Genomic DNA, 57,671 nt, shown 5'->3' on the forward strand with positions numbered 1-57,671 from the left:
TGCTTCCTTTTTCTTTTATAAAAAATTAAAAAGCCCTTTAACAAGGGCTTTGTGTATTTAGGAGACTAGACTTCAAACTCATAGAGTGCTGTAGATAGGTAACGTTCTCCGTTATCTGGTGCAAGCGCAAGGATTTTTTTACCTGCCCCAAGTTTTTTAGCAACTTCGATTGCTGCATAGATAGATGCGGCAGAAGAAATACCTACCAAGAAACCTTCTTTTCCACCGATTTCACGACCAAGTGCAAGAGCATTGTCTGATGTTACGCGAACGATACCATCGTAAGCTTTCGTGTCAAGTGTTTCTGGGATGAATCCAGCAGAGATACCTTGAATCTTATGAGGTCCAGGTTTTTCGCCTGATAAGATAGCTGATTCGTCTGCCTCAACTGCAAAAACTTGAATGTTTGAATTCGCAGCTTTAAGAGCATGAGAAACACCTGAAATAGTTCCTCCAGTACCAACACCGGCAACAAAGGCATCTAAACCGTCAGCTCCGAAATCAGCTAGAATTTCAGCTCCTGTTGTTCTTTCGTGAACTTCTGGGTTAGCTTGGTTGATAAATTGCAAAGGTAGGAAACCATCACGTTCAGCAGCGATTTCTTCAGCTTTAGCAATAGCGCCTTTCATACCTTCACTTCCTGGAGTTAGAACGAGTTCAGCACCATATGCTTGGATGATTTTACGACGTTCCACACTCATTGTCTCAGGCATAACGATGACAACTTTGTAGCCTTTAGCAGCACCAACCCATGAAAGACCGATACCAGTGTTTCCGCTTGTTGCTTCTACAATAGTAGAACCAGGTTTAAGTTTACCTTCTTGTTCAGCTTTTTCAATCATGCTTAGAGCAATGCGGTCTTTAACGGATGACCCTGGGTTAAATGCTTCTAGTTTTACGTAAACATCTGCTGCACCCTCAGGTACGATGTTGTTCAATTTAACAATCGGTGTTCTACCGACAAGTTCAGTGATATTGTTATAAATCGCCATATTAGCACCTCTATATATAAGATGCTACTAGTATAACGCTAACTTTGACTTTTGTAAAATATAGAAATCCTATCGAGGCGATAGGATTTTTTTATAACAATCAGAAAAAATAGTCAGTGTAAATCTAAAAATTAAGGGGGGATATAAAAAATAATTTACACAAGGTTTACAGGAACTTCAACTTCTCGTAAACCTTGATCTGTTAGGATAACTTTCCCATTAAAAAATTCTATGAGGGCAGCTTTGGTATCCTCTTTATCTTCTTTATTGACAAAGATAATTGTGTCAACTTGATCTGTAAAGTTGGTTTCGAGTTCCATAAGATTATGTTCTTTAAGAAAATTCCCATACTCTTGATATTGTGCATAGCTCATTTGAATTTGAATCCCTGCTTGTTCTTTAATTTCAACAATTCCAATTTCTTTGACAGCTAAGGCAACACTACCTGCATAAGCGCGAATGAGCCCCCCAGCCCCTAGCTTAATACCACCAAAATAACGGGTAACAACTACACAGACGTTGGTTAAATTGTGATTTTCCAAAACTCCTAGCATAGGTGCACCAGCAGTTCCACTTGGCTCCCCATCATCACTGGTTCGTTTGATTTCACTACGTTCACCTATGATAAAAGCAGAGCAGTTATGGGTCGCTTTATAGTGCTCTTTTTTTATAGCAGTAATGAAAGCACGGGCTTCTTCCTCGCTATAGACACGCTTTGAATGGCAAATAAAGCGAGATTTTTTGATTTCTTCTTGGACTTGTCCGTCCTCTTTTATCGTTCTAAATTCCATAATTTTATTGTACTAAAAAATAACCTAAAGTTCTAGATTTTACGAATAAAGAAGTATGAAAATAAATCCAAATTATCTTGGTCGACTTTTTACAGAACAAGAATTAAGCTCAGAAGAACAACAGTTGGCGGAGAAGCTACCAAGCATGAGAAAAGAGAAGGGGAAACTCTTCTGTCAACGATGTGATAGTATGATTCAAGATGAATGGTCTCTACCTATTAATGCTCATTACTGCCGAGAATGCTTGTTGATGAAGCGAGTTAGGAGTGATCAAGGATTATATTATTTCCCTCAGGAAAAATTTCCAAAACAAGATGTTCTTAAATGGAAGGGACAATTGACTCCATTTCAAGAGAAAGTATCAGAGGGATTACTTCAAGCGGTAGAAAGTCAGCAGCCAACTTTAGTTCATGCAGTGACTGGCGCTGGGAAGACAGAGATGATTTATCAAGTTGTTGCGAAAGTTATTAATGATGGTGGCGCAGTTTGTCTAGCCAGTCCCCGTATAGATGTTTGTTTGGAATTGTATAAGCGATTGCAGAATGATTTTACTTGTGAGATAGCCTTGCTGCATGGAGAGTCCAAACCATATTTTCGGACACCTCTGGTTGTTGCGACGACTCATCAATTATTAAAGTTTTATCATGCTTTTGATTTGCTAATAGTAGATGAAGTAGATGCTTTTCCATATGTTGATAACAGGATGCTTTACAAAGCTGTAAAGAATTGTGTAAAGGATGATGGACTAAGAATTTTCCTCACCGCTACTTCTACAGACGAGTTGGATAAGAAGGTTCGACTAGGGGAACTAAAACGACTAAGCCTACCAAGGCGGTTCCATGGGAATCCTTTAATTATTCCAAAACCCGTCTGGCTATCTGATCTGGATAAATGTTTGGATAAGTTTCGCCTACCATTAAAGTTAAAAAGATATGTTGAAAACCAGAGAAGAACTGGCTACCCCTTACTAATATTTGCATCAGAAATTACAAAGGGAGAGAAGTTGAAGGAAATCTTGCAGCTAGAGTTTCCGAATGAGAAAATTGGTTTCGTATCCTCAGTTACTGAAGATAGATTAGAGCAAGTTCAAGCTTTTAGGGATAGGGAAATGACCATATTGATAAGCACAACAATATTGGAGCGCGGAGTTACCTTCCCTTCTGTTGATGTCTGTGTCGTAGAAGCAAACCATCGTCTTTTTACAAAATCAAGTCTCATTCAAATTGGAGGACGTGTAGGTCGTAGCATGGATAGGCCAACAGGAGATTTAATTTTCTTTCATAATGGATTAAACCGTTCGATTAAGAATGCTATAAAGGAAATCAAGCTGATGAACAAGGAGGCAGGCTTATGATTTGTTTACTTTGTGGACAACATTTGAAGAAAAATCTAACCTTTGGAGAGCTTCTTTTTTTGAAAAAGGAGGAGAGCTCACTTTGTTTAGCTTGTTACTCAAGTTTTGAAATGATTGGGGAAGAACATTGCCCAAATTGTTATAAAAAAGGGGTGTCAACATCGTGTCAAGATTGTCAACTTTGGTGTAAAGAAGGGTTTGCAGTAAGTCATGAAGCGATTTTTACTTATAATCAAGCAATGAAAGACTTTTTTAATCGTTACAAATTTGATGGCGATTATATTCTCCGAAAAGCTTTTGCAATGATTTTAAATGAGAATTTAAAAAAATACAAGGATTACCATTTTATTTTAATACCGTTAAGCCCTGAGAGGTATGCAAAAAGAGGTTTTAATCAGGTTGCAGGCCTAATAGAGGCTGCAGGACTTTCCCATCAGGACGCATTAGGGAAAAGAGAAGAAAAAGCAAGTTCTTCTAAAAATCGTTCAGAGCGTTTGGCCACGGAACTTCCATTTTTTATTAAAGAAGACAGTAGGGTTCCAAAGAAAATTCTATTGATTGATGATATTTATACGACGGGAGCGACTGTTAACCGTGTCAAGAGTATGCTAGAAAATGCAGGAGCAGAAGAGGTTAGAACATTTTCCCTCGTAAGATGAGGAAAAAGATTGCAATAATTTTTTGAAAGCGTTATAATAAATATAGAAAAACAAATATGTTTAGAAAGAAGGTACTTATATGATTAAATATAGTATCCGTGGTGAAAACCTAGAAGTAACAGAAGCAATTCGTGATTATGTAGTTTCTAAACTCGAAAAGATCGAAAAATACTTCCAAGCAGATCAAGAACTAGATGCACGTGTAAATTTGAAAGTGTATCGTGAAAAGACTGCTAAGGTAGAAGTAACAATTCCACTTGGATCTATTACTCTTCGTGCAGAAGATGTTTCTCAAGATATGTATGGATCTATTGATTTGGTGACAGATAAGATTGAACGTCAAATCCGTAAAAACAAAACTAAAATTGAACGTAAGAACAGAAATAAAGTTTCTACTAGCCAATTATTTACAGATGCTTTGGTTGAAGAGACAGATGGGGCTCAAGCTAAAGTTGTTCGTTCAAAACAAATTGATTTAAAACCAATGGACCTTGAAGAAGCACTTCTTCAGATGGACTTATTGGGGCATGATTTCTTCATCTATATCGATGTTGAAGATGAAACAACAAATGTCATTTATCGACGCGAAGATGGAGATATTGGTCTTCTTGAAGTGAAAGAATCATAATACTTAATATGCTTAGATTAAAAAGGTGGTTTACACTAGTGTAAACCACCTTTTGTATTCATGATTACTACATTTGAGCACAAGTGCTATTCCTTCTTTAAAGGTCGCTTTTTCAGTGCAAATATGGTATAATATTGCGCAAGAGGTTTGTAATGAAAAAAAATGAAATGAATCCCTTTTTTATATACTTATTTGTTGGGATTGACTTTATAATCATGACTGTATTGGTTATTTTTCTTCAAAATAACCTAGTCACAATAGCATGCTTATTTTTGTTAATGGTGGCATTTCTTCTGCTATTTTATTTTCAGAAGAAATCTTATCAAAAAACAGAAATTGAACAAATCCAGTACGTAAACCATCAGGCGGAAGATAGTTTAAGTTCACTCTTAGAACAGATGCCGGTTGGAGTTGTCAAACTAAACATGGAAAGTAGTGAGATTGAGTGGTTCAATCCCTACGCAGAGTTAATGCTGACAACGGAAGATGGAGAAATTGACCTTCCTCAAGTTCAAGAAATTATAAAAACATCCATATCTTCTCCTGGAATTTATGCCAATGTGGGAGAAAAACGTTATGCGGTACATCTAGATAGAAATTCTGGTGTGCTCTACTTTTTTGATGTTTCTGGAGAGTACGAAGCCACTGTAGAGTTGGTTACGAGTCGCCCTGTTATCGGTGTTATTTCGGTAGATAACTATGATGATTTAGAGAATGAAACATCTGAATCAGACATCAGCCATATTAATAGTTTTGTTGCGAATTATGTCGCAGAGTTTACTGGAAAACATAAGATGTTCTCTCGCAGAGTGACTATGGATCGTTTCTACTTGTTTACGGACTATACGGTATTGGAGCAATTGATGCAGGATAAATTTTCTGTAATTGATACCTTCCGTGAAGAAGCTAAGCAGAGAGATTTAGCCTTAACCATGAGTATGGGCTTGTCATACGGTGATGGCGATCATGAGGGTATTGGTAAAGTTGCTTTATCAAATCTCAACCTTGCAGAAGTTCGAGGTGGGGACCAAGTTGTCGTAAAAGAGAATGACGAAACGAAAAATCCAATTTATTTTGGTGGTGGTTCTGCAGCTTCTATTAAGCGAACAAGAACACGTACAAGAGCAATGATGACGGCAATCTCTGAAAAGTTGAGAAGTGTCGACCATGTATTCGTAGTTGGTCATAAAAACTTAGACATGGATGCTTTAGGCTCTGCTGTTGGTATGCAGTTGTTCTCTAGTAACGTCTTGGATGAAAGTTATGTGGTCTATGATGCAGAACAAATGTCTCCGGACATCCATCGTGCCATTCAATTTTTAGAGAATGAGGGAGTGACAAAACTCATCCCTCTAACTCAAGCTATGGAAATGGTCACTAATCGTTCCTTGTTAGTGATGGTGGACCACTCTAAGACCGCTTTAACCTTGTCAAAAGAGTTTTATGACTTATTCACGCAAACGATTGTTATCGACCACCATAGACGAGATCAGGATTTCCCGGAAAATGCTGTTATCACCTATATCGAGAGTGGAGCAAGTAGCGCGAGCGAGCTTGTAACAGAGTTGATTCAATTCCAAAACTCTAAGAAAGCACGCTTAAGTCGTATTCAAGCTAGTGTTCTCATGGGCGGTATGATGCTGGATACTAAGAATTTCACCTCTCGTGTAACTAGCCGTACCTTTGACGTTGCAAGTTATCTAAGAACACGTGGAAGTGATAGTATTGTTATCCAGGAACTTGCAGCTACTGATTTCGAAGAGTATCGATTGGTTAATGAGCTAATCTTACAAGGACAGGCTGTACAACCTTCAATTCTTGTCGCTCAAGCCAAGGATACTAAGGAGTATGATACGGTAGTGATTAGTAAAGCAGCTGATACTATGTTAGCCATGTCAGGTATTGAGGCTAGCTTTGTCATTGCAAAAAACAGCCAAGGGGATATTTCCATCTCTGCACGAAGTCGAAGTAAGATCAATGTGCAACGGATTATGGAAGAATTGGGAGGTGGAGGCCACTTCAACCTGGCAGCTGCCCGACTGACAGATATGACTCTGCAAGAAGCAGGTGATAAACTAAAAACCGTTATTTCTAATGAAATTAGAGAAAAGGAGACAGAAGAATGAAAGTAATCTTTTTAGCAGATGTAAAAGGCAAAGGAAAAAAAGGCGAAATCAAGGAAGTGCCAACAGGTTATGCGCAAAACTTTTTGATTAAGAAAAACCTTGCTAAAGAAGCGACTTCTCAAGCAATTGGTGAGTTGCGTGGCAAGCAAAAATCTGAAGAAAAAGCACATGCTCAACTTCTTGCAGAAGCACAAGAAATCAAGGCGAAACTTGAAGCAGAAGAAACAATCGTTGAGTTTGTTGAAAAAGTTGGTCCAGATGGAAGAACTTTTGGTTCAATTACTAGCAAGAAAATTGCGGAAGAACTCCAAAAACAATTTGGAATTAAAATTGATAAACGTCATATTCAAGTTCAATCTCCAATTCGAGCAGTTGGCTTGATTGATGTTCCGGTAAAAATTTATCAGGATGTGACTAGCGTCATCAATCTTCATGTAAAAGAAGGCTAATCTAGATTTGAGTAATTATGTTGTAAAAGGAAGGGAAATCTGATGGCAGAAGTAGAGGAACTACGAGTTCAGCCCCAGGATATCTTGGCAGAACAATCTGTATTGGGAGCTATATTTATCGATGAGAGTAAACTCGTGTTTGTTCGAGAATATATAGACTCTCGAGACTTCTTTAAGTATGCTCACCGTTTGATTTTTCAGGCCATGGTTGACTTGTCAGATCGTGGCGAAGCCATTGATGCAACGACTGTTCGCACGATCTTAGATGATCAAGGTGATTTGCAAAATATTGGTGGTTTGTCCTACCTTGTTGAGATTATCAACTCTGTACCAACCTCTGCAAACGCTGAATACTATGCAAAGATTGTAGCAGAGAAGGCTATGCTTCGTCGCCTGATTGCTAAGTTGACAGAATCTGTTAATCAAGCTTATGAAGCGTCTAGTCCTGTGGATGAAATTATTGCTCAGGCAGAAAAGGGCTTGATTGATGTTAGCGAAAATACCAATCGTAGTGGGTTTAGAAATATTCGTGATATCCTAAACCTAAACTTTGGAAATTTGGAAACTCGCTCACAACAAACATCTGATATTACAGGAATTGCTACTGGTTATCAAGATTTGGATCATATGACTACAGGTTTACACGAGGAAGAGTTGATTATTATAGCAGCTCGTCCTGCTGTTGGTAAGACGGCCTTTGCATTGAATATTGCTCAAAACATTGGAACTAAGCTAGACAAGACTGTTGCAATTTTCTCTCTCGAGATGGGTGCAGAGAGTCTGGTCGACCGTATGTTGGCTGCCGAAGGGCTAGTAGAGTCTCACTCTATTCGTACTGGACAACTTACTGAGGAAGAATGGCGCAAATATACGATTGCTCAAGGGAATCTTGCTAAAGCAAGCATCTATATCGATGACACACCCGGAATCCGGATTACTGAAATTCGGTCACGCGCCAGAAAATTGTCTCAGGAAACAGGCAATCTTGGATTAATCTTGATTGACTACCTGCAGCTAATCACAGGAACAGGCAGAGAAAACCGTCAACAAGAGGTGTCAGAGATTTCACGTCAGTTGAAGATTTTGGCCAAGGAATTGAAGGTTCCCGTTATCGCGCTGAGTCAGTTGTCGCGTAGTGTTGAACAACGTCAAGATAAAAGACCGGTATTATCAGATATTCGTGAGTCTGGATCTATCGAGCAGGATGCGGATATTGTAGCCTTTCTTTATCGTGACGACTATTATGAGCGTGGTGGCGAAGAAGAGGAAGGTCTTCCTAATAACAAAGTAGAAGTTATTATCGAGAAAAACCGTAGCGGTGCACGTGGAACGGTAGAATTGATTTTCCAAAAAGAGTATAACAAGTTTTCAAGCATTTCGAAGAGAGAGGAACAAAGATGACAGATGCATTTACAGATGTAGCCAAGATGAAAAAAATCAAAGAGGAAATCAAGGCACATGAAGGACAAGTCGTGGAAATGACCTTAGAAAATGGTCGTAAACGCCAAAAGAATCGCTTAGGAAGACTCATTGAAGTTTATCCATCGCTCTTTATCGTTGAATTTGGAAATGTTGAAGGGGACAAACAGGCCAATGTCTATGTTGAATCCTTCACCTATTCAGATATTTTAACGGAAAAGAATTTGATTCACTATTTGGATTAAGGTTGAAAGTGGGAGTTTTCTCACTTTTTTCTTTTTCTTTCGAATGATATAAATGAGGTCAACCTCAAAAATTTATCTATTCGAAGGAGAATGAATGGCATTTAGTAAAAAGAGAACTTTGCTTAAAAGAACGACTGTGGGTACAGCTTCACTATTGTTAGCAGGAGCTTTTCTGTTTGGTGGTGGAACTGTTCATGCCAACCAGGCAAACAATGGATCGTTGGCACGTGGAGATGATTATCCTTATTATTATAAAAATGGAAGTCAAAATATTGATAAATGGCGTCTATACTCCAGACAGTGTACATCTTTTGCTGCTTTTCGATTAAGTAGTGTAAATGGATTCGAACTACCAGCTGCTTATGGGCATGCGAAAGAATGGGGCTATCGAGCTCAAAAAGAAGGATATCGTGTGGATCAGAGACCAGCGATTGGGGCAATTGCTTGGAGCACGAGGGGAACTCATGGTCACGTAGCTTGGGTTTCTAACGTGATTGGAGATATGGTTGAAATCGAGGAGTACAATTACGATTATACAGAAACGTATCATCGTAGGACGGTTAAAGCAAGTACTATGACTGGGTTCATTCATTTTAAAGATGTGGGGAATGCTAGTGTAGGAAATAATCAATCTGTACTAGCTTCTAGTGGAACTCACTACTTTACAGAAAAAGCAGCTATTATGAATCAGCCATCATTGACATCTACTATTATCGATTACTATGAACCTGGAATGAGTGTTCATTATGATCAGACTCTTGAAAAGGATGGCTATAGATGGATTAGTTATATTTCACGAAGTGGGAACAGACGTTATATCCCCTTAATTAAAACGGAAACCTCGAAGAATGGATGGGAAAAACAGGGAACAATCTGGTACTACTATGAACATGGCAAAGTCGCACTTGGATGGAAAAAGATAAACGGAAGTTGGTATTATTTCCAAACAAATGGTGCCATGAGAACAGGATGGTTAAAAGACGGTTCTAAGTGGTACTACTTGAAATCATCTGGGGAAATGCAGACAGGATGGTTGAAGGATAAGGGCATTTGGTATTATCTCGAAAGCTCAGGTGCAATGAAGGCTAGTCAGTGGTTCCAGGTTTCAGGGAAATATTATTACGTGAACGCATCTGGAGAATTGGCAGTAGATACGATTATAGATGGATTCCAAGTTGATAGCAATGGTGCGCGAGTTGAAAAAACATCCCAATAAGCCTTCTCCTTTAATATAACTCTTAGCAATGGTATTTTTCCCTGCTTTCCTATATAATGGGTGTATGGACAAGAAAAAATTATTATTGATTGATGGTTCTTCGGTTGCTTTCCGAGCATTCTTTGCACTTTATCAGCAACTGGATCGTTTTAAAAATGACAATGGACTACATACCAATGCAATCTATGGATTTCATCTGATGCTAAATCACCTATTGGAACGTGTCCAACCGAGTCATATCCTGGTTGCTTTTGATGCAGGAAAGACAACTTTCCGTACAGAGATGTATGCTGATTATAAGGGTGGCCGTGCTAAGACTCCGGATGAGTTTCGTGAGCAATTTCCCTTTATTCGTGAGTTGCTAGACCATCTTGGGATTCGTCATTATGAGTTGGCCCAGTATGAAGCAGATGATATCATTGGTACCTTGGGACGCTTGGCTGAAAAGGAATCTTTTGATGTAACGATCGTCAGTGGAGACAAGGACTTGATTCAGTTGACAGATGAACATACAGTGGTTGAGATTTCTAAGAAAGGTGTAGCTGAATTTGAGGCGTTTACACCAGAATATCTCATGGAAAAGATGGGCATCACACCAGCTCAGTTCATTGATCTTAAAGCCCTCATGGGAGATAAGTCAGATAATATCCCTGGTGTAACTAAGATTGGTGAAAAGACTGGGATCAAGCTCTTGTTAGAACATGGCTCGCTTGAAGGTATTTATGAAAATATTGACAGCATGAAGGCTTCAAAGATGAAGGAAAATCTTGTCAATGACAAGGAACAAGCCTTTCTGTCTAAAACACTAGCTACCATCGACACGAAAGCGCCAATCGAGATAGGTCTGGATGATTTGGTCTATAGTGGGCCAAATGTGGAAAACCTTGGGAAATTCTACGATGAGATGGGCTTTAAGCAGCTCAAGCAAGCCTTGAATGCTTCTCAGACTAACCAAGCTGAGACTTTGAATTTCACTATGGTGGATAAAGTAAGTCAAGATATGCTGAGTGAAGACTCTATCTTCCACTTTGAACTTTTTGGAGAAAACTATCATATAGATGATTTAGTTGGCTTTGCCTGGTCTTGTGGAGACAAACTTTACGCTACAGATAAGCTAGAACTTCTGCAGGATCCGATTCTTAAGGATTTTCTAGAAAAAACACCTCTGAAAGTGTATGACTTTAAGAAGGCTAAAGTTCTCTTAAATCGCTTTGGTTTGAATTTACAGGCTCCTGCTTTTGACAGCCGTTTGGCTAAGTATCTTCTCTCAACAGTAGAGAATAATGAAATTTCAACCATTGCTAGTCTATACGGTAAGACATATTTACCTGATGATGAAACCTTCTACGGCAAGGGTGTCAAGAAAGCTATCCCTGAGCGAGAGAAATTCTTGGAACACTTAGCTCGTAAGGTTGCTGTTTTAGTTGAAACTGAACCTGTTTTACTTGACAAGTTAAGTGAAAACGGTCAATTAGACCTCCTCTATGAGATGGAGCAACCTCTGGCCCTTGTTCTAGCTAAGATGGAAATCGCTGGGATCAAGGTCAAAAAAGAAACCTTGCTTGAGATGCAAGCTGAAAATGAGCTCGTCATCGAAAAGTTGACGCAAGAGATTTATGAATTGGCTGGTGAGGAATTTAATATCAACTCGCCTAAACAGCTTGGCGAATTGCTTTTTGAAAAGCTAGGTCTCCCTCTCGAATACACGAAGAAAACTAAGACCGGTTACTCGACAGCAGTAGATGTCTTGGAACGTCTAGCTCCTATTGCCCCAATCGTTAAGAAAATTCTCGATTACCGTCAGATTGCTAAGATTCAATCCACTTATGTAATCGGTCTACAGGACTGGATTTTAGCGGATGGCAAGATTCACACGCGCTATGTACAGGATTTGACTCAGACCGGTCGTCTGTCTAGTGTGGATCCAAACTTGCAAAATATCCCTGTTCGATTGGAACAAGGTCGTCTTATTCGTAAGGCTTTTGTGCCAGAGTGGGAGGATAGTGTCCTTCTCAGCTCGGACTACTCACAGATTGAATTGCGCGTTTTGGCGCATATCTCTAAGGATGAACACTTAATTAAGGCCTTCCAAGAAGGAGCGGATATTCATACCTCGACAGCCATGCGTGTCTTTGGGATTGAACGTCCTGAGGATGTGACTCCGAATGACCGTCGCAATGCCAAGGCTGTCAACTTTGGAGTGGTTTACGGAATTTCAGACTTTGGTTTATCCAATAACCTAGGTATCAGCCGTAAAGAGGCGAAGGCCTATATCGATACCTACTTTGAACGCTTCCCAGGTATTAAAAACTACATGGATGAAGTGGTGCGTGAAGCGCGTGATAAGGGTTATGTAGAGACTCTTTTCAAACGTCGTCGTGAGTTGCCAGATATCAATTCGCGTAACTTTAACATTCGTGGTTTTGCGGAACGTACAGCTATCAACTCACCTATCCAAGGTTCGGCTGCAGATATTCTCAAAATCGCTATGATTCAGTTAGATAAAGCCTTGGTAGCAGGTGGTTATCAGACTAAGATGCTGTTACAAGTACACGATGAAATTGTACTTGAGGTGCCTAAGTCAGAATTGATAGTTATTAAAAATCTTGTCAAACAAACTATGGAAGAAGCCATTCAACTCAGTGTGCCACTGATTGCTGACGAAAATGAAGGTGTAACTTGGTACGAAGCTAAGTAGAAAATAGATTATCAAACAAAAAAATCCCCTTGAACAATATGGTTCAAAGGGGATTTTTCTTTCAGGAAAAGACAAAAGCGAAACTATCTAGCTAATAGTAGAATTTATTTGCTTTGTTTCTTTTGTTCTTTTTTGGCAAGTACTGGTAGAATAACACCCAAACCAATCAGAATAATTGGTGTTAAGATATTTGTAAGTAGAGAGAATTGCCAAGCAGTTGGATTCTCAGCATAGTTAATTTTTGGAACCATACCTAGGATACAAGCAAAGGCTGTAAAGAGGAAGCACCAAGTACCGATAATAAAGCCAAGTTTAGGATTTTTCACAAACTTGTATTCGGCATTTTTGTATGTCTTCCAGGCGCGATTGAGCATCATGTAGGCAAGGAATACCCAGAGGTAACGCATCGGCATCACGATAGAATTGAGGTTGGTCATCCATTTTACAAGTCCGTCAATTTCCTGGATACCAAAAATTGGGAGGATGATGATGAGACTAACGAGGACGCCTGTAAGGAGATAACCATTAATGAGGACGCCTTTTTCAGTACGTTTACGAAGCCAACTTGGGATGTAGTTTTCATCAGCGTTATTGAGAAGGATTTGCAGTGGTGCATCAATAGAGAAGGCAAGTGCCGCAATTTGTCCGACCATGTTTGTAAGAGCATAGATTACGACAAAGAGGTTTCCAACGCCCCAAGAATTTCCTAGCATTTGGAAGGCTTGATAAGCACCATTACGCATGAGGTCTTCAGGGATATTATTGCCATCAAATAGCATTCCCATGGCAACTGAACCAAGGATAGCAGAGAGACCTACCATGATGGCCATGACAATCATACCTTTTGGAAATTCTTTTGCAGGGTTGCGGGTTTGATTCACGTAAGGGGAAATTTTTTCACAACCACCAACTGCAAATACTAGCAGTGAAATCGTTGTAAAATAAGAAAAATCAAAGTTTGGAATGTAGGTGCTCAGCTGATCCATGTGTGGTGTCGCAAACTGAATATCAGGCTTGATGAAAGGCAGACCGACAGCCAAAAGCACAAAGAATAGAGACATAATCAACATAGCACTTCCCGCCAAGCTACCGATAACTTTTAGAGTTGCCAATCCCTTTGTAGAAAGGTAGAGGAAAAGTCCAAAGATTAGTAAGCTGAGAATAACAATCCAGTGGAAGTCAATTTGTTTTAGAAATTGACCGTTGCCTTGCAAGGCCCATCCAAGCGGAATCAGGATTCCTTGAGGTTTTTGTGCGAGGTAAGGGATATGCACAACCCAGTAGGTCCAAGCGGCAAAGTAGGCGAGACGTTTGGTTGATGTTTTTTCAACCCAGTCACTAACACCGCTTCCGCTTTCCTTAAAGGTAGAACCTAGTTGTCCGACAATGAGGGAATAAGGGATGAAGTAGAGTGCGAGGATTAAAACCCAAGATACGACGACTGAAATTCCCTGTTGAGAATAGTTGTTGACGACGTTTCCTAGCCCCCAAACCATGTTGAAAGCGATCAGAGAAACCATCAGCCAATTAAGTTGGTGTTGATCTTTTTTCATAATGTCTCCTTTTCTGATAATTTCAGTTTATCATGTTTTTTTGAAAGCGCCTAATAAAATTTGAAATTTACTATAAAAAATGTAAAGGCTCGCTAAAATATAGGAGGAAGCCCTTGTTGATTGAGAAAGAGTTATCCACAAGTTGTGGATAACTCGATACTAGCCTATCAAAAATATTTTTATAGCTATCATTTGTAAAGGAGACAAGAAATTTAGGAATTATAAGAGAGGATAATCTGGGATAAAGCCTCATTGGACAAGGGTTCTAACAGCATTTCTATTGCAAATCATATATAATTTGGTTGGAGATTTGTTTTGGAAAATCTTGAAAATATTTTCCGAAGAAAGTTTGAAGGTTATTCACAGTTTGTGGATAACTTTATATTGATAAGAAAACTCCTTTATGTACGACAAAGGGGTTTGGTTATTAATGCTTCGGTAACCAACTGAGATTAAAGTCAAGGGTTTGAGCATTAAGCAGTTCCTGATGACTGATGGTTTGTTTTTCTTTCCCGTCCAATCGACAGTCTTGTACAAAGTGGAAATGTTCATGATTTTGCTGAGTACGAATATCCAACCACTGCTCTTTTTCTGCCAGATAGACACGCAGATGATCAAAGAGTGGAATCCCAAGGTCGTAAGATGCTTTTCCTGGACAGGTTGGGTAAAGCCCAAGAGCAGACCAGACATACCAAGCTGATAGACTACCGTTATCCTCGTCTCCTGGATAAGCATCCCAGTCAGATCGAAAGGCTTTTTGACGAAGGGTCTTGATTAAGAGACTGGTATATTGAGAATAATTACTGTAGCGGAAAAGGTAAGGGATGTGGAAACTTGGTTGGTTTGAAATGGCTAGTTGACCAAATGGCGCTGTTGCCATTTCGCTCATTTCATGGATTTCATAACCATAGCCGGTCGTTTCAAAGAGAGGGAGACTTTGACAAGTTTTCAAAAGATAGTTACTAAAGGATTCTTTTCCCCCCATTAGTTGGCTAAGTCCAGAAATATCATGTAAGACACCGAGACTGGCTTGAACGGCTGAACACTCAGCGTAGTCACGACCCCAACTATAAGGAGAAAAGTCAGGACGGAAGTTGCCATCTACATCACGCGCCCTCATGTAGCCTGTTTCAGGGTCAAATAGATTTTGATAATTCTTAGAATATTGGGAATAAGTTTGTGCTAGTTCTTCTTGACCCAATTTTGCTGCGCAGGTAGAGATGCAAAAATCACTATAAGCATAGTCCAGTGTATGACTGACACTTTCATGATAATCTGTGGATAGGTAGCCAAGTTCTTGGTATTGAGCAAGACCGTGTCGCCCGTTGACAGCTTTTGGATCTGCCTTGGTCGCAGTTTCAATCATGGCTTTGAGAAATTCTTCTTCAAGTTCAGGTGCCATGCCTTTACAAGCGCTATCTGCAATAAGACCATCAATCAAAGTACCAGGCATCATTCCTCGTTCGTCAGGAGCAAGCCACTTAGGGAGATAGCCAGTGTCGCGGTAGCTATTAAGGAAGCCCTCAAGAAATTGGTGATAGTATTCCGGAATAATCAAGGCAAAGAGTGGGAATGAAGTGCGGAAGGTATCCCAAAAACCATTGTTGGTATAGAGTAGACCAGGCTTGATCGTTCCTGAAGCAAGGCCCATATGAATATTCTCGCCCTGCTCATTCACCTCATAAAATGTTTGCGGGAAGAGGAAAAGCCTGTAGAGGCAGTGGTCAAAAAATGTTCGGTCTACTGAGCCGGTTTCTACGACATCAAAACGGCCCAGAAGGTCTTCCCAACTATCTTTAGCATCTGCTTTTGTTTCTTCAAAATCTTGTTTAGGGAGATTAAAGAGGGCTTGCTCTTTGGAAATAAAGGAAGTTGCCAGTTGAACTTGAGCTTCTGCTCCAGCCAAGTCAATACGCCAGTCTTCCCCCTCTTGATTGATAGATTTAATATCCGTAGAGAATGCGAGGACAGTGAACATGACTAGGGGACTTTTGTTTGTTTCTGTTAATCCACTTTGTCGAAAGTCGATAGTACGATTATCCACTTGCTCTAATGTTAAATCATCAGCTGCACGAATATAGAGCGAGAGGTGCTGGCCTTGTGTTTGTCTTAGTTGGATAGAAGCTCCATAGCAAGTCGGTGTGAGTTGAGTTTCAATCTGGTAACGTTCAGAAAAAATTCTGAGATAATGGGGATTGAAAATGGCACGCTCCAAGTTATAGGAAGACTGACGATAGAAGAGCGTGTCACCGCTGATTTTTCCTGTAACAGGAGTCAGTAGTAACCAAGAATAATCACCAATCCAAGGGCTAGGCTGATGGGTTAATCGAATACCCTGAAATATGGGAAGATGGGGATCAAAAAACCAAGATCCTTCCTGATCACTAGTTTGTGGAACAAAGTAATTCATCCCAAAAGGCACTCCAGTGTAGGGTAGTGTATTGCCTCGTGAAAAGGCATGCTTGCTCGCGGTGCCAAAACGCGTATCAATGGTTTCAAGTATAGGTTTCATAGTGGTTCCTTAGTTAGTTTTTTACATTATATCAGAAAAAGGAGACTTTTAGAAAATGACTTTCAAATATAACAATTTTGTAGAATAATGACTAACATTTGTGTATATATTTTCTGGACTAAAAGCTATATACTGAAAATGAAAATTTGTTTGAAAGAGGCAAAATAGTTTATGGTTTATTCAAAAGAAATTGTTAGAGAGTGGCTAGATGAGGTAGCGGAGCGTGCTAAAGATCATCCGGAATGGGTGGATGTCTTTGAACGTTGCTACACAGACACTTTAGACAATACAGTTGAAATCTTAGAAGACGGCTCGACCTTTGTGCTAACCGGGGATATTCCAGCTATGTGGCTCCGTGATTCAACTGCTCAGCTTAGACCATACCTTCATGTGGCAAAAAGAGACCCTCGTTTGCGCCAGACCATTGCTGGCTTGGTTAAACGCCAGATGGCTTTGATTCTCAAGGATCCCTATGCCAACTCTTTCAATATTGAGGAGAACTGGAAGGGTCATCACGAGACAGACCATACAGACCTCAATGGCTGGATTTGGGAACGTAAGTATGAAGTGGATTCGCTTTGCTATCCCTTGCAATTGGCTTATCTCCTTTGGAAGGAAACTGGTGAGACGAGTCAATTTGATGAAATCTTTGTCACCGCGGCCAAGGAAATCCTTCATCTTTGGACGGTGGAGCAAGATCACAATAATTCACCATACCGTTTCGTTCGTGACACTGATCGCAAGGAGGATACCTTGGTAAATGATGGATTTGGTCCTGACTTTGCCGTGACAGGAATGACCTGGTCAGCCTTCCGTCCAAGTGATGACTGCTGTCAGTATAGCTACTTGATTCCGTCGAATATGTTTGCAGTGGTTGTCTTGGGTTATGTCCAAGAAATCTTTGCAGAATTGACTCTAGCCGATAGCGAAAGTATTATTGCTGATGCCAAACGCCTCCAAACTGAGATTCAAGAAGGGATCGAAAATTACGCCTACACTACAAATAGTAAGGGTGAAAAGATTTATGCCTTTGAGGTAGACGGTCTAGGAAATGCTAGCATCATGGACGATCCTAACGTGCCAAGTTTGTTGGCTGCTCCATATCTTGGTTACTGTGATGTCAATGACGAAGTGTATCAAGCCACTCGTCGCACTATTCTGAGCCCTGAAAATCCATACTTCTACCAAGGAGAATACGCTAGTGGACTCGGAAGTTCACATACCTTCTACCGCTATATCTGGCCGATTGCTCTATCTATCCAAGGATTGACAACGACGGATAAGGCGGAGAAAAAACATTTGCTAGATCAACTCGTTGCCTGCGATGGTGGAACAGGTGTCATGCACGAAAGCTTCCACGTAGACGATCCGACTCTCTACTCTCGTGAATGGTTCTCATGGGCCAACATGATGTTCTGCGAATTGGTCTTGGATTACCTAGATATTCGCTAATAAGCCTTAGCTCAATAGATTCTTGTACAGAATCACAAATATATTTTTAAATTTAAGTTAGAATGAGGTTTTACTCCATGGAAAATGTTGTTGTACATATTATTTCTCACAGTCACTGGGATCGTGAGTGGTATCTACCTTTTGAAAGTCACCGGATGCAATTGGTGGAACTTTTTGACAATCTTTTTGATCTTTTTGAAAATGATCCTGAGTTCAAGAGCTTCCACCTAGATGGACAAACCATTGTCCTCGATGACTATTTAGAAATTCGCCCTGAAAACCGTGACAAGGTGCAGCGTTATATCGACGAAGGGAAACTCAAGATTGGACCATTCTACATCTTGCAGGATGATTATTTGATTTCCAGTGAAGCCAATGTCCGCAATACCTTGATTGGCCAAGCTGAATGTGCTAAATGGGGTAAATCAACTCAGATTGGTTACTTTCCAGATACTTTTGGAAATATGGGGCAAGCTCCTCAAATCCTTCAAAAATCAGGTATTCACGTAGCAGCCTTTGGTCGTGGTGTCAAACCGATCGGCTTTGACAACCAAGTCCTCGAAGATGAGCAGTTTACCTCTCAATTTTCTGAGATGTACTGGCAAGGTGCGGATGGTAGCCGTGTGCTCGGCATTCTATTTGCTAACTGGTACAGTAACGGGAACGAAATTCCAGTAGATAAAGATGAAGCCTTGACCTTCTGGAAACAAAAATTGGCAGACGTCCGTGACTATGCTTCTACTAACCAATGGTTGATGATGAACGGATGTGATCACCAACCAGTTCAACGAAATTTGAGTGAAGCCATTCGTGTGGCAAACGAACTTTTCCCTGACGTGACCTTTGTTCACAGCTCCTTTGATGAATACGTTCAAGCAGTGGAAAGTGCACTTCCTGAACATCTATCAACAGTTACAGGTGAGTTGACTAGCCAGGAAACTGATGGTTGGTACACCCTTGCTAACACCTCTTCTTCACGCGTTTATCTCAAACAAGCCTTCCAAGAAAACAGCAATTTGTTGGAGCAAGTAGTAGAACCTTTGACCATCATTACTGGTGGACATAACCACAAGGATCAATTGACCTATGCTTGGAAAGTACTCTTGCAAAATGCACCACACGATAGCATCTGTGGATGCAGTATTGATGAAGTACACCGTGAAATGGAAACTCGTTTTGCCAAGGTCAATCAGGTTGGAAACTTTGTCAAGACCAACCTTCTCAATGAGTGGAAACATAAAATAGCAACTCAAGAAGCGCAAAGTGACCACCTCTTTACGGTTGTCAATACAACTTTACATGACAAGGTTGATACAGTCAGTGTTGTAGTGGATGTTGTGACTTGTGATTTCAAAGAATTGCACCCAACAGAAGGTTACAAGAAGATGGCAGCTGTGACCTTGCCAGATTACCATGTTGAAGATTTGGATGGCCATGTCCTTGAAGCCAAGATTGAAGACTTGGGAGCAAGTTTTGGTTATACCTTGCCTAAGGATAAATTCCGCCAACCATATATTGCACGCCAAGTTCGCGTGACAATCCCAGTCCACCTTGCTCCGCTTTCTTGGGCAAGCTTCCAATTGGTCGAAGGTCAAGTAGATCACCGTGATGGTATTTACCAAAATGGAGTCATTGATACACCATTCGTGACAGTGAGTGTAGATGAAGGAATTACAGTCTACGACAAGACTACTAACGAAGCCTACGAAGATTTCATCCAATTCGAGGACCGTGGAGATATCGGGAATGAGTACATTTATTTCCAACCAAAAGGAACTGAGCCAATCTACGCTCAACTGAAAGGCTATGAAGTCTTAGAAAACAATGCTCGCTATGCTAAGGTTTTGCTCAAACATGACTTGACTATTCCAGTTAGCGCAGATGAAAAATTGGATGCTGAACAAAGAGGTATCATCGAGTTCATGAAACGAGATGCAGGTCGTTCAGAAGAGTTGACAACCATTCCTCTTGAAACAGAAATGACTGTCTTTGTGGACAATCCACAGATTCGCTTCAAGACTCGCTTTACCAATACAGCCAAAGACCACCGCATTCGTCTCTTGGTCAAAACTCATAACACACGCCCAAGTAATGATTCTGAAAGCATCTATGAAGTTGTGACAAGACCAAATAAACCGGCAGCTTCTTGGGAAAATCCTGAAAATCCACAACACCAACAAGCCTTTGTCAGTTTGTATGATGATGTAAAAGGAGTGACCGTATCCAATAAAGGATTGCACGAATACGAAATCCTTGGAGACGACACCATGGCTGTAACTCTTCTCCGTGCTTCAGGTGAGCTAGGTGACTGGGGCTACTTCCCAACGCCAGAAGCCCAGTGCTTGCGCGATATCGAAGTTGAGTTTGCAGTAGAATGCCATCAAGCAGGCGAACGTTTCTCAGCCTTCCGTCGTGCAAAAGCCTTCCAGGTGCCATTTACAGCCCTTCAAGTTGCAAAACAAGAAGGTAGCGTTGCTGCAACAGGTAGTCTCTTCAACCATGCAGCCCTCAACTTGCCACAAGTCTGCCCAACAGCCTTTAAAGTTGCTGAAAATGAAGAAGGATACGTCCTTCGTTACTACAATATGAGTCAAGAAAATGTTCGCGTGTCTGAAAAACAACAAACCATTCTTGATTTGTTGGAACGCCCATATCCAGTTCATTCAGGACTATTGGCACCACAGGAAATTCGTACAGAATTGATCAAAAAAGAAGAAATTTAATTTCAACAAGAAAACATAAACAGAAAGGAGGAGCGAAAAAGTAAGGACCAACTGCTGATTCGCTCCTTTTTACAGGTGAAAGCCATGACCCTTGCAACCATTGATATTGGAGGAACTGGCATTAAGTTTGCTAGTCTAACTCCTGATGGAAAGATTTTAGATAAGATCAGCACACCGACGCCAGAGACTCTAGAAGAGTTGCTTGCTTGGTTGGACCAACGTTTGTCAGAACAAGACTATCGTGGGATTGCTATGAGTGTGCCAGGTGCAGTTAACCAAGAAACAGGAGTGATTGAGGGAATTAGCGCCATTCCTTACATCCATGGTTTTTCTTGGTATGAGGCCCTTGCTCATCACAAACTACCTGTTCATTTAGAAAATGATGCCAACTGCGTTGGGCTGAGTGAATTGCTGGCGCATCCTGAGATTGAAAATGCAGCCTGTGTTGTCATTGGTACAGGAATCGGTGGAGCCATGATTATCAATGGGAAGCTACACCGTGGTCGTCATGGTTTGGGCGGTGAGTTTGGCTACATGACAACCATCGAGCCTGCAGAAAAGCTCAATAACTGGTCGTTACTAGCTTCTACGGGGAACATGGTTCGTTATGTGATTGAGAAATCAGGTCAGTCTGACTGGGATGGCCGTAAGATTTACCAAGAAGCTGCAGCCGGCAATGCTCTTTGCCAGGAAGCCATTGAGCGTATGAATCGTAATCTTGCTCAAGGCCTGCTCAATATCCAGTATCTCATTGATCCAGATGTGATTAGCCTAGGTGGCTCTATCAGTCAAAACCCAGATTTTATCAAAGGTGTGCAAAAAGCAGTAGATACCTTTGTGGAAAGATATGAAGAATATACAATCGCTCCAGTCATCCAAGCTTGCACCTATCACGCAGATGCCAATCTCTACGGTGCCCTTGTCAACTGGTTACAGGAGGAAAACCAATGGTAAGTTTTACAGGACTTAGTCCCAAACAAGCCCAATCTATCGAAGTATTAAAAAATCACATTTCTCTACCAGATGTAGAGGTGGCAGTCGCTCAGTCTGATCAGGCCTCCATCTCTATCAAGGGTGAGGGTGGCCACTATCAATTGACCTATCGAAAACCTCATCAACTCTATCGTGCCTTGTCTGTGCTAGCAACAGCTTTAGAAGAAGGTGATAAGGTAGAGATTGAAGAACAAGCAGCTTATGAAGATTTAGCCTACATGGCTGACTGTTCGCGCAATGCCGTGCTCAATGTCGCATCTGCCAAGCAGATGATTGAAGTCTTAGCTCTGATGGGTTATTCAACCTTTGAGCTCTACATGGAAGACACTTATCAAATTGAAGGACAACCTTACTTTGGTTATTTCCGTGGGGCTTATTCAGCTGAGGAATTACAGGAAATCGAAGCATACGCTCAGCAGTTTGACATGACCTTTGTCCCATGTATCCAAACCCTGGCCCACTTATCAGCCTTTGTCAAATGGGGTGTCAAAGAAGTCCAGCAACTCCGCGATGTAGAAGACATTCTTCTCATCGGTGAAGAAAAAGTCTACGACCTGATTGACGGTATGTTTGCGACGTTATCTAAACTACAAACTCGCAAGGTCAATATCGGAATGGACGAAGCTCACCTAGTTGGTTTGGGACGTTACCTTATCCTGAACGGTGTGGTTGATCGGAGTCTCCTCATGTGCCAACACTTGGAGCGCGTGCTGGATATTGCAGACAAGTATGGTTTCCACTGCCAGATGTGGAGCGATATGTTCTTCAAGCTTATGTCAGCAGATGGGCAGTATGATCGTGATGTGGAAATTCCAGAGGAAACGCGCGTTTATCTTGATCGTCTCAAAGACCGTGTGACCTTGGTTTACTGGGATTATTATCAGGATAGCGAAGAAAAATACAACCGTAACTTCCGTAATCACCACAAGATTAGCCAGGATATCGCTTTTGCAGGTGGTGCCTGGAAGTGGATTGGCTTTACACCACACAACCATTTCAGTCGTCTTATCGCTCTTGAAGCTAATAAAGCCTGTCGTGCTAATCAGATCAAGGAAGTCATCGTGACGGGTTGGGGGGACAATGGTGGGGAAACAGCCCAGTTCTCTATCTTTCCAAGCTTGCAAATCTGGGCAGAACTCAGCTACCGCAATGATTTAGACCGTTTGTCAGCTCATTTCAAGACCAATACAGGTTTATCGGTTGAAGACTTCATGCAACTTGACCTTGCTAACCTCTTGCCAGATCTACCAGATAATCTCAGTGGGATTAACCCTAACCGTTATGTCTTTTATCAGGATGTTCTCTGCCCAATTCTTGACAAGCACATGACACCTGAACAGGACAAGCCACACTTTGCCCAAGCAGCTGAGACTCTTACTACTATCAAAGAAAAAGCAGGCATTTACGCTTATCTTTTCGAAACTCAGGCACAGTTGAATGCCATTTTAAGTAGTAAAGTGGATGTGGGGCGACGTATCCGTCAAGTTTATCAAGCTGATGATAAAGACAGTTTGCAAGGAATAGCTAGAGGAGAATTGCCAAAACTCAGAAGCCAGATTGAAATCTTCCATGCTCTCTTTAGTCAACAATGGTTGAAAGAAAACAAGGTCTTTGGCTTGGATACAGTAGACATTCGTATGGGTGGGCTCTTGCAACGGATCAAGCGCGCAGAAAGTCGCATTGAAAACTATCTAGCAGGCGAAATCTCTCGTATCGACGAACTAGAAGTAGAGATCTTGCCATTCAACGATTTCTACGGGGATCAGGACTTCGCAGCCACAACGGCTAACCAGTGGCATACTATTGCGACAGCTTCGACCATTTATACAACCTAGGAAAACTCTATTCAGGAAGAAAGTTTCTCGTGAAACATCCTTCTTATATAAAAAAGCTCTCCACATAAAATAATTTGTGGAGTTTTTTCTATAATTTGTAGTTTAAACTGTCCTAAAAATAAGAGTATACTATTTTTGTAAACGTTATCAAATTTAAAAATGTGAGATTATGAAGTTTTAGAAAATAAAAAGGGAGGAAATTATGAACAAGTTTTCAAAAACTTTAAGAGATAATTGGATTTTTCTCTTAATGGTTCTACCAGGAACAATTTGGTTGATTTTATTCTTCTACATTCCAGTTTTTGGGAATGTGGTTGCCTTCAAAGACTACCATATGACTGGTGAAGGATTCGTCCACAGTATTATAAATAGTAAATGGGTCGGACTAGATAACTTTAAATTCTTGTTTAGTTCCAAGGATGCCTTTGTCATCACTCGAAACACTGTACTTTACAACCTTGGATTTATCTTTATCGGTTTAATTGTGTCAGTTGGTATCGCCATTATCCTTAGTGAACTTCGCTCTAAGCAAATGGTTAAAATCTACCAAACATCTATGTTGTTCCCTTACTTCCTATCTTGGGTTATCATCAGTTTCTTTACAGATGCTTTCCTAAACATCGATAAAGGGCTTATCAACCACACCTTAGAAGCTCTTGGAATGAAGGGTATTAACTTCTACGCTGATGTAAGTATTTGGCCTTACCTTCTCCTTTTCCTAGGTATCTGGAAAGGCTTTGGATATAGTAGTGTGATGTACTACGCAACTATCATGGGTATTGACCCAACTTACTACGAAGCAGCGACAGTGGACGGTGCTAGCAAATGGCAACGTATCCGTAACGTAACCATCCCTCAGTTGACACCGCTTGTGACAGTATTGACCATCCTTGCAGTCGGAAATATCTTCCGTGCAGACTTCGGTCTCTTCTACCAAATCCCTCACAACGCAGGTCAGCTCTATAGTGTAACAAATGTATTGGACGTCTATGTCTTTAACGGATTGACTCAGACAGCAGATATCGGTATGGCTTCAGCAGCCGGTCTCTACCAGTCAGTCGTCGGTTTGATTCTCGTTATCCTATCAAACTTACTTGCAAGACGTGTTGATCCTAACTCAGCACTATTCTAGAAAGGAGGAGCATATGGCAAAAAAAATTCAAAAAGAAAAAATTGATAATGTTGGCATACACTCCTTCAGCAAAAAGGCAGATATTTTCTTTAGTATCATATCTGGTTTGCTGGCCTTCTCTTGTATCTTGCCTTTCATCTTCGTAATCATTATTTCAGTTACAGACGAAAAAAGTATTGTTCAATATGGATATAGTTTCTTCCCTTCTAAGTTTGGTGTAGATGGATTCCAATTCTTGGCTCAATTTAAAGACAAAATTTTGCAAGCACTCTTTATCTCAACCTTTGTGACAGTTGTCGGTACCTTGACAAACGTATTCATCACAACAACATACGCTTATGCCATCTCACGTTCAACATTTAAGTATCGCAAATTCTTTACAATCTTTGCTCTTCTTAGTATGTTGTTCAATGCTGGTTTGGTACCAGGCTATATCGTGGTAACTCAGCTACTTCACTTGGGTGATACTATTTGGGCCTTGATTGTTCCGATGCTTCTATCACCATTCAACATCATGTTGATGCGGTCTTTCTTCAAGAAAACCATTCCAGAAGCAATCCTCGAATCGGCTCGTATTGATGGTGCTAGTGAGGCGCGGATCTTCTTCCAAATCTGTTTACCACTCTCTCTTCCAGGGATTGCGACTATCACACTTTTGACAGCACTTGGATTCTGGAACGACTGGTTCAATGCCCTTCTTTACATCAAGAGTGACAACTTGTATCCATTGCAATATTTGCTCATGCAAATTCAAAACAACATGGATTACATTGCTAAGTCAGTTGGGATGTCAGGACAACTTGCAGTTGCCCTACCAAAAGAAACAGGCCGTATGGCTATGGTTGTAGTTGCAACTATTCCGATCGCGATTCTATATCCGTTCTTCCAACGCTACTTTGTAAAAGGTTTGACTATCGGTGGTGTTAAAGAATAAGAGACGCTGAGAAACAAGCTTTCTCTTCTCTATCTAACTTTTCATCATAAGGAAAGTTACTCATTAAAATTGTTTATAAATTAAAAATAAAAAAAGGAGTTTTTATCATGAAAAACTGGAAAAAATATGCTTTTGCTTCTGCTAGCCTTGTCGCTTTAGCTGCTAGCCTTGCAGCTTGTGGAAACCTTAAAGGAAACAACCAAAAGGCTGCTGACTCAGCTTCAGGTGATAAAACTGTTATCAAAATGTACCAAATCGGTGACAAACCAGATAACTTGGATGAATTGCTAGAAAATGCAAACAAAATCATCGGAGAAAAAGTTGGTGCTAAATTGGATATCCAATACCTTGGTTGGGGTGACTACGGTAAGAAAATGTCAGTTATCACTTCATCAGGTGAAAACTATGATATCGCATTTGCAGATAACTACGTAGTAAACGCTCAAAAGGGTGCTTATGCTGACTTGACAGAATTGTACAAGAAAGAAGGAGCTGATCTTTACAAAGCGCTTGACCCAGCTTACATCAAAGGTAACACTATAAACGGTAAAATTTACGCTGTTCCAGTTGCAGCTAACGTTGCATCTTCACAAAACTTTGCCTTCAACGGCCCACTTCTTGAAAAATATGGTATCGATATTTCAGGTGTAACTTCATACGAAACACTTGAACCAGTCTTGAAACAAATTAAAGAAAAAGCTCCAGATGTAGTGCCATTCGCTGTTGGTAAAAACTTTATTCCATCAGAAAACTTTGACTACCCAGTTGCAAATGGTCTTCCATTCGTCATCGACCTTGAAGGCGACACTACTAAGATCGTAAACCGTTACGAAGTTCCTCGTTTCGTAGAACACTTGAAGACTATGCACAAATACTATGAAGCAGGATACATTCCAAAAGACGTAGCAACTAGTGATACTTCATATGACCTTACTCAGGATACTTGGCTTGTTCGTGAAGAAACAGTGGGACCAGCTGACTACGGTAGCAGCTTGCTTTCTCGTGTTGCTAACAGAGACATCCAAATCAAACCATTTACTAACTTCATCAAGAAAAACCAAACAACTCAAGTTGCAAACTTTGTAATCTCAAACAACTCTAAGAACAAAGAAAAAGCAATGGAAGTGTTGAACCTCTTGAACACTAACCCAGAACTCTTGAACGGTCTTGTTTACGGTCCAGAAGGCAAGAACTGGGAAAAAGTTGAAGGTAAAGAAAACCGTGTTAAAGTCCTTGACGGATACAAAGGAAACACTCACATGTCAGGATGGAACACTGGTAACAACTGGATCCTTTACATCAACGAAAACGTTACAGATGAACAAATTGCACAATCTAAGAAAGATTTGGAAACTGCAAAAGAATCTCCAGCGCTTGGATTCATCTTCAACACTGACAACGTGAAATCTGAAATCTCAGCTATCACTAACACTATGCAACAATTCGATACAGCTATCAACACTGGTACTGTAGACCCAGAAAAAGCTATTCCAGAATTGATGGAAAAACTTAAATCTGAAGGTGCTTACCAAAAAGTATTGGATGAAATGCAAAAACAATACGACGAATTCTTGAAAAGCAAAAAATCATAAGAATAATTGATTTCGTGTATTCATTCCTAAAAATTGCAATCACTATCTTGTCTGGGTATTTCCAGATGGGGTGGTGATTCTTTTTAGAGTAAATACATATAATTATCTGCATTTTGAACCCAGGCATTTGCCTTACAAGTAGCGTTGGTAATAGGTACATGAAAAAATACCATCTTATTTTCAAAACTAGTGCAATCTTATCCTACTTATTTTTCGTATATGGACTTTCTCAGCTAACACTTATAATCCAAAACTACTGGCAATTTTCTTCTCAAATTGGCAATTTTTTCTGGATTCGAAATCTTGTCAGTCTAGTCTTCATCGGACTGATGGTATGGATATTAGTCAAGACAGGTCATGGATATCTTTTTGTTATTCCAAAGAAAAAATGGCTTTGGTATACAGTTTTGACGATTCTCGTAGCTGTGCTTCATATAACGTTTAATTTCCAAACGGCTAGACATGTTCAGTCTACCTATGAAGGTTGGGCCGTGTTAATCGGTTATAGTGAGACAAATTTTGCCGAGTTGGGACTCTACCTATCCTTATTTTTTCTAGGACCTCTGATGGAAGAGTTGATTTATAGAGGATTGCTCCAACATGCTTTCTTTAAAGATTCGAAATTTGGGCTTGACCTGATTCTCCCTTCGGTTTTATTTGCTCTTCCTCACTTTACAAGTTTTCCCAGTGTACTAGATATTCTTGTTTTTGCGACATTTGGAATCTTTTATGCGGGTCTAACTCGTTATACCAAGAGTATCTATCCTGGTTATATCGTTCATGTTATCAATAATATCGTTGCAACATTGCCATTTTTGTTAACATTTCTTCATCGAATATTCAGTTAAAACAAGACCTGTTTTCAAGTCTTGTTTTTAATTTTCGGTCAAATAAATTGCATTCGCTTTCTTGAGGGAGTATACTGGTATAGTTGAATGAAAAATTCTGATAATTTAATCTTAGAAAAGAGAATCTTATGGCAAAACCTATTCGTGTTTTACTTTACTATAAATATGTTCCCATCGAAAACGCAGAACAATTTGCGGCTGACCACTTGGCTTTCTGTAAGTCTATTGGCCTCAAGGGCCGTATCCTAGTGGCTGACGAAGGGATCAACGGAACTGTTTCTGGTGACTACGAAACAACGCAAAAATACATGGACTATGTTCACAGCCTTCCAGGGATGGAAGACCTCTGGTTCAAGATTGATGAAGAAGAAGAGCAAGCTTTCAAGAAGATGTTTGTTCGCTACAAAAAGGAAATCGTTCACCTTGGGTTAGAAGATGAAAACTTTGACGAGGACATCGATCCTCTTGAAACAACAGGTGCTTACTTGTCTCCAAAAGAATTCAAAGAAGCTCTTCTAGATGAAGATACCGTTGTTCTTGATACTCGCAATGACTACGAGTACGATCTTGGACATTTCCGTGGAGCTATCCGTCCGGATATCCGCAATTTCCGTGAGTTGCCACAATGGGTCCGTGATAACAAAGAAAAATTCATGGATAAACGTGTCGTTGTTTACTGTACAGGTGGAGTCCGCTGTGAGAAATTCTCAGGTTGGATGGTCCGTGAAGGCTACAAAGATGTCGGTCAATTGCACGGAGGAATTGCGACTTATGGGAAAGATCCAGAAGTTCAAGGGGAACTTTGGGATGGGAAAATGTACGTATTTGATGAACGTATCGCAGTCGATGTCAACCATGTCAATCCAACCATTGTAGGGAAAGATTGGTTTGATGGAACACCATGTGAACGCTATGTCAACTGTGGAAATCCATTCTGTAACCGCCGTATCTTGGCATCAGAAGACAACGAAGACAAATATCTCCGTGGTTGCTCACACGAGTGTCGTGTTCATCCACGCAATCGTTACGTTTTAGAGCATGAATTAACGCAAGATCAAGTTATCGAGCGTCTAGCAGCGATTGGTGAGAACCTAGATCATTCTGAAGTTATATAATAGATATTAACAGCCTTTCAGGGCTGTTTTTCTATGCTTTTGACCAAAAAATCTTAAATTTGTTTCTGCATCTTTCAGGAAAATGGTGTATACTATATGTAAACGATTTCAAAGGAGACCATTTATGGTGAAAACATTTTTTATTCCAAATAAACAAAGTATTCTAGGACAACAGGAGATTCTTACGGCCAAATCAATTTTAGGTTTAGTAGAAGGCCTAGAGTCGCATAGTTATGATGCTGTCTATCTCCGTCAACCCCTTAATCGCCTCGAGTATATCGAGTGTGGAATCGTGGGCAAATCTCAGTTCCTCTTTAAAGTTCGCTACCTAGACTCTCAAAAAGGCTATCAAGTAATCATTCCTGACTTGATTACAAGAGCTGATTGGGAGATTGTAGAAGCTCTCTTGCAAGCCTTATCTAGTAAGGTCGGTGAAGAAGTTGAAGGCTTGGCAGACTTTGATTTGGAAAATTATTTCCACGATACTGTTAAAAACTATTTGGCGGATAAGGGTGCTCGTTTGGGCTTCTGCCAAGGAATTCTATCACCTGTTTACTTTGACAAGAAGGATTTAGAAAGCTTCTTAAAAGAAGATGGTTTGGCACGTTTTGAAGCATTAGTCAAAAAGGTTCAAGGGTCGGATGCATATCCTGCCAGCGCAAAATTTTATCCAGATGGAGAAGGTAAGGTTCATGGTATCTACCACCTAGCTCAGGGAGTAAAAACTATCTTACCAAAAGAACCTGTGATTCCAGCGCCTTACGTTGAACAGTTAGTAGGCAAGGAGCTTGTATGGGAGATTGACCTGGTGAAAATCTCTGGAGATGGTTCAAAACCAGAAGACTATGAAGCAGTAGCTAGACTGGATTATCAAGCGTTTTTAGAAGCTTTGCCAAAAGAACTTTATCAGGACTTAGATGCTAACCAAGTAGAAGTAGGCCCTGTTTTAGGGAAAGATTTTGAGAACTTAGTAAAAGGTAACTAGAGGCATAAATGAAAGATATTGGTTTTAAATAATGTGAAAAGGCAGATTTTTGGTCTGCTTTTTATGTAAGATAAAATCCTGTCAAGAGTGACAGGATTTTATCTTACATAAAAGCAAGGATTCGAAGATAGTCAAAAACAAGAGCCATTTCTGCTAGGAAAAAGAGAAATAGGATGCTTCCGTTGACTAGAAAGGCTAAGAGAAGGCGATAGAAGGAGTCAACTTGACTGTCCTTGCTAGGTCTTGAAATGATATAGAGGTTACCAAGTAGAACCATGCCCATACTAATGAGGCAGAGAAGAGCCGCAAAGCGTAGACCGTTAAAGAAGGCAAAGAAGCTAGCAATACCTGTCAAGAGAATTGGGATAGCCAAGAGTCTGCTATGTACTTGAAAGGCTCTTTCCAATGTCCAATCACTGTCCTGATCGACAAAACGTTTGACTACAAATCCACCCATGAGGATAGAGAAGAAGAACAAACTTGTCGCTACCAGGATGGAGAAGATAGAAAAGAGATTTAGTGAAGGGAGATGCTGGAGAGCTTTAGAGTCGATGGCTGCCATGCGGCCGTAGTAGCCTTGCTTGGCGTGATAAACTGTAAAGAGGAAACTCGTGGCAGAAAAGATAGTTAGGAGCGCAAAAGCAGTGTAACTGTGTTTTTTATCTGTATCGAAACTTGCTGTCGGTTCTTTAAGGGCACCTTGTAACCAAATCCAAAAATCAGCCAATTCTTCTTTGAAGATTGCAGTTTTTGTAGATGTAGGGTCTGGTAAAAATGGGCTTTCCAAAGATTTGCTGGTTAAAGGTTTGCTTGTCTGAGAAACTTCTTCAACAGGTTCTTCTGACTTGTCTGTCTTTGTTACCAGTTCTTCTTCAGCTTCTTCAGTTTCTTCTTCTTCAGCCTCTACTTTTTCTAGGTCAGTTTCCTGATTTTCAGGATTGGCTTGAGGATTTTCCTCAACTACTGGCGCCTCTTCTCTTGCCTCTGAATCTTCTTCAAGGAGAACTGAGTCGGATGGGCTATCTTTTTTATCATTGTTGGCTGTTTTTTCGAAATCAGCACTTTCAAACCATTCTTGAGTCATAATAGACCTCCCTTTTTTGATTAATTTTTGAGTAGTAACTACTAGTTGTCTTTATTCATGATTTCTATAAGAAAGCATGCGACCTTATTATGGGAAATAGATACTTTGATTCGATTTTGCGACGAGGAGATCTTGCGTATCTTTTTTTTCTGTTTTGTAAGGGTTAGCTAATGCTTCACCTTTACTACCTCCCGTAGGTATGTCACGTCTGTCTCGATGCCAACGATAGATATCACCATGTTCAGCAGAAAACTCAACATTGATTCGATCAAGTTCCTTTTGAGATAACTCGAATGAGATATCTTTTCTTGCCTCGAATTCCACTCGACCATGCACTTGGATATCGTCTGCCTCGATATGTTCATGATCTGCTTGGATGCGGCTATCTGTTAGACTGGTTTCAAATACATTGACAATTCCAGTTGTAGTCAGTTGGCTATTTTTAATCTCGCTATCAGTGATACGAAGAAGAAAGCCATTTGACAGAATCTTGGCATTGTTGATTTTTGCATTGGAAATTGAAAGGATACGATGGTCAACCTGAGCTGTAAGATTTTTTAAGTCCTTTCCTCTTGGTAATGAGAGTACGATTTCATCATTGCGGCTAGAAATTCCGCTTGCGATAAAGAGGATACCTTCGATACTAGAACCTATAGAGCGACGTGTAGTTGATTTAGTATCAGTTATTTCAAGACTTTTCTCTTTGATAGAGTGTTGAAGGTTCTCTTTTTCAGAGATGGTCGGGTGATACTGGAGGTGGATCTTATCATCGTTTGACTCCGTAATGACGAGCGAATGTTCTGTTAGTGAGATGTTTAGATTTTCAATATCTTTATCAAAAACGAGCTCTTCCATTCGGCTTTCAAAGACTGGATTTTGAGACATTGCGAGGAGGCTTCTGACACCATCGGTTTGGATGCCGATGATTATCATGGCAAAACCAATGATACTAGTAACAACACCAAAGATAAGAAATCCTTTTGTTAATTTACGCATGACTTTCACCTCTCTTTCCTCTATTAAGAATCCACTGAATAAGTCGAAGGATTAGTAATCCAAAGAAACGTGCTACATAGGAAGTCGCTAGTAAGACTAGAGACGAAGCCCCGATAGCTAGTAAACCTCCACCAAAAATCAGCACAAAAGCAGATGTAGATTCAGCCAGGACGTAGAAGCTTTCAAATAGGAGAACGCCTCCTAGGATTAGTCCAGCTGCTGATACAGCAAAGAAGGCTAAAAGTACACTAACCGCAGCGATAAAAATCCCGATGATAGCCATGAGAAGACCAATCCCGACTGGAATCCCAATAGGTGCAGCCAGAAGTGCGATGATTGCGATTTGTAAAACCTGACGGTTGTTCTTATTGGAATTTTCTTCGTTGATTTTTTTATCAAGAAGTGTAGTCAGGACATCATGGGCAGCTTCTTTTGGACTTCCCAGGCTAGCTATTAGGTCTTCCTCGCCTTCAGGACCAGCATCATCAAAGAGTTCTTTGAAGTAATCCATGGCTTCGATGCGATCAGCTTGAGGAAGCTTCATCAGATAGGCTTCAAGCTGATTCAAATATTCAGTTCTTGTCATGGCGAATGCTCCCTTCTATGATGCCGTTGATAGTGTCAGTATAGAGTGTCCATTCTTCTCGAAGGACAAATAGTTGCTCCTCTCCAATTTCTGTCAAGGAGTAGTACTTGCGCATCCGACCTTGGTATTCGCGAGAGTATGTAGTCAGATAGCGGTTGGTCTCCAGTTTTTTCAAGATGGGGTAGAGAGTAGATTCCTTGATTTTGGCGATGAGTTTAATGGTTTGGCTAATTTCATAACCATAGGAATCCCCTTGTTCTAGAATGGCCAAGATGAGAAATTCAATCAAGGCCGATGATGTTGGAAAATACATGGGGCACCTCCTTTTTTAGTATGTAAAAATTTTATATATAATTATTCTACACATACATCATACATCTAAATGAAAGCCCTGTCAAGTAATATGTGTAAAATTTTTATATATAAAAATCTCCTAGTAAAAACTAGAAGATTGGAGGCTGTTTTGCATTACTTTGAGGCAATGCTTATCTGTAATCCTCATCATAAATGGGCGGAAGATAAAAATACTTGTCTTCAATCTTGATTTTGGCACAGAGGATGCCGTTTTGATAGACATATCCGTTAAATGGAGGATAGCTATCCAAGTTTTTTAGGATATTCTCAGGCAAAGAACTAAAATTGTAATCCCTCAGAGCCCCAGAACCAATCAATCTTTCAGTCCGATAAGCCTTGATTTCTTTTTCATATTTTTTGAGAAATGCTTCTCGTTTGCTTTCAAAGAGAGCCAAATCTCCATCATCTAACTGGTAATAGCGTTCATAACCAGCAATCCAAGAAATATAAACACACAGTAAAGATTTTTCTATCTCAGGAGAGTAGCCAATTGTAAAGTAATTTTCTTTGTCGACCTGCCGATTTTCGACTGTGATAGTTTGTATAAAGTTAGTCATGATAATCTCCGTTTCAAGAATGAACTAGAAAGATTTCTCATTTAAAAATCTTTTAGCTCATCAAAGATTTCTATAAATTTTTCTTTGTCCATCCCTAAATCTTCAGGTAGTAAATCTAAGATCTCAACTAGAGCACTATAGATATCCTCTCTCTCGATTGTTTCAATAAAACAGTTACGTTTGTCCATTTTATTGAAACCTTGAGTATATTCTCTTATGAGAACTTCTACGTTTGTCATAGTGTTCTCATTGGGGTTTTCTAGAAGCTTTATAAGGCTTGCTCTAGTCTTTCTATATAGAGAGGCTGCTTTTTTTGCGTTTGCGGTTGAAATATTCTCTTGACCATCCCATGAGCGAAATGGATTGTCTAGGTTTTGGGCTAGCCATTCAGCTTTTCTCGGTTTTGTTATCCAAAGATTCAGTCCCTTGTCCTGCTGTTTTTTATAATATTTTTTGGCCACTTTAGCGGCCTCTTCTGGTAAGCTGCTCATCCAAAACATGCTTAATCGAGGTAAATCTTCTGGTTTGGGAATATCCTCTGCAGTAAAGCCAAACAAATCAACAGTTGAAAAATTGACTAACTCTTTGAACTCTGATAATTTATGGAAATTAAGAATATGACCAGGTTTCCCCCACAATCTTAATTCCCTAAGATTTGGATAGTTATTCAAGATTTGTGCAAAGTCTATTTCAAGGATGTTAGAACAATGGATGGCTCCCAAATCCTTTAATCCCAGTACCTTAGGCAGAGAACGATCAAGTTGTAATCGTAAGCTGGCTCCATGATCCTTTACAAGTATCTGACAATTGTCGCTCATGTCTCCTAATAAGAGTAGCTCCTCCAGATCATCATTCAATATAAGTTCCTCTACACCTGTCAAATCAATGGAAAGTCGATGTATGGATGTCTTAGAAAAATCCAGTTTTGTTTGTCCATGCTTTTCAAGAACTAGTTCTGTAATAAAAGGAGTCGACTGCAAATATTCATATATATTTTTGTGCCATTTAGTTAATGCCAACTTAGATAAGCAAGGAAATACTTTTAATTCTGATGCGTCTTCAAAAGGCGTCCACTCGTCATTGATATTGTGTTTAGAAATACGATACTCATTTCCTGCAAATGAAACTTTTTCCTTGCTTTTATCTGCTTTCTTAAATAAATCTCTTTTTTCTTTTGGTATTTCTTGCCATTTCAGTTGCCTATAAATATCGTAACCATTTCCCCAAAACATAGCATATGTGTTTGTGCTTTCAGTTGTTAATGGTGTTGTATTACCAATAAAAATATAATGTGACGGTACATGAATATCAACATTACTAAGATGTAAGTTTCTTTCCCAGTACATAAAATCTATATAGAGTGGCTTCAAAGAAGATAGTTCTTCTTCTCTAAGAGGTTCTTCTCCTGACCAGTCTAATGACAGCAGGACAGCCTGAGGCTTTTTCTCCCCCTCTTCGATCTTGGTTATCTGGCAAGCTATGTATTTTTTTAGATGGGTATTGTAAACACAATAGACGTCCCCTGCTTTTGCTAGCATATAAATTTCTCCTTAAATGTTACTACATTTTCAATAGTCTTTTTAGACTTTTAAACAAATACTTGTTTGTAATTGAGTTAAAACAAGTAAAGTTCTTTAAGATTTTATTTTAGATAGATTTCTGGTTTCTCAATGACTGAGCCATACTTCAATTTTGGTAATTGAAGGATTTTATGATGCAAAAGTTTAACCTCCTTGGAAGGTTTGATTGTTAGATATTCTAGCTTTATCAGATTAATGATTGAAGTTGCGTCCTTACTTTTTTGGATACCAGTAAAAAAGTTGAAATAGCGTAACTATGGTATATCATTTAAAAAGTTAGAGGAATCTACATGGATGTTTTTAGGGGCAAAACAATCCCCTTCAATTGAGAGAGTTTCGACTTCTTTGAGAGATAAATTGTATAGTTGTTTCCATCATAGGTATATTATAGCATGTTTAGGATTCAGGGAAGTCTTGTGAAGAGTCTTATCAAACATTTTTAAAAGAAAAAGCCAGACATCCGTCTGACTTGAAAAGTATTTCTCGTTGAGTTGAATTTCAACCTTTTAAAGGATTTTATCCGCTCGGTCCACTATAAAGACTGAAATAATGATAATGATATCAATAATTAGAAGAGCCAGTACGGCTGGGACCCAAGATTGGAAAAAGTTAAAACTGTAACCAAAGAGGGCTGGGCCGATGGCTGCCAAAATGTAGCCACCGGTCTGGGCAAGTCCAGACAATTGAGCCGTCTTTTCAGGTGAGCTTGTTTTGATAGAGAAGCAAACCATGAGATAGGGGAAAAGTGCGCTACAGGCAGTACCAATTAAGAGATGGGCCACCAACCAGTAGAGGAAACTGTTGCTCGGGTATAAAAGCATAGCAATTCCAAGCATTCCAGCCAGAGAGACGATTGTTAACATGATTTGACGGTGACGATTGGACAAACGAGTCGTTAGACTTGGAATGGTCATGGAGAAGGGGATACTAGTCAGAGAAAAGATAGAAGCTAAAAGACCGGCATCTGTGTGAGATAAACCAGCACTGATTGCCATGGTAGGTAACCAGGTCATACTAGTGTAAAAGAGTAAGGATTGGAGACCGCAAAAAATCATGATAGCCCAAACCTGCTTGTTTTTTAAGATATTCTCTTTCTTTTGTTTTTTCTCATGCCCTTCCAGAAAATGGTTGTACCCATGGTTGGGTAACCAAATGAAGAAGGTTAGCAAGCAGAGAAGGCTTAGACAAAGGATTAAACCTTTCCAAGAAGTAGCTTGAGTGATAGGGACAGAGATGTAAGAGGAGAGGGCAGTTGCAATCCCCATAGAAGTCACATAAAGTGTTGTCAGAAAACTGATTTTTTGCGGGTAGTTTGCCTGAATGACACTAGGAAGAAGCACGTTGAAAATAGCGATACTTGCTCCGATAAGTAAGGTTCCCAGATAGAGCAGAGGGAGATTGAAGATACGAATCACTGAACCGACGGTCAAGACGATAAGACTATAGGTGAAAAGGTGCTCAAGTCCAATTTTTTGAGCCAAACGGGTCGCAAAAGAGGAGAAAAGGGCGAACATCAAGAGAGGAAGACTCGTCAAAACACCAAGTGAACTGACCTCAACTCCTAAACCTTGAGCAATATCTCCTAAAATAGTCGGTAAGGCCGTAAAAGGAGCTCTTAAGACCGCTCCAATTAAGATAATTCCTAGAATAAAAAAGAGTGATCGTTTTTTCATGTGGACCTCAATAAGCTGATTTTGATAACAGCTTATTTTAAGGCTTTTTCCTATAGATGTCAAGATGGCGTGAGGGAATCCGTCTTTTAGCTGCGAAAAATCATTGAAAAAAGTTTGATAGATTTACTAGTTTTTTTCTGGGATTCAAATAAAAATAGGAAAGTCTGAAAAATTGTGATAAAATAGTGAAAGAAAATCTATAAATTGGAGAAGTACTGTGTCTGAAAATCGTAAATTTAGCGTATTGATGTCAGTCTATGTTAAAGAAAATCCAGCCTTTCTAGAAGAGGCAGTAGAGAGTATCTTACATCAAACGCTCAAACCTAGCGAAGTGGTAATCGTCGAAGATGGTCCACTGACACCTGAACTGTATCAAGTTTTGGGAAAATTGGAAGCACAGTCAAGTATTCCAATCAAACGTTGTCCGCTTGTTCAAAATCGTGGTCTAGGTTTGGCGCTTCAGTTTGGTGTCTTACAGTGCCAATATGACGTTATTGCCCGTATGGATACAGATGACATTGCTGTCGAAGACCGTTTCGAACAACAGTTTGAATTGATGGAAAAAGAAAACTTGGACCTGCTAGGTGGTCATATCGCAGAGTTTATCGACCAACCAGATGAGATTGTGTCTTACCGTCGTGTGCCGATTAAGCATGAGGATATCGTTGCCTACCAACGTATGAGAAGTGCCTTTAATCACATGACTGTTATGTTCAAAAGAAAGATGGTTCTAAAGGCTGGCAACTACGAAGACGGTCTCTATATGGAAGATGATCTCCTTTGGCTCAATATGATTAGTGCAGGAGCTCGAACTGGGAATGTGGATCAGATTCTATGTAAGGTGCGAGTGGGAGCAGGGATGTTTGAACGTCGTGGTGGCCTTCGCTATCTAAAACTCTATCGCCAAGCACGAAAGAGAATGCACGAGCGTGGACAGATTTCTTACGGTGAATATCTGAAAAGTGTCTTAATCCAAGTTGTTGTTGCCCTCTGTCCAGGCTTTATACGACAGTTTATATTTTTAAAACTTCTAAGAAAAAGCAAGTAATTGTAGCCAATTGGATTTTAAAAATTTATCTGAAGATTACTAGAAAATGTGATTTTGTGTAGGAGGATACCATTCACATGAATAAAAAAATAACAGATTACGTAATTGATCTGGTTGAAGTATTAAATAAACAACAGAAACAAATATTTTGGGGATTTTTTGATATTGCCAGTATGGTCTTATCAATTATTGTTTCCTATATTCTATTTTATGGCTTGATTAATCCAGCCCCGGTAGACTATGTCATTTACACAGGCCTAACCTTCCTTTTCTACCAGCTTATGATTGGATTTTGGGGGCTGAATGCTAGTATTAGTAGATATAGCAAAATCACAGATTTTATGAAGATTTTCTTCGGAGTGACTATCAGTAGTATCTTCTCTTATGTGATCTGCTATGCTTTCTTGCCACTCTTTTCTGTCCGCTTTATCGTACTCTTTATCCTATTAACAACTTTCTTGATTCTACTTCCTCGTATCACTTGGCAGTTGATTTACTCAAGACGTAGAAAGGGAAATGGCGAAGGAGAACACCGTCGTACCTTCTTGATTGGTGCAGGCGATGGTGGTGCGCTCTTTATGGACAGCTACCAACATCCTACTAGTGACCTTGAACTGGTTGGGATTTTGGATAATGATGAAAAGAAAAAAGGACAAAAGCTTGGGAAAATCCCAGTTTTGGGTTCTTATGATGATCTACCAGAATTGGCTAAACGCTATAGAGTTGAAAAAGTTATCGTTGCGATTCCGTCACTAGATCCATCTGAATATGAGCGAATCCTGCAAATGTGTAACCATATCGGTGTAAAATGCTATAAGATGCCGATGATTGAGTCAGTTGTGCAAGGCATCCAACCTCAAGCAGGTGGTTTCCAGAAGATTGATATCACAGACCTTTTAGGACGTAAGGAGATTCAGCTTGATGAATCACGTCTGGGTTCTGAAATCACTGGTAAAACCATCTTGGTGACCGGTGCCGGAGGATCAATCGGTTCAGAAATCTGTCGTCAGGTTAGTCGTTTCAATCCTGAACGTGTCATTCTGCTCGGTCATGGAGAAAACTCTATTTATCTTATTTACCATGAATTGATTCGCAAGTTCCAGGAAATTGATTTTGTTCCTGTCATTGCTGATATTCAAGATTACGATCGTTTGCTTCAAGTTTTTGAGCAGTACGAACCAGCTATTGTTTACCATGCTGCAGCCCATAAACATGTTCCGATGATGGAGCGTAATCCAAAAGAAGCCTTCAAGAATAACATCCTTGGAACTTATAATGTTGCTAAGGCAGTTGACGCTGCTCGAGTTCCAAAAATGGTCATGATTTCGACAGATAAGGCCGTTAATCCACCAAACGTAATGGGAGCAACTAAACGTGTGGCTGAGTTGATTGTTACAGGTTTTAACCAACGTAGCCAATCAACCTATTGTGCGGTGCGTTTCGGTAACGTACTCGGTAGTCGTGGTAGTGTGATTCCTGTTTTTGAACGTCAGATTGCTGAAGGTGGTCCTGTAACGGTGACAGACTTCCGAATGACTCGTTACTTTATGACTATTCCAGAAGCTAGTCGTTTGGTGATTCATGCGGGCGCTTATGCCAAGGATGGGGAGGTCTTTATCCTTGATATGGGCAAACCAGTACGCATTTACGACTTGGCTAAGAAAATGGTTCTACTCAGTGGCCATACTGAAAATGAAATTCCAATCGTAGAAGTAGGGATCCGTCCAGGTGAAAAACTATATGAAGAGTTACTTGTATCAACTGAATTAGTTGACAATCAAGTAATGGACAAAATCTTTGTTGGTAAGGTAAATGTGATGCCTCTTGAAATAATCAATCAGAAGATTGAAGAGTTCCGTACTATGCAGGGTTCTGAGTTGAAGAGAGCTATTATTAGCTTTGCTAACGAAACAACACATGTTGACTAAATATAGATAATCTCTTTTTTCTAGATTTCGAGAGACTTTCAGAGTTTTTTGAACAAACTTGTTATTATTGAACAGATATGGTAAACTATAGTAAATAAAAAATTAGGGAGTAACTTATGATTAACGCTTATAAGAATTTTTTTAAAGGATATGTAGATTTTGCAGGCCGTTCAACACGTTCCGACTATTGGTGGGTTTGGCTTGGAAATATTATTCTTTATATTCCTTTCTTCTTAACATACGGAAATGCTCTGGCTAATTCGCGAAACGAGGGTGCTCTTATATCTTTGGGCTTTATCGCTATTATCTATTTTATTTTTGGCCTAGCACTTTTATTGCCGTCACTTGCTTTGATGGTCCGTCGCCTTCGTGATGCTGGTTTCCACTGGGCATTGATCTTTATTTTATTCGTTCCACTAGGTAGTATTGTTCTTCTAGTACTTTTCGCTATGCCAACAAAGGAAACACTATAAGATTAACTATCTGAAGAATGCTACAAGGACTAAGAAGTTTCAATCTTGCATAGGACTTCTTGAATATTATTGAACAATTTGCTAACACTCCCAGGTCTTTTACTAGATTTGGGAGTGTTCTATAACTGTACAGTATCTACTAGTAAAATAAAAAATGGGAGTATCCTATGATTAATGCGTATAAAAATTTTTTTAAGAATTATGCAGAGTTCACTGGACGTTCAACGCGGCCAGATTACTGGTGGGTTTGGCTAGGAAACTTTATTCTTTCTATTCCTTTCTGGATTATCTATTTCTACACCGTATTTCTTAGTGCCGTGATGGATTCAATAAACGATTCAGTGAGCGAAGCGACTTTTATGGTATTTGGCTTAGTTGTTATTATTTATGCAGTTTTCTACCTAGCAATCTTAGTGCCAACACTAGCTTTGTCGGTTCGCCGTTTGCGTGATGCTGGATTCCACTGGGCCTTTATCTTCCTTCACTTTGTTCCAATGGTCGGACGTTTTGCTCTATTAGTTCTGCTAGCTATGCCAAGTAAGGAAGTAGAAATAGTAACAACCAATAGGCCTAAAGAAGTTGAAAGCGAAGAAGTTTCCCCTTTTGAATAATTGGACGAATATGGGGAATGTCATTCTCCTCATTATGATCAGACAAAAAGCTCCCAAACCTAACTTTTAGGCTGGGAGTCTTTTGTTTAACGTTTTAATTGTAGATGCTGTAAAATGTCTATTGGGTGGTGAGCAATCCAGTCAGGATGATAGGTCATGAGCTCCGTTTCATCGCCAAATCCCCAAGTAACCGCTAGTTTTTTAATGCCAGTTTCTTGGGCGCCAATCATATCAAACTTGGTATCTCCAACAATAACCACTTTTTCTGGAGCTAAATCATGTGTTGTTATAGCTTGACGAATAACATCTGCCTTGTGCAATGCTTGAGGGCTAGAACCATAGATACCATCAAAGAATTGATTGATCTCAAAGTTGCTGGTCATATCAATTGCAGTTGGTGTATTCTTCGTAGTAGTGATATAGAGTGGGTATTGTTGAGCTAGTTCAGTTAGCAGGTTTTTGATTTGTGGAAAGAGCTGGGCTTCGTAAACTCCCTTTTCCTTATAGTAGGAACGATAAAGCTGGATAGCTGTTTCAACTTGATCTGCTGGGAGGCAACTAGCGAAACTTGTTTCTAATGGTGGCCCCATAAAGCCACGGATGGTTTTTGCATCTGGACTAGGGACTCCCAGTTGTTCGAAAGTATAGGTGAACCCATTGTGAATACCGATTGAACTATCTACAAGGGTTCCATCTAGATCGAAAAAGATGGCTGATAGAGATGACATTGATTCTCCTCATAATGATGAAATTATTCACCGAAGATTTCTTTTTGAAGGCGACGACCTGTCGGTGTGGCAGCAAGGCCTCCCTCGGCAGTTTCACGAAAGGCGGTTGGAAGACTAGAGCCCACTTGGTACATGGCATCAATGACTTCATCAACTGGGATTTTTGATTCGATACCAGCTAAGGCCATATCGGCTGCGATAAAGGCGAAGCTTGCTCCCATGGCGTTACGCTTAACGCATGGAACTTCAACCAAACCTGCAACGGGATCGCAGATAAGACCAAGCATGTTTTTGATAACGAAGGCGATGGCCTGGCTCGCTTGATAAGGGGTTCCGCCTGCAGCTAGGGTTAAGGCAGCAGCACTCATGGCTGAAGCTGAACCAACTTCGGCTTGACAACCACCTTCGGCACCTGAGATAGAAGCATTGTTCGCAATGACGAGACCAAAAGCACCCGCAGCAAATAAGAAGTCTAGTTGTTGTTCATGAGTTAGACCCAACTTTTGAATAGCAGCTGTGAGGACTGCGGGAAGACAACCGGCACTACCAGCAGTAGGAGTTGCACAGACCAATCCCATCTTGGCATTGTGTTCATTAACGGCGATAGCGTTACGGGCGGCAGACAAGACAGTGAAGTCAGACAGCGTCTTTCCTTTTTTGATGTAGTGGTCGAGCTTGGCAGCATCACCACCTGTCAAACCGCTACGAGATTTCTTTTCACTAAGGCCAAGTTCAACAGAAGCTTTCATAACCTCAAGATTGCGTTCCATGAGGAGGAGAACTTCTTCTCGCTCACGACCAGTTAGCTCAAACTCAGTTGTAATCATGAGTTCAGCAACATTTCCTTGAAAATCTAGTTCGGCTTGTTCGACTAATTCTTTGATAGAGTAAAACATATTTTCTCCTATTGAAAGAAATTGACATTGTGCAAATGAGGAATTTTACGAATTTCTTCGATAGATTCTTCACAGTTGCGACTATCAACTTCGATAATCATAATGGCTTTCTCCCCGGCCTTTTCTCGGGTCACATTCATTTGAGCGATGTTAATGTCAAAGCGTGATAGGGCCTCTGTCACATGAGCAATCATACCTGGAACATCTTGATGAACGATGATAATAGTAGGTGTATTCATGTTGAGGGATACCGCAAAACCATTGAGTTCTGTCACCTGGATATTTCCACCGCCGATTGAAATTCCTGTTACGCTGATAGTCTTACGATCGTTCTTAACAGTGATTTTCGTAGTATTTGGGTGGGGAGCATTACTGTCCTTTTGGATGGTCCATACGATTTTAATGCCACGCTTATGAGCAATTTCTAAACTATTTGGAATTTCAGGGTCATCGGTATCCATTCCTAATATCCCAGCTACAAGGGCAAGGTCTGTCCCGTGTCCACGATAGGTTTTTGCAAAAGAGTTAAAAAGCTGGAATTCAACTTCAGTTGGAGTATCATCAAAGATAGATGAAACGATTTTACCGATACGAACAGCTCCCGCCGTGTGACTACTAGATGGCCCAATCATGACTGGTCCAATGATATCAAAGACAGATTGAAAACGAAGTGATTGCATCTGTTTCCCCTTAAAAAGATTCTTACTTCTATTATATCAAAGATTGGATGTAAGTGCTTATTTACATTCTGAAATATATAAAAATAGCAAAAACCTTTAATACTAAGGGTTTTGTAACAAAAAACGCTTTTTTCAGGTAAATAAATCACAGTTCTGTAACATTTCTACACAAATTCGTTAACAAATAGTAACATTAGAAAGGTATCATGGTAGTATAAGAAAAAAGGAGAACTTTTTTAAATGAAATTAAACATTAAGACTAAACTTGCAGGATTTGCAGTTGTACTTGCTTTCCTTGCACCATCACTAACTTTTGCACAAGAAACAAAAACTTACACAGTTAAACCTGGAGACACTCTTTCAGAAATTGCTGAAACTTACAACACAACAGTTGAAAAGTTAGCTAAATTGAACAACATTAAAAATGTTGACCTTATCTTTATTGACCAAGTATTGATTATCGATGGGGCAGCTCCAGTTGCTGAAACTACAACAACAGAAGCTCCTGTAGCAGAAGTTGAAGAAACTCCAGCAGTTGCTGAAACTGTTGTAGAAGAAACTACATATGAAGCTACTTACGAAGCTCCAGCACCTGCAGCGACAGAAAGCTACTCAGCTCCAGCTGCAACTGTAAGCGGATCTGAAGCAGAAGCTAAAGAATGGATCGCTCAAAAAGAATCAGGCGGTAGCTACACAGCTACAAACGGACGTTACATCGGTCGTTACCAATTGACAGATTCTTACTTGAACGGTGACTACTCAGCTGAAAACCAAGAACGTGTAGCAGACGCTTATGTTGCAGGACGTTACGGTTCATGGACAGCTGCTAAGAACTTCTGGCTTAACAACGGTTGGTATTAAGAAGATATAGAAAAGGAAGTCTCAAAGACTTTCTTTTTTTTGTTTACAAAGATATCAACTTCTCGCTCTAGTTCTGTTAGTAAGTGTTCGTCTTCTACTAGCTTAGCTAAGGAGAGTCCATTTTGACCAACTGAGCATCATTAGTACAAATGCCTATACGAATATAGGAAAACGCAAGTGTGTCGTACTGTCTGCTTATTTTTGCTTCCTCCAAGAGAGTGTAGTAAAGCTGTTTGCAAAGCAACTTATCACCATTGTAAAGATAAAGAGTTGAGAGATTCAGCAGCAACATCATATTTTGTCATTTTTATTATATCTAAGCATGTCTACTAGTCCAATAATTGGACTAGTGATTGGACATACTGAAATAAATCCAATAAATTCTATTATTATAGCTCTTAGTACGATATGGGCATTAATTTTGGTTGTATAGAAAATATTTTTATAGAGACGAAGATGACTAAAGTTTTTATCAATAATTGGCTCCATAATATCTATAGGGAATTAACCTGCTACCAATATCATAGAGCCCTAAAAAAGAGCCGTTTAAGGCTCTTTTTGTGTGTTTACATTTGATGAGAGATCATTATAAACATTGGTGTTGAGGGCTTACAAGTTTATGGGATTTCGCCATCTAGATTAGTTAGACGAACTGGTTGTATCGCTATTAGACTCTGATTGAGAATCTGAAGAATCAGCAGCTTGTCCTCCTGTATTGGCACCAGTATCTCCTCCACTGCTAGCACTATCAGTGGAGTATTGGTCTGTTGCAGGTGCTTGGGAATTAGATATGCTTCCATTTGTTTCCGGATAGCTTTGAATATAGCTACTATCTTCTGAACGGCTGGCTTCGAGTTCGGCATCTCTAGTAGTCGTTTCTGTTTGGGTAGTTTCTTCTTTTTTGGTCAAAACTTCAACTTGTTTTTGGAATTTAGAGATCAGTTCTTGAATTGGTTTTATTTTTTCTTCAATGGAAGTTTGTTCGTTAGTAGAGTTAATATCTTTAATGATTTCTAGTATTTTTTGTAAAGAAGTGATGGTCGTTTCAAGTTTTTGTTTATCTTGAAACTGGCTATCAGAGTCCTTTATATCTAATTTTAAAGCTTTTTCAGTATAATGCTTTGTGACTTTATCGGCAGTAGAAGTAAGAAAGTCTGTTAGTGTCTTTTTACCCGCATCAGTGGTTGGTTTCAATTCCTGAATCTTTTTCCAATCATCTATTATGCTTTCAGAATCGATGTTGAAGTCTTTAATGGCATTTTTTACTTGTTCAACATCTTGTTGATTTTTTTGTTGTTTGATGAGAGCAACGTTCCCTCTCTCTGCTTGGATTTTTTCTTGATGGAGGACTAAGCCTGTCAAAAGTCCAATACCTGCAATAAGTGTAATAATGAAAATAGTATTTTTTGATTTTAGTATATCTTTGTAGTTGTTCACAATAGTTCTACGCACGTGGATAAAGGTATATGTATGGAATCATGTGCGCATTCCTCCTCATTACAGTATATCATTTTTAGTTGATTTTAAAAATAAATTTTTAAAGTGAATAGAGGTTTAGGCATGAATTACTTTTTTGAGTTCTTAATTTTATGTATTTACAGAAGAGATTGCTAGATTTGTCTCCATCTTCCTTGTCATCTTTTTTAAAGCATGCTATAATGAATCTTGCTCAAGCGACCTTCAATCGTTGAAGCACACACGACCTTCAATCGTGAATAAACGAATAGATGGGAGACTTACCATGAGTGATAACTCTAAAACACGTGTTGTCGTGGGGATGAGTGGTGGTGTTGATTCGTCGGTGACGGCTCTCTTGCTCAAGGAGCAGGGCTACGATGTGATCGGCATCTTCATGAAGAACTGGGATGACACAGATGAAAACGGCGTCTGTACAGCGACCGAGGATTACAAGGATGTGGCTGCGGTGGCAGATCAACTTGGCATTCCTTACTACTCTGTCAATTTTGAAAAAGAGTACTGGGACCGCGTTTTTGAGTATTTCCTAGCGGAATACCGTGCAGGACGCACGCCAAATCCAGACGTTATGTGTAACAAGGAAATTAAGTTCAAGGCCTTTTTGGACTATGCCATGACCTTGGGTGCAGACTATGTAGCGACGGGGCATTATGCTCGAGTAGCGCGTGATGAGGATGGCACTGTTCACATGCTTCGTGGCGTGGACAATGGCAAGGACCAGACCTATTTCCTCAGCCAACTTTCGCAAGAACAACTCCAAAAAACCATGTTCCCACTAGGACATTTGGAAAAATCTGAAGTACGAAAAATAGCTGAAGAAGCAGGACTTGCGACTGCTAAGAAGAAAGACTCGACAGGGATTTGCTTTATCGGAGAAAAGAACTTTAAAGAATTTCTCAGCAACTACCTACCAGCCCAGCCTGGTCGCATGATGACTGTAGATGGTCGCGATATGGGCGAGCATGCAGGACTGATGTATTATACGATCGGTCAGCGTGGAGGACTTGGTATCGGTGGTCAACACGGTGGGGATAATGCCCCTTGGTTCGTTGTTGGAAAGGACTTGAGCCAAAATATCCTCTATGTAGGACAAGGTTTCTATCATGAAGCGCTCATGTCAACCAGTTTAGAGGCTAGTCAAGTCCACTTTACTCGTGACATGCCAGAGGAATTTACGCTCGAATGTACGGCTAAATTCCGCTACCGTCAGCCAGACTCGAAGGTGACTGTACATGTCAAAGGAGACAAGGCAGAGGTCATTTTTGCAGAACCACAACGCGCCATTACACCAGGACAGGCAGTTGTCTTTTACGATGGTGAAGAATGTCTCGGTGGTGGTTTGATTGACAATGCCTACCGTGATGGCAAGGTTTGTCAGTACATTTAGATTGACAAATTTTCTCAATTTGCTACAATAATAAAAGCAATAGAAATGATGGTCAAAGCTCATGGATGTTGCAGGCTTTTTTGTCCTGCACTTCTTACGAGTTTTGACTGTTTTTGTGTCGTTTAAAGGAAAGGACAAAAATGACTCAACAAGACTTTCGGACAAAGGTGGGAAACACTGTTTTTGGTGTTCGGGCAACAGTCTTGATTCTCCAAAATCATAAGCTCCTAGTCACCAAAGATAAGGACCAGTATTACACCATCGGCGGTGCTATTCAAGTCAACGAAAGAACGGAAGATGCGGTAGTCCGTGAGGTGAGGGAAGAACTGGGTGTCAAAGCTCAAGCTGGACAACTAGCTTTCGTGGTTGAAAATCGTTTTGAGGAAGACGGTGTTCACTATCACAATATCGAGTTTCATTATTTAGTAGACTTGCTTGAAGATGCTCCATTGACTATGCAGGAAGACGAAAAAACGCAGCCTTGTGAGTGGATTGACTTGGACAAGCTTGAGGATATTCGGCTGGTTCCAGCCTTTTTAAAGACAGCCCTGCCTGATTGGAACGGACAACTAAGACACATTCATCTTGAGGAATAGGAGAGAAAATGACTTATAATTTTACAGAAGAATACGATATTATTGTAATTGGTGCGGGACATGCTGGGGTAGAAGCCTCTCTAGCTGCTAGCCGTATGGGTTGTAAGGTCTTGCTTGCGACTATCAACATCGAAATGTTGGCTTTCATGCCTTGTAATCCTTCTATCGGTGGCTCTGCCAAGGGAATTGTTGTGCGTGAGGTAGATGCCCTGGGCGGCGAAATGGCCAAGACTATTGATAAAAGCTATATCCAGATGAAGATGCTCAACACTGGGAAAGGACCTGCTGTTCGTGCTCTTCGTGCGCAGGCTGACAAGGAACTTTACTCTAAGGAAATGCGCAAAACGGTTGAAAATCAAGAAAATCTCACCCTTCGTCAAACCATGATTGATGAGATTTTGGTGGAAGATGGTAAGGTTGTCGGTGTTCGTACAGCGACCCATCAAGAGTATGCTGCAAAGGCTGTTATTGTGACTACAGGGACAGCCCTCCGTGGGGAAATCATCATCGGAGACCTCAAGTACTCGTCAGGTCCAAACCACAGCTTAGCTTCGATTAACCTAGCTGACAATCTCAAGGAATTGGGCCTCGAGATCGGTCGTTTCAAGACAGGAACACCTCCACGTGTCAAGGCTTCCTCTATCAACTATGATGTGACAGAAATCCAGCCAGGAGATGAAACACCAAATCACTTTTCTTATACTTCACGTGATGAGGATTATGTTAAAGACCAAGTGCCGTGCTGGTTGACCTATACCAATGGTACCAGTCATGAGATTATCCAAAACAACCTCCATCGTGCGCCTATGTTTACAGGTGTGGTCAAGGGAGTGGGACCTCGTTACTGTCCATCAATTGAGGACAAGATTGTGCGTTTTGCAGACAAGGAACGCCACCAACTTTTCCTTGAGCCAGAAGGACGAAACACAGAAGAAGTTTATGTCCAAGGACTTTCAACCAGTCTTCCTGAGGATGTCCAGCGTGATCTGGTTCATTCTATCAAAGGTTTGGAAAATGCAGAGATGATGCGTACAGGTTATGCTATTGAGTATGACATGGTCTTGCCTCATCAATTGCGTGCGACTCTGGAAACCAAGAAAATCTCAGGACTTTTCACAGCTGGTCAGACAAATGGTACATCTGGTTACGAAGAGGCAGCAGGCCAAGGGATTATCGCAGGTATCAATGCGGCTCTGAAAATCCAAGGCAAGCCTGAGTTAATTTTGAAGCGCAGTGACGGCTATATCGGGGTGATGATTGATGACTTGGTGACCAAGGGAACCATTGAACCCTACCGTCTCTTGACCAGTCGTGCAGAATACCGCCTCATCCTCCGTCATGACAATGCTGATATGCGTTTGACAGAAATGGGGCGCGAGATTGGTCTTGTGGACGATGAACGTTGGGCTCGTTTTGAAATCAAGAAAAATCAATTTGAAAATGAAATGAAGCGTTTGGATAGCATCAAACTCAAGCCGGTCAAGGAAACTAACGCTAAGGTTGAAGCGATGGGCTTCAAGCCATTGACAGATGCGGTGACTGCCAAGGAATTCCTTCGTCGTCCTGAAGTTTCTTACCAAGATGTGGTAGCCTTCATCGGACCTGCTGCCGAAGAATTGGATGACAAGATTATCGAATTGATTGAAACCGAAATCAAGTACGAAGGCTATATCTCAAAAGCCATGGATCAGGTTGCCAAGATGAAACGCATGGAAGAAAAACGAATTCCAGCGAATATTGACTGGGATGATATTGACTCTATCGCGACTGAAGCTCGTCAGAAGTTCAAGCTTATCAATCCAGAAACCATCGGCCAAGCTAGCCGTATTTCAGGTGTAAACCCAGCAGATATTTCCATTCTTATGGTGTACTTAGAAGGTAAAAATCGAAGTATTTCTAAAAACTTAGAAAAAAAAGCTGACTAAAAATAAAAAGCTGAATTCTCTATTGAGGGCTTCAGCTTTTTTAGTTTTTTCTTCATTTTTCGAATTAAGAGAAAAGGAGAAATGACTATGCTGACAGTAGAAGAAAAAATTTTTTTAGAAGCCTATAAAAAAGCGTCTTATCATCGTTTTTATGAGATTGAATACTTCGCTAATCTCTGTAAAAAGCTGAACAAATGCCCTCAGCAGGCTGACAAGAACTAGACTTTTTGATATACTAGAACAAATTAAAATATAGGAGAGAGCGAATGAACGTATATGGCAGATTAGAAGACGAACCAATCCCAACTTGGACTGGAAATCAAGATAATTCAGGTGGGGGAGAGGTGCGAGAAGAGTTTGAAACACGACAATCTGCTCGCTTACCATTATTCAAAATCCTAATTTGGAGCACTTTAGCGGTACTTGTGTCTGTAGCTCTTCCTTTTGTGCTAGGATTGACTAGTCCAGAGCAGGCTCAAGATTTCTATATTGGATGGGCTATGCATCAGAGTGGGGATATCTACGCAGATTATTTTGGGACTAGTGGCCTCCTCTATTACTTTTTACAGTATTTAACCAAGGGCAGTATTTTGTTTGCCGTCTTTAATTGGTTAGCCTTAGTAGGTGCCGGATTCTTTCTTTTCCGTTCTGCTTTCAATCTGACTGGACAAGATAAGCAATCGCAACAAGTATTGACAGTCTTTTATGTCCTGGCTAGTGCTCTTAGTTTTGGTGGAGGCTATGCAACTATTCTTGCACTCCCATTCTTGTTTTATGCCTTAAGTTTAGTAACATCTTATTTGGCAGAACCAAGCCTTGACAAAGGATTTATCCGTATTGGAGCTAGCTTAGCTCTAGCATTTTTCTTTGCACCTTTGGTCACAACTTTATACGCCTTTGTCTTGTTTTTTGCTGTAACAGCTTTTAATGTTGGTCGCAATAATTTAGCTCATGGTGTTTATCAATTTTTTGCAGCGGGCCTTGGTTTTTCAATCTTCTTTTATCCAATCGGATATTATACAGCTTATAAAGGCAGTTTCGGAAATGCCATTAGTCAAATCCTCTATCCATTAGATAGTTTAAACTTTACGTCTAACTCAGGATTATTCGACAATATCCTCTTCTATGGATTGTTGTCGATAGGTCTCGGAGTATTGACATTGGCATTGACAGGTCTCTTCAAATATAAACCATTGAAGCAATCGGTCTTATCAATCTCTGCTGCAATAGCTGTCATTTTGGTATTAGTTTTAGAAATTTTTTCTACAGATCTTATCAATGGTAGTCGTATGGTTGAGTTCCTTCCTTTCTTGTCGCTTCTTTTGCTGACACGAATTTCAACAGAGAAGCCAGAAGGAGCGAATCGCCGTAGACGATCTAGAGAAGAAACTTCGGTATGGGGAGCTTTTCTAAAAGGAAATGCCTATCTGCCAATTTTAGCTCTGGCTTACCTATTTTTAGCACCTGTAGTATCACGATATTTGCTCCATGCGGAACAATATCAAGAACGTACAAGCATTGAATCTAAGGTCAAAGGGGAAACTCAAGCTACAGATCGTATCTATGTTTGGGATAATCTGACAAGTAGCTATAAAGCTAGCGAACGCTTGTCAGCTAGTCAGTTGCTATCGCCTAGATTGCATACAGGACTTGATGCAAATCGTACTAAGCTTGTAAATGATCTACGAGATAATCAACCAAAGATGATTGTAGTAAATACAAAAACAACTCTTTGGACAGAAGTTGAGCAGCTTTTAGCTGAAAATTATCAAGCGGTTCAAAGTGAATTCAAAGATTTTAAACTCTATAAATTAAAATAAAAACTATCAATATCTTGTGTAATTTTAAAAAAATTTTATTTTTTGACACAAGATATTGATTTTTATTTTTTTAGTGATATAATACTTTTTAGAATCAATATTATATTTAAGAAAAGGGTATGGATATGATTGTATTGGAAGAGAAGGCTGTCCCTGATCCGACTTTATTCGTCGAAAAGCGTGACGGCAGACGTGTAATTTTTGATGTAGACAAGATTGACAAAGCGCTTCATAAGGCTGCTGAAAAGGTTATGGATGTAACCCCTTTGGTTGAAAAACGACTTAGTACTCTAGTTGAACGTATCGTCGAAGAGATTCATAGCCGTTTCCCACAAGGTGTAAAAATCTATGAAATCCAAAATATCGTAGAACACGAGTTGTTGGAAGCAAAAGAATACGCCTTGGCTGAGGAGTATATCACCTATCGGACTCAAAGGGATTTTGAGCGCTCAAAAGCGACAGATATCAACTTTAGTATTCATAAACTTCTCAGTAAAGATCAGGCAGTTGTCAATGAAAATGCCAATAAGGATAGCGATGTTTTTAATACCCAGCGTGATTTGACTGCAGGGATTGTTGGAAAATCCATCGGACTTCAAATGCTTCCTAAACATGTGGCTAATGCCCATCAAAAAGGTGAGATTCATTATCATGATTTGGATTATAGCCCCTACACACCAATGACCAACTGTTGTTTGATTGATTTCAAGGGCATGTTGGAAAATGGTTTTAAGATTGGAAATGCGGAGGTAGAGAGCCCCAAATCTATCCAAACTGCGACAGCACAGATTTCACAAATCATCGCAAACGTTGCTTCTAGCCAGTATGGAGGCTGTTCAGCTGACCGTATCGATGAAGTCTTGGCTCCTTATGCAGAGAAAAATTACCAAAAGCACCTCAAGGATGCGGAGGAATGGGTTCTGCCTGACAAGCGCCAAGAATATGCCTGGAAGAAAACCCAAAAAGACATCTACGATGCCATGCAATCTCTAGAGTACGAGATTAATACCCTCTTTACATCAAATGGGCAAACGCCATTTACCTCTCTTGGTTTCGGTTTAGGGACCAGTCGTTTTGAACGTGAAATTCAAAAGGCAATCCTGAACATTCGTATCAAGGGGCTTGGTTCAGAACATCGTACAGCCATCTTCCCTAAACTCATCTTTACTCTTAAAAGAGGTCTTAACTTAGAGGAAGGCTCACCTAACTACGACATCAAGCAGTTGGCTCTTGAGTGTGCAACTAAGCGCATGTACCCAGATGTCTTGTCTTATGATAAGATTGTCGAGTTGACAGGTTCTTTCAAGGTTCCGATGGGATGCCGTTCTTTCCTCCAAGGTTGGAAGGATGAAAATGGAGTAGAAGTCAATTCTGGTCGTATGAACCTAGGTGTGGTAACAGTCAATCTTCCTCGTATCGCCCTCGAGTCTGAAGGCGACATGAACAAGTTCTGGGAAATCTTCAATGAGCGGATGAATATCGCAGAAGATGCACTGGTCTATCGTGTAGAGCGGACCAAGGAAGCCACTCCAGCTAATGCACCAATTCTTTATCAATACGGAGCCTTCGGACGCCGCCTTGGTAAGGAAGAAAGTGTTGACGAACTCTTTAAGAATCGCCGTGCTACTGTTTCGCTTGGCTATATCGGGCTCTATGAAGTGGCGACAGTCTTCTTTGGCAACAATTGGGAAACCAATCCAGAAGCTAAAGAATTCACCCTTGATATCATTCGAGACATGAAACATCGAGTAGAAGAGTGGTCAGACCAATATGGCTATCACTTCTCTATCTACTCTACACCGTCTGAAAGTTTGACGGACCGATTCTGTCGTTTGGATACAGAGAAATTTGGCTCTATTCCAGACATTACTGATAAAGAATACTACACAAATTCCTTCCATTATGATGTCCGCAAAAATCCAACACCTTTTGAAAAATTGGACTTTGAGAAAGTCTACCCAGAAGCGGGTGCATCTGGTGGCTTTATCCACTACTGCGAGTACCCAGTTCTCCAACAAAATCCAAAGGCCTTGGAAGCTGTGTGGGACTATGCATATGACCGTGTAGGTTATCTCGGAACTAATACTCCGATCGACCGCTGTTACAAGTGTGATTTTGAAGGAGATTTTGAACCAACTGAGAGAGGATTTGCTTGTCCTAACTGTGGTAATAATGATCCTAAAACAGTAGATGTTGTTAAACGAACTTGTGGTTATTTAGGGAATCCTCAAGCACGTCCGATGGTGAATGGTCGTCACAAGGAAATTGCTGCGCGTGTCAAACACATGAACGGTTCTACTATCAAAACAGCAGGGCATGAAGTAAGAAATTAGAAAGAGATAGCATGGGAAAATATCAATTAGACGATAAGGGTAAGGCCTTGGTTCAACGATTCCACGAAAAGCATTCAAAGGGTGGAGTCAATAAAAAAGATCGAGTAGCCAGCCTTAGAGAACAATTTTTGAATAAGAACAAGAAAAAGTGAGAGTCCCCTCTCACTTTTCTCATAGCGGGAGGAATACATGGAATTACGCAGACCAACATTAGCAGATAAAGAAACCATTCTAAACATGATGGCAGAGTTTGAACAGACTCAATCAGCCCACGATGGTGGATTTTGGGATGCTGAGAACTTTGATTATGAGGAGTGGCTAGAAACTAACCTTAATAAAGAAATGGGAATAAAATTGCCTAAAAATCGTGTTCCATCAATTCAGTTCGTATTGTTTGATAAATCAGATCATGCTTTAGGTTTTTTAAATTTACGGCTGAGACTAAATGAGGGATTGCTGAATCATGCTGGCCATATTGGCTACTCCATCCGTCCCTCTGAAAGGGGCAAAGGCTACGCCAAAGAATCCCTCCGACAAGGTCTACAAATTGCCAAGGAAAAGAATATCAAACGAGCGCTTGTGACTTGTAGCACAGAAAATCCTGCCAGCCGAGCTGTTATCTTAGCTAATGGTGGGAAGTTAGAGGATGTTCGAAATGGAACGGAGCGCTATTGGATAGAGTTGGAGTAGAAAGTATGACATGGAATACACCAAAACCAGGCGAGTGGAAGAGTGAGGAGCTTAGTCAGGGACGTATTATTGATTATAAGGCTTTTAACTTTGTCGATGGCGAAGGGGTGCGCAATTCTCTTTATGTAGCAGGATGTATGTTTCACTGTGAAGGTTGCTACAATGTAGCGACCTGGTCATTTAATGCCGGGATTCCTTATACACCAGAGTTGGAAGAACAGATTATGGCAGATCTTGCCCAGCCTTATGTTCAAGGTTTGACCCTACTCGGTGGAGAGCCATTCCTCAATACTGGAATTCTTTTGCCTCTCGTTAAACGCATTCGAAAAGAGTTACCAGAAAAAGATATCTGGTCTTGGACGGGCTACACTTGGGAAGAAATGATGTTGGAGACGCCTGACAAATTGGAGCTTTTATCGCTGATTGATATCCTAGTCGATGGTCGCTATGACAAAAACAAGCGCAATCTCATGCTCCAGTTTCGTGGTTCTTCCAATCAACGAATCATCGATGTACAAAAATCTCTGCAAAGTGGAAAAGTAGTTATTTGGGACAAGCTTAACGATGGCAAGCAAAACTATGAACAGGTCAAGAGAGAATGAAGAAAAAAGAGTTAATAAAAAGACTAGTATCTGAAATAGAGTCGGGAAAAGTAAAAACGCTGGGTATCTACGGTCATGGAGCTTCAGGGAAATCAACTTTTGCTCAAGAATTGTACCAAGAACTTGATTCTAAAAAGGTAAATTTACTAGAGACAGATCCCTATATTACTTCGGGACGACATTTGGTGGTGCCTAAAGAGACACCGGATCAAAAGGTGACAGCATGTTTACCAGTGGCACATGAACTGGTAAGCTTACAGAGAGATATTCTAGCCTTGCAAGCGGGTATGGATGTCTTGACTATCGAAGAACCTTGGAAGGCTAGTGAGGTATTATCGGGAGCAAAACCAATTCTGATAGTCGAAGGGATGTCTGTGGGTTTTCTACCCAAGGAACTCTTTGACAAAACCATTTGTTTCTATACGGATGAAGAGACAGAATTAAAGAGGCGTCTAGCTCGAGATACGGCTGTGAGAAATGGCGATGCATCCTTTATATTGGCTAGTCAGCAAATGAGACGAGAACAGTATCTGCAATATTATAAAGAAACCGAGTCAAAAACAGATATCTTGATAAAACAATCGAATGATAAATTTCAGATCGAAACGAATATTATGAATATTATATAGAAGAAAAAATAAAAATTTGCTCTTCATTTATGCCTTTTTGAGATAAGGGACAATAAGAAAACAGTTTCATCTAAAAAATTTAAAAAATCCTGTCAAATCCCTTGCAATCGCAGGGGCTTTGTGTTATTCTATTATGGTGCTGTAAATTACAGCCTTAGCTTTGATGCAAGAGGTTGCGACACGCTCGGTTGCATTGCCACGCAACGCGCGTCGGTTTTCTTGTGGAGCTAGCCTATTATCTTAAATAGACGAAAAGGAGAAAAAGATGGCAAACAAAAAAATCCGTATCCGTTTGAAAGCTTACGAACACCGTACGCTTGACACAGCGGCTGCAAAAATCGTAGAATCAGCTACTCGTACAGGTGCACAAGTTGCGGGTCCAATCCCACTTCCAACTGAGCGTAGCCTCTACACAATCATTCGTGCGACTCACAAATATAAAGATTCTCGCGAACAATTCGAAATGCGTACACACAAACGTTTGATCGATATCATCAACCCAACTCAAAAAACAGTTGACGCTTTGATGAAATTGGATCTTCCAAGTGGTGTAAACGTAGAAATCAAACTTTAATTTAAAGCTTGATACCTTGAGCATAAAAAACGCTCGTTAAAAACTTTTTGAATAAAAAATATAGAAAAGGAACTATTTTCTCATGACAAAAGGAATCTTAGGGAAAAAAGTGGGAATGACTCAAATCTTCACTGAAGCTGGCGAATTGATCCCTGTAACAGTTATCGAAGCAACTCCAAACGTTGTTCTTCAAGTTAAAACTGTTGAAACAGATGGTTACAACGCTATCCAAGTTGGTTTCGATGACAAACGCGAAGTATTGAGCAACAAACCTGCTAAAGGACATGTAGCAAAAGCTAACACGGCTCCTAAGCGCTTCATTCGTGAATTCAAAAACGTTGAAGGCTTGGAAGTTGGTGCTGAAATCACAGTTGAAACTTTCGCAGCTGGAGACATTGTTGATGTAACTGGTACATCTAAAGGTAAAGGTTTCCAAGGTGTTATCAAACGCCACGGGCAATCACGTGGACCTATGGCTCACGGTTCTCGTTACCACCGTCGTCCAGGTTCTATGGGACCTGTTGCACCTAACCGCGTATTCAAAGGTAAAAACCTTGCAGGACGTATGGGTGGCGACCGCGTAACAATTCAAAACCTTGAAGTTGTACAAGTTGTTCCAGAAAAGAACGTTATCCTTATCAAAGGTAACGTACCAGGTGCTAAGAAATCTCTTATCACTATCAAGTCAGCAGTTAAAGCTGGTAAATAATAAGGAAAGGGGAATACAGTCAAAATGGCAAATGTAACATTATTCGACCAAACTGGTAAACAAGCGGGCGAAGTTGTTCTTAACGATGCAATCTTTGGTATCGAACCAAACCAATCTGTTGTGTTTGATGTGATCATCAGCCAACGTGCTAGCCTTCGTCAAGGGACTCACGCAGTTAAAAACCGCTCAGCTGTTTCAGGTGGCGGACGCAAACCATGGCGTCAAAAAGGAACTGGACGTGCTCGTCAAGGTTCTATCCGCTCTCCACAATGGCGTGGTGGTGGAATCGTCTTCGGACCAACTCCACGTAGCTATGCGTACAAACTTCCTCAAAAAGTTCGTCGCCTTGCGCTTAAATCTGTTTACTCAGAAAAAGTTGCTGAAAACAAATTTGTAGCCGTTGATTCTCTTGAATTTACAGCTCCAAAAACTGCTGAATTTGCAAAAGTTCTTGCAGCTTTGAGCATCGATTCTAAAGTCCTTGTTATTCTTGAAGAAGGAAACGAATTCGCAGCTCTCTCAGCTCGTAACCTTCCAAACGTGAAAGTTGCGACTGCTACAACTGCAAGTGTTCTTGACATCGCAAATAGTGACAAACTTCTTGTTACTCAAGCAGCTATCTCT

At 40.3% G+C, this 57,671-nt stretch carries 52 protein-coding genes and 1 pseudogene (1 of these 53 running past the window's edge); 38 read left to right on the forward strand and 15 right to left on the reverse strand.

The features are described 5' to 3' along the window. Positions 1-65: 65 nt before the first annotated feature. Positions 66-992 (reverse strand): cysteine synthase A, encoded by a 927-nt coding sequence (gene cysK / locus NMM19_RS06420; protein WP_178895614.1) that lies wholly within the window; start codon positions 990-992, stop codon positions 66-68. 155 nt (positions 993-1,147) lie between these two features. Further along, complete coding sequence (locus NMM19_RS06425; RefSeq protein ID WP_178895613.1) at positions 1,148-1,783, reverse strand: YigZ family protein; 636 nt, start codon at positions 1,781-1,783, stop codon at positions 1,148-1,150. A gap of 55 nt (positions 1,784-1,838) precedes the next feature. Here NMM19_RS06425 and NMM19_RS06430 point away from each other — a divergent pair, with 55 nt between their 5' ends. The 9 genes from NMM19_RS06430 to polA all read left to right on the forward strand — a co-directional run bounded on the left by NMM19_RS06430 (position 1,839) and on the right by polA (position 12,577). Further along, positions 1,839-3,137 carry a DEAD/DEAH box helicase gene (locus NMM19_RS06430; RefSeq protein WP_178895612.1) on the forward strand — a complete coding sequence of 433 codons (1,299 nt, stop codon included), beginning with the start codon at positions 1,839-1,841 and terminating at the stop codon, positions 3,135-3,137. Beyond that, a complete protein-coding gene (locus NMM19_RS06435; protein WP_178895611.1) occupies positions 3,134-3,796 on the forward strand; it encodes a ComF family protein in 663 nt (220 codons plus the stop codon). Before NMM19_RS06430 ends, NMM19_RS06435 begins: the two co-directional genes overlap by 4 nt. A 79-nt stretch (positions 3,797-3,875) precedes the next feature. Then, a complete protein-coding gene (raiA, locus tag NMM19_RS06440; protein ID WP_178895610.1) occupies positions 3,876-4,424 on the forward strand; it encodes a ribosome-associated translation inhibitor RaiA in 549 nt (182 codons plus the stop codon). Between the two features lie 152 nt (positions 4,425-4,576). Continuing rightward, positions 4,577-6,550 (forward strand): DHH family phosphoesterase, encoded by a 1,974-nt coding sequence (locus tag NMM19_RS06445; protein WP_178895609.1) that lies wholly within the window; start codon positions 4,577-4,579, stop codon positions 6,548-6,550. Next, the gene (gene rplI, locus NMM19_RS06450) at positions 6,547-6,999 is read left to right on the forward strand and encodes a 50S ribosomal protein L9 (protein ID WP_178895608.1); all 453 of its coding nucleotides are present in this window, start codon (positions 6,547-6,549) and stop codon (positions 6,997-6,999) included. The genes NMM19_RS06445 and rplI overlap by 4 nt, the downstream gene beginning before the upstream one ends. Before the next feature lie 42 nt (positions 7,000-7,041). Then, positions 7,042-8,400 (forward strand): replicative DNA helicase, encoded by a 1,359-nt coding sequence (dnaB, locus tag NMM19_RS06455; RefSeq protein ID WP_178895607.1) that lies wholly within the window; start codon positions 7,042-7,044, stop codon positions 8,398-8,400. After that, positions 8,397-8,663 carry a Veg family protein gene (locus NMM19_RS06460; protein ID WP_006154753.1) on the forward strand — a complete coding sequence of 89 codons (267 nt, stop codon included), beginning with the start codon at positions 8,397-8,399 and terminating at the stop codon, positions 8,661-8,663. Before dnaB ends, NMM19_RS06460 begins: the two co-directional genes overlap by 4 nt. Before the next feature lie 94 nt (positions 8,664-8,757). Beyond that, positions 8,758-9,879, forward strand: coding sequence for an SH3 domain-containing protein (locus NMM19_RS06465; RefSeq protein ID WP_178895606.1), 1,122 nt, complete (start codon positions 8,758-8,760; stop codon positions 9,877-9,879). 64 nt (positions 9,880-9,943) lie between these two features. Next, positions 9,944-12,577: a DNA polymerase I gene (polA, locus tag NMM19_RS06470; RefSeq protein WP_178895605.1), complete on the forward strand. Its 2,634-nt coding sequence runs from the start codon at positions 9,944-9,946 to the stop codon at positions 12,575-12,577. Between the two features lie 104 nt (positions 12,578-12,681). Here the strand turns inward: polA and NMM19_RS06475 are convergent, their stop codons facing one another. Continuing rightward, on the reverse strand, positions 12,682-14,130 hold the full coding sequence (locus NMM19_RS06475; RefSeq protein WP_178895604.1) for an APC family permease: 1,449 nt from the start codon (positions 14,128-14,130) through the stop codon (positions 12,682-12,684). 427 nt (positions 14,131-14,557) lie between these two features. Then, positions 14,558-16,642: a GH92 family glycosyl hydrolase gene (locus NMM19_RS06480; protein ID WP_178895603.1), complete on the reverse strand. Its 2,085-nt coding sequence runs from the start codon at positions 16,640-16,642 to the stop codon at positions 14,558-14,560. A gap of 171 nt (positions 16,643-16,813) precedes the next feature. Here NMM19_RS06480 and NMM19_RS06485 point away from each other — a divergent pair, with 171 nt between their 5' ends. From NMM19_RS06485 to NMM19_RS06530, 10 genes are all read left to right on the forward strand, one after another. Next, positions 16,814-18,094, forward strand: a complete 1,281-nt coding sequence (locus tag NMM19_RS06485; RefSeq protein WP_178895602.1) for a glycoside hydrolase family 125 protein — start codon at positions 16,814-16,816, stop codon at positions 18,092-18,094. A gap of 77 nt (positions 18,095-18,171) precedes the next feature. Further along, on the forward strand, positions 18,172-20,817 hold the full coding sequence (locus NMM19_RS06490; RefSeq protein WP_178895601.1) for an alpha-mannosidase: 2,646 nt from the start codon (positions 18,172-18,174) through the stop codon (positions 20,815-20,817). Positions 20,818-20,901: 84 nt separating this feature from the next. After that, positions 20,902-21,771 carry an ROK family protein gene (locus tag NMM19_RS06495; RefSeq protein WP_178895600.1) on the forward strand — a complete coding sequence of 290 codons (870 nt, stop codon included), beginning with the start codon at positions 20,902-20,904 and terminating at the stop codon, positions 21,769-21,771. Next, a complete protein-coding gene (locus NMM19_RS06500; RefSeq protein ID WP_178895599.1) occupies positions 21,765-23,645 on the forward strand; it encodes a beta-N-acetylhexosaminidase in 1,881 nt (626 codons plus the stop codon). Before NMM19_RS06495 ends, NMM19_RS06500 begins: the two co-directional genes overlap by 7 nt. A gap of 202 nt (positions 23,646-23,847) precedes the next feature. After that, a complete protein-coding gene (locus NMM19_RS06505; protein ID WP_178895598.1) occupies positions 23,848-24,777 on the forward strand; it encodes a sugar ABC transporter permease in 930 nt (309 codons plus the stop codon). A 13-nt stretch (positions 24,778-24,790) separates the two neighbouring features. Further along, on the forward strand, positions 24,791-25,711 hold the full coding sequence (locus NMM19_RS06510; protein WP_178895597.1) for a carbohydrate ABC transporter permease: 921 nt from the start codon (positions 24,791-24,793) through the stop codon (positions 25,709-25,711). Positions 25,712-25,818: 107 nt separating this feature from the next. Then, positions 25,819-27,303: an ABC transporter substrate-binding protein gene (locus tag NMM19_RS06515; protein ID WP_178895596.1), complete on the forward strand. Its 1,485-nt coding sequence runs from the start codon at positions 25,819-25,821 to the stop codon at positions 27,301-27,303. 158 nt (positions 27,304-27,461) lie between these two features. After that, positions 27,462-28,151 (forward strand): CPBP family intramembrane glutamic endopeptidase, encoded by a 690-nt coding sequence (locus NMM19_RS06520; protein WP_178895595.1) that lies wholly within the window; start codon positions 27,462-27,464, stop codon positions 28,149-28,151. A 128-nt stretch (positions 28,152-28,279) separates the two neighbouring features. Further along, positions 28,280-29,266, forward strand: a complete 987-nt coding sequence (locus NMM19_RS06525; protein WP_178895594.1) for a rhodanese-related sulfurtransferase — start codon at positions 28,280-28,282, stop codon at positions 29,264-29,266. A gap of 124 nt (positions 29,267-29,390) precedes the next feature. After that, a complete protein-coding gene (locus tag NMM19_RS06530; protein WP_178895593.1) occupies positions 29,391-30,251 on the forward strand; it encodes a DUF4299 family protein in 861 nt (286 codons plus the stop codon). Positions 30,252-30,354: 103 nt separating this feature from the next. Here NMM19_RS06530 and NMM19_RS06535 read toward each other — a convergent pair whose 3' ends face one another. The 7 genes from NMM19_RS06535 to NMM19_RS06565 form a co-directional block, all read right to left on the reverse strand. Further along, positions 30,355-31,335, reverse strand: coding sequence for a DUF6574 domain-containing protein (locus NMM19_RS06535; protein ID WP_178895592.1), 981 nt, complete (start codon positions 31,333-31,335; stop codon positions 30,355-30,357). Positions 31,336-31,422: 87 nt separating this feature from the next. Continuing rightward, positions 31,423-32,331 carry a DUF4097 family beta strand repeat-containing protein gene (locus NMM19_RS06540; protein ID WP_178895591.1) on the reverse strand — a complete coding sequence of 303 codons (909 nt, stop codon included), beginning with the start codon at positions 32,329-32,331 and terminating at the stop codon, positions 31,423-31,425. After that, entirely contained in the window at positions 32,324-32,917 is a 594-nt protein-coding gene (locus tag NMM19_RS06545; protein ID WP_178895590.1) for a DUF1700 domain-containing protein, read from the reverse strand. The genes NMM19_RS06540 and NMM19_RS06545 overlap by 8 nt, the downstream gene beginning before the upstream one ends. Then, on the reverse strand, positions 32,904-33,230 hold the full coding sequence (locus NMM19_RS06550; RefSeq protein ID WP_049526196.1) for a PadR family transcriptional regulator: 327 nt from the start codon (positions 33,228-33,230) through the stop codon (positions 32,904-32,906). The genes NMM19_RS06545 and NMM19_RS06550 overlap by 14 nt, the downstream gene beginning before the upstream one ends. Before the next feature lie 172 nt (positions 33,231-33,402). Continuing rightward, positions 33,403-33,828: a hypothetical protein gene (locus NMM19_RS06555; RefSeq protein WP_178895589.1), complete on the reverse strand. Its 426-nt coding sequence runs from the start codon at positions 33,826-33,828 to the stop codon at positions 33,403-33,405. 41 nt (positions 33,829-33,869) lie between these two features. After that, positions 33,870-35,366 carry a gliding motility protein gene (locus tag NMM19_RS06560; protein WP_178895588.1) on the reverse strand — a complete coding sequence of 499 codons (1,497 nt, stop codon included), beginning with the start codon at positions 35,364-35,366 and terminating at the stop codon, positions 33,870-33,872. 548 nt (positions 35,367-35,914) lie between these two features. Beyond that, positions 35,915-37,081, reverse strand: coding sequence for an MFS transporter (locus NMM19_RS06565; RefSeq protein ID WP_178895587.1), 1,167 nt, complete (start codon positions 37,079-37,081; stop codon positions 35,915-35,917). A gap of 217 nt (positions 37,082-37,298) precedes the next feature. Here NMM19_RS06565 and NMM19_RS06570 point away from each other — a divergent pair, with 217 nt between their 5' ends. The 4 genes from NMM19_RS06570 to NMM19_RS06585 all read left to right on the forward strand — a co-directional run bounded on the left by NMM19_RS06570 (position 37,299) and on the right by NMM19_RS06585 (position 41,141). Continuing rightward, the gene (locus NMM19_RS06570; protein ID WP_178895586.1) at positions 37,299-38,129 is read left to right on the forward strand and encodes a glycosyltransferase; all 831 of its coding nucleotides are present in this window, start codon (positions 37,299-37,301) and stop codon (positions 38,127-38,129) included. A gap of 77 nt (positions 38,130-38,206) precedes the next feature. Further along, positions 38,207-40,057, forward strand: a complete 1,851-nt coding sequence (locus NMM19_RS06575) for a nucleoside-diphosphate sugar epimerase/dehydratase (protein ID WP_178895585.1) — start codon at positions 38,207-38,209, stop codon at positions 40,055-40,057. A 116-nt stretch (positions 40,058-40,173) separates the two neighbouring features. Then, positions 40,174-40,530, forward strand: coding sequence for a DUF805 domain-containing protein (locus NMM19_RS06580; protein WP_178895584.1), 357 nt, complete (start codon positions 40,174-40,176; stop codon positions 40,528-40,530). A gap of 167 nt (positions 40,531-40,697) precedes the next feature. Then, positions 40,698-41,141, forward strand: a complete 444-nt coding sequence (locus tag NMM19_RS06585) for a DUF805 domain-containing protein (RefSeq protein ID WP_178895583.1) — start codon at positions 40,698-40,700, stop codon at positions 41,139-41,141. Positions 41,142-41,227: 86 nt separating this feature from the next. On the opposite strand, the gene NMM19_RS06590 is transcribed toward NMM19_RS06585, so the two are convergent. From NMM19_RS06590 to sdaAB, 3 genes are read right to left on the reverse strand one after another with little or no spacing between them, the layout of a single operon-like run. After that, the gene (locus tag NMM19_RS06590; protein WP_178895582.1) at positions 41,228-41,869 is read right to left on the reverse strand and encodes an HAD hydrolase-like protein; all 642 of its coding nucleotides are present in this window, start codon (positions 41,867-41,869) and stop codon (positions 41,228-41,230) included. Between the two features lie 23 nt (positions 41,870-41,892). Next, entirely contained in the window at positions 41,893-42,765 is an 873-nt protein-coding gene (gene sdaAA, locus NMM19_RS06595; RefSeq protein ID WP_016466472.1) for an L-serine ammonia-lyase, iron-sulfur-dependent, subunit alpha, read from the reverse strand. A gap of 8 nt (positions 42,766-42,773) precedes the next feature. Continuing rightward, entirely contained in the window at positions 42,774-43,445 is a 672-nt protein-coding gene (gene sdaAB / locus NMM19_RS06600) for an L-serine ammonia-lyase, iron-sulfur-dependent subunit beta (RefSeq protein ID WP_006151069.1), read from the reverse strand. A gap of 240 nt (positions 43,446-43,685) precedes the next feature. Here sdaAB and NMM19_RS06605 point away from each other — a divergent pair, with 240 nt between their 5' ends. Both NMM19_RS06605 and NMM19_RS08400 read left to right on the forward strand, forming a co-directional pair. After that, the gene (locus NMM19_RS06605) at positions 43,686-44,306 is read left to right on the forward strand and encodes a LysM peptidoglycan-binding domain-containing protein (RefSeq protein WP_178895581.1); all 621 of its coding nucleotides are present in this window, start codon (positions 43,686-43,688) and stop codon (positions 44,304-44,306) included. Between the two features lie 277 nt (positions 44,307-44,583). Further along, positions 44,584-44,770, forward strand: a pseudogene (locus NMM19_RS08400) (hypothetical protein). A gap of 175 nt (positions 44,771-44,945) precedes the next feature. Here the strand turns inward: NMM19_RS08400 and NMM19_RS06610 are convergent. Beyond that, entirely contained in the window at positions 44,946-45,743 is a 798-nt protein-coding gene (locus tag NMM19_RS06610) for a hypothetical protein (protein ID WP_178895580.1), read from the reverse strand. Between the two features lie 304 nt (positions 45,744-46,047). On the opposite strand from NMM19_RS06610, the gene mnmA reads away from it, so the two are divergent. The 13 genes from mnmA to rplD form a co-directional block, all read left to right on the forward strand. Further along, complete coding sequence (gene mnmA, locus NMM19_RS06615; RefSeq protein ID WP_178895579.1) at positions 46,048-47,169, forward strand: tRNA 2-thiouridine(34) synthase MnmA; 1,122 nt, start codon at positions 46,048-46,050, stop codon at positions 47,167-47,169. 140 nt (positions 47,170-47,309) lie between these two features. Continuing rightward, positions 47,310-47,765, forward strand: coding sequence for an NUDIX hydrolase (locus NMM19_RS06620; protein WP_254730697.1), 456 nt, complete (start codon positions 47,310-47,312; stop codon positions 47,763-47,765). An 8-nt stretch (positions 47,766-47,773) separates the two neighbouring features. Then, positions 47,774-49,690 carry a tRNA uridine-5-carboxymethylaminomethyl(34) synthesis enzyme MnmG gene (mnmG, locus tag NMM19_RS06625; RefSeq protein WP_178895577.1) on the forward strand — a complete coding sequence of 639 codons (1,917 nt, stop codon included), beginning with the start codon at positions 47,774-47,776 and terminating at the stop codon, positions 49,688-49,690. 87 nt (positions 49,691-49,777) lie between these two features. Further along, the gene (locus NMM19_RS08375) at positions 49,778-49,912 is read left to right on the forward strand and encodes a hypothetical protein (RefSeq protein WP_259274709.1); all 135 of its coding nucleotides are present in this window, start codon (positions 49,778-49,780) and stop codon (positions 49,910-49,912) included. Positions 49,913-49,956: 44 nt separating this feature from the next. Next, the gene (locus NMM19_RS06630) at positions 49,957-51,510 is read left to right on the forward strand and encodes a damage-inducible protein CinA (protein ID WP_178895576.1); all 1,554 of its coding nucleotides are present in this window, start codon (positions 49,957-49,959) and stop codon (positions 51,508-51,510) included. Positions 51,511-51,635: 125 nt separating this feature from the next. After that, on the forward strand, positions 51,636-53,843 hold the full coding sequence (nrdD, locus tag NMM19_RS06635; protein WP_178895668.1) for an anaerobic ribonucleoside-triphosphate reductase: 2,208 nt from the start codon (positions 51,636-51,638) through the stop codon (positions 53,841-53,843). An 11-nt stretch (positions 53,844-53,854) separates the two neighbouring features. Next, positions 53,855-53,995 (forward strand): hypothetical protein, encoded by a 141-nt coding sequence (locus NMM19_RS06640; RefSeq protein WP_000521611.1) that lies wholly within the window; start codon positions 53,855-53,857, stop codon positions 53,993-53,995. Between the two features lie 37 nt (positions 53,996-54,032). Next, positions 54,033-54,533, forward strand: a complete 501-nt coding sequence (locus NMM19_RS06645) for a GNAT family N-acetyltransferase (RefSeq protein WP_178895575.1) — start codon at positions 54,033-54,035, stop codon at positions 54,531-54,533. A gap of 5 nt (positions 54,534-54,538) precedes the next feature. Further along, on the forward strand, positions 54,539-55,135 hold the full coding sequence (nrdG, locus tag NMM19_RS06650) for an anaerobic ribonucleoside-triphosphate reductase activating protein (RefSeq protein WP_178895574.1): 597 nt from the start codon (positions 54,539-54,541) through the stop codon (positions 55,133-55,135). Next, positions 55,132-55,764 carry a uridine kinase gene (locus NMM19_RS06655; RefSeq protein ID WP_178895573.1) on the forward strand — a complete coding sequence of 211 codons (633 nt, stop codon included), beginning with the start codon at positions 55,132-55,134 and terminating at the stop codon, positions 55,762-55,764. The genes nrdG and NMM19_RS06655 overlap by 4 nt, the downstream gene beginning before the upstream one ends. A gap of 265 nt (positions 55,765-56,029) precedes the next feature. After that, positions 56,030-56,338 carry a 30S ribosomal protein S10 gene (gene rpsJ, locus NMM19_RS06660; protein ID WP_003009585.1) on the forward strand — a complete coding sequence of 103 codons (309 nt, stop codon included), beginning with the start codon at positions 56,030-56,032 and terminating at the stop codon, positions 56,336-56,338. A gap of 82 nt (positions 56,339-56,420) precedes the next feature. After that, positions 56,421-57,047, forward strand: coding sequence for a 50S ribosomal protein L3 (gene rplC, locus NMM19_RS06665; RefSeq protein WP_004251088.1), 627 nt, complete (start codon positions 56,421-56,423; stop codon positions 57,045-57,047). 24 nt (positions 57,048-57,071) lie between these two features. Then, on the forward strand, positions 57,072-57,671 hold the 5' portion of the coding sequence (gene rplD / locus NMM19_RS06670) for a 50S ribosomal protein L4 (RefSeq protein WP_000024549.1). 24 nt of this gene lie beyond the right edge of the window; the window shows 600 of its 624 coding nt (coding positions 1-600); it begins with the start codon at positions 57,072-57,074; the stop codon falls past the right edge of the window.

The sequence above is a fragment of the Streptococcus sp. CF8_St5-17 genome (genome assembly GCF_024295665.1).
Classification (GTDB): Bacteria; Bacillota; Bacilli; order Lactobacillales; family Streptococcaceae; genus Streptococcus.

Coding starts and splice junctions, on each gene's coding strand:
- cysK (WP_178895614.1), bottom strand. CDS start 992: ATGGCGATTTATAACAATATCACTGAACTTGTCGGTAGAACACCGATT.
- NMM19_RS06425 (WP_178895613.1), bottom strand. CDS start 1,783: ATGGAATTTAGAACGATAAAAGAGGACGGACAAGTCCAAGAAGAAATC.
- NMM19_RS06430 (WP_178895612.1), top strand. CDS start 1,839: ATGAAAATAAATCCAAATTATCTTGGTCGACTTTTTACAGAACAAGAA.
- NMM19_RS06435 (WP_178895611.1), top strand. CDS start 3,134: ATGATTTGTTTACTTTGTGGACAACATTTGAAGAAAAATCTAACCTTT.
- raiA (WP_178895610.1), top strand. CDS start 3,876: ATGATTAAATATAGTATCCGTGGTGAAAACCTAGAAGTAACAGAAGCA.
- NMM19_RS06445 (WP_178895609.1), top strand. CDS start 4,577: ATGAAAAAAAATGAAATGAATCCCTTTTTTATATACTTATTTGTTGGG.
- rplI (WP_178895608.1), top strand. CDS start 6,547: ATGAAAGTAATCTTTTTAGCAGATGTAAAAGGCAAAGGAAAAAAAGGC.
- dnaB (WP_178895607.1), top strand. CDS start 7,042: ATGGCAGAAGTAGAGGAACTACGAGTTCAGCCCCAGGATATCTTGGCA.
- NMM19_RS06460 (WP_006154753.1), top strand. CDS start 8,397: ATGACAGATGCATTTACAGATGTAGCCAAGATGAAAAAAATCAAAGAG.
- NMM19_RS06465 (WP_178895606.1), top strand. CDS start 8,758: ATGGCATTTAGTAAAAAGAGAACTTTGCTTAAAAGAACGACTGTGGGT.
- polA (WP_178895605.1), top strand. CDS start 9,944: ATGGACAAGAAAAAATTATTATTGATTGATGGTTCTTCGGTTGCTTTC.
- NMM19_RS06475 (WP_178895604.1), bottom strand. CDS start 14,130: ATGAAAAAAGATCAACACCAACTTAATTGGCTGATGGTTTCTCTGATC.
- NMM19_RS06480 (WP_178895603.1), bottom strand. CDS start 16,642: ATGAAACCTATACTTGAAACCATTGATACGCGTTTTGGCACCGCGAGC.
- NMM19_RS06485 (WP_178895602.1), top strand. CDS start 16,814: ATGGTTTATTCAAAAGAAATTGTTAGAGAGTGGCTAGATGAGGTAGCG.
- NMM19_RS06490 (WP_178895601.1), top strand. CDS start 18,172: ATGGAAAATGTTGTTGTACATATTATTTCTCACAGTCACTGGGATCGT.
- NMM19_RS06495 (WP_178895600.1), top strand. CDS start 20,902: ATGACCCTTGCAACCATTGATATTGGAGGAACTGGCATTAAGTTTGCT.
- NMM19_RS06500 (WP_178895599.1), top strand. CDS start 21,765: ATGGTAAGTTTTACAGGACTTAGTCCCAAACAAGCCCAATCTATCGAA.
- NMM19_RS06505 (WP_178895598.1), top strand. CDS start 23,848: ATGAACAAGTTTTCAAAAACTTTAAGAGATAATTGGATTTTTCTCTTA.
- NMM19_RS06510 (WP_178895597.1), top strand. CDS start 24,791: ATGGCAAAAAAAATTCAAAAAGAAAAAATTGATAATGTTGGCATACAC.
- NMM19_RS06515 (WP_178895596.1), top strand. CDS start 25,819: ATGAAAAACTGGAAAAAATATGCTTTTGCTTCTGCTAGCCTTGTCGCT.
- NMM19_RS06520 (WP_178895595.1), top strand. CDS start 27,462: ATGAAAAAATACCATCTTATTTTCAAAACTAGTGCAATCTTATCCTAC.
- NMM19_RS06525 (WP_178895594.1), top strand. CDS start 28,280: ATGGCAAAACCTATTCGTGTTTTACTTTACTATAAATATGTTCCCATC.
- NMM19_RS06530 (WP_178895593.1), top strand. CDS start 29,391: ATGGTGAAAACATTTTTTATTCCAAATAAACAAAGTATTCTAGGACAA.
- NMM19_RS06535 (WP_178895592.1), bottom strand. CDS start 31,335: ATGACTCAAGAATGGTTTGAAAGTGCTGATTTCGAAAAAACAGCCAAC.
- NMM19_RS06540 (WP_178895591.1), bottom strand. CDS start 32,331: ATGCGTAAATTAACAAAAGGATTTCTTATCTTTGGTGTTGTTACTAGT.
- NMM19_RS06545 (WP_178895590.1), bottom strand. CDS start 32,917: ATGACAAGAACTGAATATTTGAATCAGCTTGAAGCCTATCTGATGAAG.
- NMM19_RS06550 (WP_049526196.1), bottom strand. CDS start 33,230: ATGTATTTTCCAACATCATCGGCCTTGATTGAATTTCTCATCTTGGCC.
- NMM19_RS06555 (WP_178895589.1), bottom strand. CDS start 33,828: ATGACTAACTTTATACAAACTATCACAGTCGAAAATCGGCAGGTCGAC.
- NMM19_RS06560 (WP_178895588.1), bottom strand. CDS start 35,366: ATGCTAGCAAAAGCAGGGGACGTCTATTGTGTTTACAATACCCATCTA.
- NMM19_RS06565 (WP_178895587.1), bottom strand. CDS start 37,081: ATGAAAAAACGATCACTCTTTTTTATTCTAGGAATTATCTTAATTGGA.
- NMM19_RS06575 (WP_178895585.1), top strand. CDS start 38,207: ATGAATAAAAAAATAACAGATTACGTAATTGATCTGGTTGAAGTATTA.
- NMM19_RS06580 (WP_178895584.1), top strand. CDS start 40,174: ATGATTAACGCTTATAAGAATTTTTTTAAAGGATATGTAGATTTTGCA.
- NMM19_RS06585 (WP_178895583.1), top strand. CDS start 40,698: ATGATTAATGCGTATAAAAATTTTTTTAAGAATTATGCAGAGTTCACT.
- NMM19_RS06590 (WP_178895582.1), bottom strand. CDS start 41,869: ATGTCATCTCTATCAGCCATCTTTTTCGATCTAGATGGAACCCTTGTA.
- sdaAA (WP_016466472.1), bottom strand. CDS start 42,765: ATGTTTTACTCTATCAAAGAATTAGTCGAACAAGCCGAACTAGATTTT.
- sdaAB (WP_006151069.1), bottom strand. CDS start 43,445: ATGCAATCACTTCGTTTTCAATCTGTCTTTGATATCATTGGACCAGTC.
- NMM19_RS06605 (WP_178895581.1), top strand. CDS start 43,686: ATGAAATTAAACATTAAGACTAAACTTGCAGGATTTGCAGTTGTACTT.
- mnmA (WP_178895579.1), top strand. CDS start 46,048: ATGAGTGATAACTCTAAAACACGTGTTGTCGTGGGGATGAGTGGTGGT.
- NMM19_RS06620 (WP_254730697.1), top strand. CDS start 47,310: ATGACTCAACAAGACTTTCGGACAAAGGTGGGAAACACTGTTTTTGGT.
- mnmG (WP_178895577.1), top strand. CDS start 47,774: ATGACTTATAATTTTACAGAAGAATACGATATTATTGTAATTGGTGCG.
- NMM19_RS08375 (WP_259274709.1), top strand. CDS start 49,778: ATGCTGACAGTAGAAGAAAAAATTTTTTTAGAAGCCTATAAAAAAGCG.
- NMM19_RS06630 (WP_178895576.1), top strand. CDS start 49,957: ATGAACGTATATGGCAGATTAGAAGACGAACCAATCCCAACTTGGACT.
- nrdD (WP_178895668.1), top strand. CDS start 51,636: ATGATTGTATTGGAAGAGAAGGCTGTCCCTGATCCGACTTTATTCGTC.
- NMM19_RS06640 (WP_000521611.1), top strand. CDS start 53,855: ATGGGAAAATATCAATTAGACGATAAGGGTAAGGCCTTGGTTCAACGA.
- NMM19_RS06645 (WP_178895575.1), top strand. CDS start 54,033: ATGGAATTACGCAGACCAACATTAGCAGATAAAGAAACCATTCTAAAC.
- nrdG (WP_178895574.1), top strand. CDS start 54,539: ATGACATGGAATACACCAAAACCAGGCGAGTGGAAGAGTGAGGAGCTT.
- NMM19_RS06655 (WP_178895573.1), top strand. CDS start 55,132: ATGAAGAAAAAAGAGTTAATAAAAAGACTAGTATCTGAAATAGAGTCG.
- rpsJ (WP_003009585.1), top strand. CDS start 56,030: ATGGCAAACAAAAAAATCCGTATCCGTTTGAAAGCTTACGAACACCGT.
- rplC (WP_004251088.1), top strand. CDS start 56,421: ATGACAAAAGGAATCTTAGGGAAAAAAGTGGGAATGACTCAAATCTTC.